This window comes from Leucobacter coleopterorum (genome assembly GCF_011382985.1).
Classification (GTDB): domain Bacteria; phylum Actinomycetota; class Actinomycetes; order Actinomycetales; family Microbacteriaceae; genus Leucobacter; species Leucobacter coleopterorum.
On record NZ_CP049933.1, the window covers coordinates 3,052,545 to 3,108,113 of the forward strand.

Sequence of the window (55,569 nt, forward strand, 5' to 3'; positions counted from 1 at the left end):
GGCCCTTCGCGAGCGCGAGACCGCACCGCGAGTGCGCCTGCCACTCGAAGACCTCGTGCTCGTGCGCGACTAATTCGATTCGATCGCGACGACTCAGGGGGCGGTGTCTACCGTAACAACCGTCTCCTGAGGGCCGTCGAGGCGCAGAGCCTTCACAAGCTCTGCCGCGTGCACGGTCGAAATAATCACGCGTGAGTAAAGCTCGAATTCGCCTATCCAGCCGCGATCCTCAGCCGCTTGTTCTTGCGACTCAAAGTCGAGCACAACCGCATCGCGGCCAGCACGCGCAAGCACAAAGTCTTTACCACCCAGGCTGCGCCAGGTGCCCAGAGCGAGTTTACCCGGCACGTGGGTGCCGGGAGAGCGCACACCTCGGATCCACACCCAGGGATCGTCAGTAATGATGGCAGAGGTAATAGCGTCCCGACTCAGCGTAATATCGCGGCGATGCATTGCAGCAACCTTTTCCGCGGGTGTAAGTCGGATAATGATCCGTTCACCATGAATCTCGACTCTGGCCATGGTCTAGTCCAGCATGTCGCTCTGGTCGATGACCGATTCGACGGTGTGAATGAGCGCCTGCGTGAGCGGCGAACCATTGTCATCGCGCAGCCCAACATCGGCCGCAGCGTTTCTCGCATTAGCTCCGACGCAGGCAACCAGCGTCGAGTCGGGCAGGTTTGAGAACTGCGACGCGACCTCTTCGGCAATCTTCGTCGAGGCCACCAGGATCGCGTTGATGCGTCCTGACTCAATGTCTTCGCGGATGTGCACCGAGGCGGGTACACCGACCGTGCGGAATGCAAGCACCTGGGTCACGTTGTGGCCGCGACCGATCAGTCCCTCCGTGAGCACGGGGACTGCGACGTCTGAGCGCAGCGTGAGCACTTTCAACACCTCGGGGGCGTCTATCTCGGTCCACTCTTCGAGCAGCGCGTGTGTGCTGTTCTCCTGGCTCGGGGTGCGAGTCACCGGGTAGCCGGCGTTACGGAAGGCAACCGCGGTCGCCTCACCCACGAGAGCAACCTGTGTTCGTTCATTGATCACAGCGTTGTGATGGGTAAGCACGTCGGCAACGGTTGAGCTTGTTGCCGTCATCCAGTCGAAGCGTCCTGCCTCAAGATTTTTGAGCGCCTCAACAAGTTTGTCTTCTTCACTCGTGTGAGCAAAGTCAACAAGGGGCGCGATCACAGTGTGCGCTCCCTGCTCGCGTAGAGCCTGTGCAACCAAGTCACCCCAGGTACCACCCCTGGGGATGAGCACGCGCAGGCCACTGAGCGGTTTCGACTCAGCCGACATATACCCCACTCACTCGACAACACAAAAGGCCAGCCCTCTCAACACTCACGTGTTGCACTGTCTGGCTCCTGACGGTAAACCCGGTTCCACTATTCTTACCCTGCTGGCCCCCGTACGCAAAACGAGAGGCCTGCAGCTTCAGAACGAAACCGAAATGTGATGTGCAAAACGGGACGTTGGACCGTTCCAGACAGATCAACGCAGTCGCTTCGCAGCGGCGGAAGCGATGCCCCAAACGATGGACCCAGCAACCGCAGCGGCACCCACAACTCCCAGGGCAAAGGCAACGGGGTTCTGACGCTTCTGCTCGGCGATCTTGTGCCGAGCATCGTCCACTGCGTTGTCAATGCGCTGCGCGTAGTTCAGGCGGTCCTTGAGCTGCGATAGCGTGCCATAGAGTTCCGCGCGCGCCTTGGCGGCATCCGCGATCCCCTGCTGCTTTTCGTTGGGGGTGCTCATCGCCAGTTCCCTTCTTCTCCGGCCTGCGGCATCTGAGTACCACTCGATCGTGGCGTCTCCGCGTTCACGCGGACCTCACTCATCGCAGCAATGTCTGCGCCGACGCGCTCAAGAGTTTCTTCGGGAACGGGGTTGCCACGCTTGATCAATTTGATTCCGGCGAAGATTGCGCCCGCTGCAAGCAGCAACAGAGCTGCCGCGACCACCAACGCAGCCAACCACCATGGCCAGACGAGCGCGAGCGCGGCGATTGCGGCAATGACGAGCGCCTCAAGCATGAAGAACACAAAGAAGAGCGCGATGAGGATCGCTCCCGCACCGATCCCCGCCTTTTTTGCCTTCGAAACGATCTCGCGCTTAGCGTTGTCGTACTCGATCTTCGCGAGGGTGACGATCTGCTGAGGCAACCGGGTGAGCAGTTCAAACGTACCCGCCTGATCCCGTTTTTTACTCATGAGACTTTACCCGATTCGTCGCTCTCGTCGGGCCCCTGACCCGCGAGTGTGACGCTTCCCGGTTCACTTTCTGACTTCTTCGCCTCTGGCGAGCGAGTAAAGGCCGTAAAGGCTTCTTTGCCTGCTCGCAGGACGGACTCCTTCAGATCGTCAGCACGACCCTGAGCCGCACCACGCACGACCTCAACACCGCGCTGCACGGGCTCGGTGTTCCACACCTTCTGGGCCCCGCTCTTAATCTGCTCGTAGCGTTCTCGACCAGCTCTCGTGCCAAGCACGTAGCCAACCGCCGCACCAAGCACGAATGCGATCTTGCCCTTCATCTTGCCTCCAGCCAATGGCGTTCTCTTGATCCTCGCTAAGCCTACTCCGCTCAGCCTCGCTTACATACCCCTAGAGTTATATAGCTCTCAGAATGGCGTAAATTGGCGGTCTTTACTCCGAGATGCCCGTCAATCTGCGTCGCAGCATGACCGCTGCTTGACGCGCATCGGCAACCGCGGCTGCGATCTCACCACCGTGAAGGCCTGCACCGACTGGAAGCAGAGAGAGATTACTCTCCCGTTGTTCGACCAGCCTTGCTGCTTTAGCATCTCGCGATGCAGTAGAGATGCTCGGTGCCACCCGATACTCCACTTCGTATTCGGAACTAGCCCGCAGCCCTAAACGTTCAAGTACCTGGCTCACGCAGACGGCTGCCTCGCCACGACCAGCGTAGCCATCCTGCACCTCCCCGGTACCTGGAACCCGTGGCCCGCTTAGCTGCGCAAACCACCGCGAATCTGAGCCATGTTCAATTCGCACCGACCAGGTGCCCTGCCCAGGAACCTCCACATTTTGCAGTGCGGGGTGCTCGGGGTCAGGCAACTTGGGATCCTCGATTTGAGCACGGGTCCAAATGCGCCCGGCCTCCGGAACAAGGGACTGGAATACTTCCTCAAAGAGACTCGGAAGAGGTGCCGCGGTATCCGCGATGACAGAGCGCACCGAGTGATCCTGACCTCCGAACTCGCTGACCACCCAGGCACCGTTCTCCGATTCGCCGGCCTGCACCGACTCAACCGGCAGCTCGGCAAACTCAACTCCAAATAGCTTGAGTCGTTCCACGAGTAAGGCCACCAGGTTTTTCCAGCCGCTAGCGGGCGCGACCCGAGTTTCACGTGCAACATACCGATCACTGTTGGCGAGCGCTGCCCCCGAGAGTGATCCCGCCGTCGTAAGCGCCTCGTTTAGCCCCGGTGCGGCCAGAGCTACATCGACCGAGTCGGGTGCCACTCCGTAGCGCTCGCGAACGAGGGGATTAACCAGGCGATCTTCAACCACGCGGCCCATCCTGTTGCGCACTAGCGCACCAAGCTCGTGCGTTTTACCGATCGTAAGAACGGGCTTCACCCGATCAAGCGTGGCGCGCGTGGCACCACGCCCACCGAGAATCTCCATCGCCTGCGCAGACATGGGGACCGCGGGAATTCCCCACACAGCTGGCGTTGGCTGGAGCGACCAACCGCCCTTTGCGTTTCGTAGCAGAAAGGGGCGCGGATCCTGCAGCACGGGCTCTGCTCCCTGGGCAGCAGCACCATGCTCGCCAATAGGCTGCGCGAGGTGAGTGAGAAACGCCGCGAGGAACCCCTCAGGATCAAGCTCGCCGCTGTGATCCAATTCATCAGTCAAGCTGAACCCGTCGAGCGCAACCCGAACATCCAGGCCGACCTCCGCCAACTCAAGTGCGGCGGCGAGCGCGGGAAGGGTAGTTCCGATGACGTACGCGTCAGTCATGAGTGGTTCCTACTGCCCGGTGAGGGGCTGAGCTGACTGCGGAGCAATCGGCACCCTAATGAGGTCGATGCGGCTGCGTCCATATCCACGTTTCTTGAAGGACCGCACAACCAGCCAAGTGAACAGCGAGAGACCGATTACCTCGCCGATTAGTGAGCCCGGGCCCCCAGCCGACTCGGTCTGGGCGGTCGAACCGCCGAGCCCGGTGCTCATCACCCCAAAAGCGAAGATGTTGTTGATGATGTGGATGGCGATCGCGGCCTCAAGCCCGCCGGTGCGCCAGGTTAGCCAAGCTGCGACGAGGCCCATGAGACCCACCGCCGCGAGTCCCCAGATGTCGTAGATATGGGCCAGCGCAAAGGCTAGGGACGGGAGCAAGATCGCAAACCAGGGGTTCTTCAGCCAAGCGCCGAGCACCTGCATGAAAAGCCCGCGGAACACAACCTCTTCAGCGGTCGCCTGGATCGGCACAAGGAGCAGCACAAACGCAAACGAGAGCAGCGCGGCGTTGGGGTCGAAGTCCTTCGGCACCGAGAGCATTGCGGATTGTGCGGGTTCTGCGAGGCTGAATAACACCTCAAACAGCACACCCGTCACGTTCATAACAACGACACCGAGCACCGCGAAACCGGTGAAGCGGCCCAGCATGCCCCAGCGAATGCGCGTCGCAACTGACCAGATCCTGCCCACCGGGCGCATGCCCATGATGAGCATCGCGAGAATGACAGACGGGATCATCAGCGCGATCGTCGCCAGGTTCATAAGCACGGCGAGTGGGTTCTGGGTATCTAGGGTCAACTGGTCGAGAAGCTGTTTACTTATCGCCCCGGGATCGCTGCCCGTGAACAGGTCCGGGTTTCCCGCGAACACAATGCCCATCCAGATCACGCTAATAATGACCGAGAACACAATGTAGATGGCCCCCGCAATGAGCACCATCAGCAGCGGCTTCCACCACTTGTAGCTCTGCGCACCCCTGAGTAGGCGGTGGTATTCGAGCGGCTCAGTCTCCACTGTCTGCGTTGGCTGGGGTTGGTTGGCCCAGGCCCAGGTGGGCGGCGGTTGCGGCGCGCTCGACTCGGGCTGTTCAGGAGTGCTACTCGTCACCTTTTGTTCCTTCCAAAAACTTCAGCCGGTACTGGCCGCTCAGCCGGTAAAACTTCGATCATTTTAACCGGCTGAGCGGCCAGTACCGGCTGGCATGCAAGGGGTTAGGATCCGCGCAGGCGCTCGGCGAGGTAGGCGTGCAACTCAGCGCGGGGCACACGCTCCTGCTGCATTGTGTCGCGCTCACGCACGGTTACCGCGTTGTCGTCGAGTGAATCGAAGTCAACGGTGACGCAGAACGGCGTACCGATCTCGTCTTGGCGACGGTAGCGGCGGCCGATGGCACCCGAGTCGTCGAAGTCGACGTTCCAATCGTCGCGCAGATCTTGTGCGATCTCGCGGGCCAGTGGCGACAATGCCTCATTACGCGACAGAGGCAGCACCGCAGCCTTGATCGGGGCGAGGCGTGCGTCGAGTGCGAGCAGCGTGCGCTTGTCGGTGCCGCCCTTGGCGTTCGGCACCTCTTCTTCGCGGTAGGCGTCAACGAGGAAGGCCATCAGGGAGCGGGTCAGGCCTGCGGCCGGCTCGATCACGTAGGGCGTGTAGCGCTCATTCTTTGTCTGGTCAAAGAAGCTCAGGTCTTTGCCCGACTTCTCCGAGTGTGTCGACAGGTCGAAGTTCGTGCGGTTTGCGATGCCCTCGAGCTCGCCCCACTCGCTACCGGTGAAGCCGAAGCGGTACTCGATGTCGGCGGTGCGCTTTGAGTAGTGCGACAGCTTTTCTTGGGGGTGCTCGTAGAAGCGCAGGTTCTCTGCGTCAATGCCGAGGTCTGTGTACCAGCGCATGCGCTCGGCCATCCAGTACTCTTGCCACTCCTCGTCCGTGCCGGGCTCGACGAAGAACTCCATCTCCATCTGCTCAAACTCCCGGGTGCGGAAGATAAAGTTGCCCGGCGTAATTTCGTTGCGGAAGCTCTTGCCGATCTGCCCGATCCCGAATGGAGGCTTCATGCGAGCCGCCTGCAGCACGTTCGCGAAGTTCACGAAGATGCCCTGCGCGGTTTCTGGGCGCAGGTAGTGCAGGCCCGCTTCGTCGTCGACCGGGCCGAGGAAGGTCTTGAGTAGTCCGGAGAACGCACGGGGCTCGGTCCACTGACCACGAGTGCCACAATTGGTGCAAACGATCTCGGCGAGGCCGCCCTCGGGAGCACGGCCCTTCTTCTCTTCGAAGGCCTCGATCAAGTGATCCTCGCGGTAGCGCTTGTGGCACTGCGTGCACTCGACCAGTGGATCACTGAAGACCTCGACGTGACCGGAGGCCTCCCACACTTGCTTCGGCAGGATGACGCTGGAGTCGATGCCCACAACGTCGTCGCGCTTCTGCACCATGGTCTTCCACCACTGGCGCTTGATGTTCTCTTTCAGCGCGGTGCCGAGGGGGCCGTAATCCCATGCGGATCGTGATCCGCCATAAATCTCACCCGCTTGAAACACGAAGCCGCGGTGGCGGGCGAGGGCGATGACTTTGTCGAGTCGGGATTGTTCAGCCATGTTTGCATTCACTCCAAGGTGCAAGCGGGGATCTTGGGCAGGTTCGGGATCGGTGCCTTTGGGCGCGATCCACAAGGCTCCAGTCTAGTGAGTGCGAACTGGGAGCAAAGGGATTCGGGTTATTCTCTATGGGAAGGTTCTCCCCCGCTCCTTCGTAGCTGCGTTCATTCGCACCAGCCGGAAGAGGTCCTCCCGTGCAGATTCACATCTCCCCTGATGCCGAGGCACTCGGCGACGCACTCGCCCAGCGAATCGTTGCGGCGGTGCAAGCAAACCCCACGGCGGTCATCGGACTCGCCACCGGTTCTTCGCCCGTTGCGGCCTACCGCGCCTGGGGCAGGATCGCCACCTCGCTTGGGCTGGATCAAAACAGGGTGCGGGGCTTTGCGCTCGACGAATATATCGGGCTGGAGGCAGGCCACCCCGAGAGCTACCACAGCGTGATTCAACGCGACGTCGTTGAGGTAGTTGGGCTCGATCCGCACCTGGTGCACGTGCCGAACGGAAACGGTGAGCCGGGAGAAGCGGAAGCCTACGACCGAGCCATCCGCGAGGCGGGCGGCATCGACGTGCAGATCCTCGGCATCGGTCGCAACGGCCACCTCGGGTTCAACGAGCCGGGCACCGCGTTCGACTCGCGCACCCACGTTGTTGACCTTACCGCCGAGACGATCGCAGACAATGCGCGGTTCTTTGCTTCTTCTGCCGAGGTGCCAACCACCGCGATCACCCAGGGCCTCGGCACGATTTTTGAGGCGCGCGAGCTCGTGGTGATCGCCACGGGATCGGCCAAGGCTGCGGCGGTTGCTGCGGCTCTTGAGGGGCCGTGCACCGAAGAATTGCCGGCCAGCCTGCTGCAGCGGCATCCGAATGTGCACTGGTTTATTGATGAGGATGCGGCGTCGCTGCTGAGCGGGAAGTACGCGGAAGCTGGGGCACTGGCCTACTGAGCTCATGAGTTTGAACGGTAGGCAAAAGCGCACGCCAAAAACCCCCGGCCAGATATGCAATCTGGCCGGGGTTTTGGCAGTTTGGGTTACACGGCGCTGTCGTCCTCGTAGGTAACGAGCGATGCAGTGCCGCGATCACCCACGTAGTCGGAGCCCACCGAGGTGAGGACCGACACAAGAGCCGCGAGACCCGCGACCGAGACGAGTTGCAGCCAGTCGACGCCGAGCAACCCGGCGGCCCCCGCAGTGAGAAGTGCCACCGCCGACTGGGCAAATGTTTTCACCGCGCGCTCGCCAGTTTCAAGCCAGAACTGTTTTGTGCGCATTGTCATCCTCCGTTAATCAGTCTTCCGACGAGAGTTGCACCACCGGCACCGATGACGCCGACGATGATTGGTGGAAGCCAGGTCAGGTGCGAGACCTGGTTGCTGGTGGCACTCTGCTGCGTTTCCATCGCTGTCATACGTGCGTCGAGCGAGCGGATGTCATCCGCATCACCCTCCTGCCTAATTGAGGCCCCTCTAGGTGGCGCAGCCTGTCCGAGTGGGAGTCAAGGCGCTCGTCTACTTTTGCGAGACGCTCAACGATCACCTCAAGCTTTGCGAGGCGCTCCTGCGTGTTTTGGCCCTGTTTCCAGAGGTCGCTCATGCCGATATTGCCCGGCGGCGCCTCCCTCATTTTGAGACTCGCTTGAATTTGGCCCACCCTCCCCCGTCTGTAATAAATGGGGTAACACCGAGTTGTTTCGCGAGAGCGTCTGCGGCTCGTTTTGTGGAGAGCTCGAGCTGGAACTTGGGGCCGAATATGAGCCACCGCCCCTGGTCATTGCCTGCCGCGTGCTCGTAATAGGCCATCAACATGCTGTGCTCCTTTCGTTGTGGTGTTTTAGGTGCGTCGTGTTTGGGTATCGGCTGAATCACTCTGACGCCGTTGATGTCTTCAGACCAGAAGCGATACACGCTCGCAAACGCGTTCTCGACGTCTGCGATGGTGCGGAACCACTCGCCCACCCCATAGCCGCTGCGGGGCGAGGAGAAAAACCCTCCGGTTTTGCCGAAGGCGGCGGGTTCCCAAAACACGACGTGCCCCCAGTCCTCGTACTTGAGCCGCCCATCCCGATAGTCGGTGTAAGTGCCCCAGTGCGACAGCCACACGACCGCGGGCGCATCACCTGGGAACGCGCGGTCGTGATGCTGGTAGCGCGTCGCGTTTGCGGCTGCCGTCGCGGAGTGCGGCCCGCCCGGGGCGCCCACTGATTTTTGTGCCATCGGGAGGCAGTTGCCCGCGTGCTCGTGGTGACCGTAGTTCGGGGTGATGAGGGTTTTGTAGGACAATTTCCCTCCTTAAATGCGAAAACCCCGCTGCGGGGCGGGGGTTTCTCCTGCAATTGCCAGCGACTCGATGGTTATGAAAGCATTGCGAATACTCCACTGGATCGTGCTGGAACAGGTTCGTGCGGTGAAACCCGGTGTAATTCTTTGGCGGAACTTGTGGTCGGTCGTCGCGGACGCTCCGAACTGGCGGCCCTTGTTCGCAACTAGAACCGCGCGGAATTCCTCATTGACAATCGATCTCGTTCGCTCCCGAATCTCTGGAGCGGCTAGATTACGCCATGCTCCACTGGAAATACCGTTGCATCAACCGCCTTTACATTACTGTCGACGCACCGAATTGTGACGGGACGACCCTCGCCGAGTGCCCCGACCCCAACACATCTGAAAAGTACGGCTACATTCTTGACCCAGGGATTCTTATGGTGGCCTCAAAGCCGCTTCCGCGGAGAGTAACCCTCAGAACGAGAGATGAAAATCATCGACCGATGATCCGAATGATTCAGGGATTTGGGAGATACGGCGGAGAAGACGCTGGAACACCTTCTCCGCCGTATCGACCTACTCGGGGTCCCGGTCCTGCTAGAATTAGACACAAGCGTCGATTCCGAAGTATGCACTGCAGTGCAACTCCTATATCTGCGAAAGTCCCAGAGCGAATCCGCCTAGTAGTGCCAAAACAGGAAAGATAGCAGCCCAAGGGTGGAACTCCCGAAATGCAATCATGCTACTCAAGGCACCAGACACGATGGCTACTAACCCAAACATGATAGCGATCACAAGGCCACCGACGGCCTCAGGCTGAGCATTTTCGGGTACCTCCACAACTTTGAGATTGAATCCATGCACAACAACATAATCACTCATTGAAATTGAAATGCAAGCAATGGTCATCGCGCAGAAAGCCAGAGCTGCCAGAAGTCCCGCCCCTATTCCCACCATCGCCTTCTTCATCGAAATGTCTCGTGCCATTTGCGAATCAGATAGAACAGCTGGGCCTTCTCGCGGCCGTAAATCATGGCGTCGTACGAGGGATCAGACATGTCCGCATTGTATGCCATGCACATGCGGGCAACCTCACTCGGGTTGAGACCCCTCAATTTGACTGGTGGTACTCCACAGTGATTCTCAGCGTTACACATCATGTAGAAAATGGCAGATTGAATCGCGAATTCCTCATCGGACCTTAGCCTTAACCACACCTCCCACATATCTCGCCAGTCATTTTCTCGGTATGGACCATCTGTGATGTATCCCTTTGCCTTTGCCCAATTCCTCGCTTCGATGCATGTTGCAGCAAACATCTGACATACACCTGTAGAAGAATCACTTCTTGTACCAGGTGCGGGCGTTTTTCCTTCAGAAAGTGCCGCGTAGTATTTCACCACTAAAGCATCGGCGAGGTCATCAAGAGGGTTGATTGCTAGAGACTCCCAAATAAGTGGAGTCAGGGCCATCGCCTTATAGATCCCGAGCTTTTTGGCCTGGGCAGTGATAAAGGGATCATGTTTGACGACCAGGTCTTTTACCAAGCCGCGGTTGCTATTCATAGCAATTGGCTCGACCGCCTGAGGATGATCCAGACACCAGTTAAACCAGGCGTTCTCGAAGTTGTCCAGTTGAGACGCAGGAATCACGGGGTCGTTTCCAACTCCGATTTCCGGAGCGAGATTCCCGAATCCAGTGTCACGCCCAGAAACGACATTTCGGTCGATTCGAATGAGACCCGCACCGCTGCCCACATCCAACTCGTGAATTTGATCAAATGCCCAGTTCGAAGGCAGCAAGTAGCCTTTATTCCCGCTGAATGCCTCCGACATGTCAGACACGAACGATGAGACCGCATACCCTGCATCTGCAACCCTCTGGCAAACAAGCCGGGGGCATAAATACCTACCCGATACCCAGACAATCCCCAATTACCTAAGTTCTCATGCAAGGCCTGGAAATAGGGAAGTATCTTCGGAACGATCTGCTCGTCAAGGACATCAAAATCAACGGCAAAGTAGATAATGGAATTTGCTGGGATTCGGTAGGCCCACGCCGCATTTGCCGCCTCCTCTGAGACTTCATAGCCACGACGATACGTGAAGTGTTCAGGGTCCGCCGGGCCTTTACCCCGAAGTGTGGACACGCTGATGCCGGGTTTTCCGGCAGAAAGCGAGACCATAGAACCATGCCCAAACAATTCTCCGAGGACTTCAAACGGCAAGCCGTTGACCTCTACGAAACCACCGAAGGAGCGACCCTCGACTCGATCGCGAGTGATCTCGGCATCGGCAAGTCAACACTGTCGCTGTGGCTGCAGAAGTACCGCACCACGCCGCCCCCAAACCGTGACAGCCGCGCTGCTACCGACTTAGTAGAGACGGGTGAGGTGGCTGCGCTCCTTGCCGAGAACCGCGCCCTGAAAAACGAGAAAGCCAAGCTTGAGACCGAGCGCGATATTCTCCGCCAGGCAGCCAAATATTTCGCGGGAGAGATGAACTGGTGAGCCGCTTCCAGTTCATTGACGACCACCGTGACACCATCCCGGTGAAGTGGCTATGCCGAGTCCTCGACGTTGCTCGCTCCTCGTATTATGCGTGGGTGGAAGCTGCCCCGAAACGGGCCGCCCGCACGCAAGCCGACGAAGCGCTTGCTGCGCGAGTGAGACGTGCGCAAGACCGTGAGGCTGGCGGGGATCCCGCCTACGGGGTACCCCGGGTGACCGCGGACTTAAACGACGGGGCACCCGAGAACGAACGGGTGAATCACAAGCGCGTCGCGCGAGTGATGCGCGAGCACGGGCTTTCAGGGATCAGGCTCTTGCGTCGGGTGAAGACCACGGTCCCTGACCCCAATGATCAGAAGGTCGCTGATCTGGTGCAGCGTGACTTCACCGCTGACACGCCAGGCACCCGCTATGTCGGCGATATCACGTACCTGCCCATCGTGGGTGGGAAGAACTGGTACCTCGCGACGGTGATCGATCTGTGTTCGAGAAAGCTGGCCGGGTGGGCGCTTGCCGACCACATGCGTACCGAACTCGTCAGTGATGCACTGACCGCAGCCAGAGCCGCGCGTGGCTCACTTGACGGAACCATTTTTCACTCAGATCACGGCAGCGTCTATACCTCGAAAGCGTACGCGCAGTTGTGTACAGAGCTGGGGGGTGACGCAGTCAATGGGGGCTGTCGGTTCCTCAGCGGATAACGCGCTCGCTGAGTCGTTCAACGCGGCGCTCAAGCGTGAAGTCCTGCACGGACGGGCAGCGTTTCGGGACGAGCATGAATGTCGCCGTGAGGTGTTCAGGTGGGTGAACCGGTACAACACGAAGCGCCGCCACTCCTACCTCGGGCAAGTCGCGCCTGACGCGTTTGAATCAGCTATGCTTGCTGCTGCAGCGTAGCCATAACCCCGTGTCCACTATCCGGGGTAAAGGTCCGCCCCACCTGTCTGAAAAATCGGCCACACGCGACCACCGTAAGTGTGAATCATCCCAAGTTCATCACGTTTGATGCATTTGTTGAGGTCGCCAATTCCCATCGTGTTGGTGAGATACCTACCAAAGTAGTTGTACCCCTGACCTTGCAACGTTGCTAGCCGCGAGACGGTGATTTCAGTGGATGCATCGGCAGCTGACGCCGGCCGGTTTGGATCTCCAGCGCTCACCAGCAAGGAAGCCCAAGTTGAAAAATCCACTCCCGTAGATTTGGGGAGAGCAATGAAATCTTGAAAGGCCTGCATCTGGGTCTGTGTAGCGGCGTCAAAGACACCGGTGAAGGGTGTTGCTGGGTAGCCATTAAAGCGCATAGCCGCCTGGAAAAGATGACACCAGTATGCCGAGGAATCACGGTGCCCGATCCCAAACAATCCATTTGCCCGAACAGCTGCCTGAGTTCCTGGCCCGAAATTTCCGTTAGCCCCCTGCACTCCTCCTTCGTACTGAATTGCGAACATCATTCGCTCTTGCACCTGTCGACCATAAAGGCCGTCCGTAGGACAAAGTTCATATAACGGACGATCAATATATCGACCATTTAGCGCCTGCTGCACTTCCCTAATCGCAGCAGAACCACTCGGGACCAGCCGCCATGCATCCATTGACAACAACCCTTTAAAGAGCTTTGGCGTCACAGTTGCCGGGCTCGCAGGAAGCCCTAGACTACTTCGCATAGATACAACCGCCGACTGCAATTGCGTACCAAAAACCCCATCGAGGACCCCGCCCCCACCGTCAAAGCCCTTACAGTAACTGCCACCCTGAAGGATCTTTACAATATTGACACCCGAAGCGCTGCCAATCCCGATGCTTCCCACCTTGTTCGTAAGCGTACTCATGGTGGTTGGACCAAAATTGGGAGATAGCGTGGTAATTCCAAGCTCAATTTGAAGTGCCCGCGTGAGCGCCTCCATCGTCGGCCAGCCTGTCACTCCAGTTGTTGGGGCGTATACCCACTGTGGGTGGTAGCCATACGTTTTGTTGAGCCAAATCTGCGTATTGAGAACCCATGGATCAGACACAGTTCCTCCTCCTGTTTTGAGTTGAACAAAGTTAGTCAGGTACGAATACTCGATGCCATTCCCGTCGGAACAAGTTCGCTCTGCGCATGCTGCAGCCACAGCCGCGAAAGCAGTGACGGCAGACGGCGTAAAGAAGACTAGAGAACTACCGCTCCGGGCCCTTAACTTTCACCCAGCAGAAACGACAATGCACCCCAGAAACGAAAAAAGCTCCTGATCTTCCGACCGGAGCTTTTCGAGGGAGTAAGCACACTTCTCCCTGACCACTTAGTAGCCTAGCACAGAAATTCGCCTCCCGCATCCCGTGCCGGTCCTGCGGCATCTTCAACACGAATACCGCAGTCAGCAAGCACGGCAATATCGACAGAAGCTTGCACCGAGAATCCGAGTTTCGCGATCTGATCCCAACCCACCCACAGGGCTTCGCACTCTTCAGCCCGGCACCCCGCGACAGGGGCACGACCCTCGGCGTACTCAATCACAACCGCGGCCCTTCGCTCACCGCCATCAAGCACCCATCGAACCCCGCACCTCGGGCAGGGAACCGTGAGCTCCATTTGCCGGGATCGGGCACCCTGTTCAGCCTCGATCCTCGCCACCCAGACCCCAATCTCCTCACACACACTCAGCCACTGCTCATCCGCCACTTCCCCGCGCGATCTCGCCTGACGAGCGACCGCCCACATCTCCACAACATCTCCCAACAGGGCATCTTTTCCACTCTGTTTCGAGAGAAACAGAGTCTCGCGAACGCGGCCGCACGCACGCCGAATACCATCTAGCAGGTGCAGGGCACCAAAGTTAATCGGGATCCCCGTGCCGTTCGATCCAGCGCCACCGCGCTTCACCACCTCCGTGATCGAGTTATCCAGCCACACCAGCAGGGGTGGCCACTCGACCGCCCCTGCCTCGGTCATTTCCGTGTGCGGCTGCGTGAGCCTCACCACTTCCCGTTCTGTTACCGCTACAGGAACCGTCATTACAGCCCCTCGCTCTCGCGCTCTGGCAAGTGCCCGCCGGGCCGCTCTGCCCCCAACGCCCCCTCCTGGCTCTGCGCAAGTCGGGGGCACTCCGGGTTCCCGGCGCGCAGAAACGGATTCATGCACTTTCCACAGCGATGTGGCCGTTCACCGCGCTCAACTTCCGCGAGCGACAACCCCTTGCGGCGAGGCATTCTCATCTCAACCACCTCGGCGTAGCGGTCCGTCTCTCCCACTGCGGTCACGCTCTCTTCGTTCATCAAGATGCTCTCTTGCAACCCCTTCTCCTTCACGCTCACACTCCACGTTCTACGTCAAGTAGAGTTGCACACTACTTGACACAATGCAAGCTAATTGTCACGAAGATGCTTATTTATGTCGCGTTAATTTAATCCGTGCGCGTTTCTTCTTGACGTGTTACAGTGAGCGAATGCCGAAAAAAGACGCCGCCCAGGTTCCGTTTGAGGAGCGCAAACACCTGGCTTCTCAGGTCAGACAGCTTCGCCAGGGTGCGGGCATGAAGCAGCAGGATCTCGCCGACCTCGTCGGGATCTCACGCCAGGCACTTTCAAACATCGAGCGCGGTGCGACACCACAGATTGAAAACCTGCGCAAGATCTACGAGGCCCTGGGCGCCGATCTGCACGCAAGCGAACACACCACCGACACTGACCTCTGGCTCGAAATCATCGGAGGGATGCTCGACACGCTTGATCAGCCCCGGCAGGGCAAAGCTGGGCAGGCTGCCGTGAACGCTATCGCGGCCGTCATCGCGGAGCCGCGTGTCGGTGGTCTCATCGAGAATGAAGACTCTCGCTTGAGAAGCGATTACGCGCTTGCCGCGCACGAAGAAATCGACGAAACGGGCGAGGACATTTACTAGACGAGAGGAGATGCTGCCGTGGAACTTCTATACGACTACGCCACGAGCATCGACGTGACGATCGAGTATGCCGACCTCAGTCACCTCCATCGTGTCGGTGATTACTGCCTGCAAACCCGCGCGGTGCGAATCCACGAAGGCATGCTCTATCGCAAAACCCGGTCAGTGCTCGCTCACGAGCTCGGGCACGCCACGAACAACGACGAACCCACGGTCTTCGAGCACATCAACCGACGCATGGAGCTTCGCGCTGACGAGTGGGCCGCCCACTTTCTCATCAATGAGGTGGCATACAGGGATGCCACCCTCAAGTTTGGGCTCCACACCCCCTCCATCGCGCAAGAACTCTGCGTACTCGAAAAACTAGTTGTCGCATACGAACGCACGCTCGAGCGTGTGGGCGACACAGTGTACGTAAACCCGCGCATGGGTGCCGGACAGTGGTCACAGCGCCTCGCGGCCAAATAGCAAAACCCCCGGCCAGATATTTAATCTGACCGGGGTTTCTCTCTGTGGCGGATGAGGGATTCGAACCCCCGTAGGCATTGCCAGCTGATTTACAGTCAGCCCCCTTTGGCCGCTCGGGTAATCCGCCAAAGGCCGCGCATAACGCAACCAGAGACCAACTTTACAGGCACACCCCGCCAGAACGGAAATCGCGTGCGCCAGAGACACGCCGCGTGGCAAAATCGAATGATGAACGCGCTCCCCGCCGAGATCACCATCCACCGCGCCGATAGCTTCGATGAGGTTCCACCGACAACCTTCTACAGGATTGCCAAACTGCGCCAAGAGGTGTTTGTTCTCGAGCAAGATTGTGTCTACCTCGACCTCGACGGGCGCGACCTCGAACAAGAAACCATCCAGGTGTGGGCAGAAACAACAGACGGCAGCATTGCCAGCTCCGTCAGAATTCTGAATGAAGACGCCCAAGAACCCGGTTTACGCAGCATCGGTCGAGTCGTCACCTCCCCCGCGCACAGGGGCCAGGGGATCGCGGCGGCCGTGCTCAACACGGCGATCGAGGTGTGCGGGGATCACCCGATCCAGATACACGCGCAGTCGTATCTGACGGAGTGGTACGCGCGGTTTGGGTTCACGACCAACGGCGAAGAGTTTCTTGAAGACGGAATTCCGCACACACCGATGCGGATCGGGTAGTCCCTAACCCTCCAACAATTGATCCAACCCGGGCACAGCAATAGCCAAGCCATGCCTGTGCGCCCGCGCAGAAACCGACTGCTCCCGCAGCAGGGTCAGCAGTTCTACCGGACCCGCCATCGTCACAGGCTCCGCCCAGAGCGCTGCGCGATCCAACCCGCCCATCCACTCGGCAACACGAACACGATCACCACCGATCAGCCGCACTCGCGACGCCACAACTCCGTCGGCCCAAGAGGCCCGACTACAGAAAGACGCTCAATCCAGTCATCGTCACGCTCCAGCGAGACCTCGATGCCCTGAGACGCCAAGAACGAAGAGATCGCAGACGGCAGCACCTCACCGGTCGACACAGCCACTGGAGCGCGCACAAGCAGCGCCGCAGCGATTACCCGAAGGAGCGAAGCAACTGACGCCCTCTCGGCGAGACGAATCTGCGTTGCAACAGGCCAGTACCTCAGTGTGTTGCGCTCAATCCCCAACCCGATTGCGTCATGGACCACCCCCAAAGAAGTACGCCACGCCAGCGCATCTGCGAGAGCCGCCCGCCGCAGCGCATCAAAATCTTCGTAGCTGAGTTCCTCTTGGGCAGCCTCGATGAGCAACTGAATTTCGGGATCAAGCCCACGCAAGTGCAGCGTGTCACTTCGGGTGCCCTCGCGGGGCTGCCACGACCCCAGTGCAAGCAGCCAGTTGGGTCCACCGGCCAGTGCAGGCAAACCCATGATTGCTTCGTTCCAGCCACCACCGGGCTGCCGCTCAATGCGTGCCACGGTGGTTGGTCGATTGACTGATAGAGAAGCTGCTTGCACCCCTTCAAGCCAGCCTAAAATCTCGTCACCGTCATTGGCCTGCAGACCAGCGACTGCGCCGCCTCCAACAAGGTTCTGCTTCGCGATTCCCTCAGAAATCGTGTGACTGTGTAATACGCCAAGAACTGGCACACCGACCGATTCGCTCCAAAACGTCGAAGACTCCGAAACGCCAAGGCGCACTCCGGGGCTCCACAGCAGGCCCGCGTCGTCCAGTTGCTTCGGCTGTACCAGCCACTCTTCACCGCGAGAAAGTTCCGTCAGTGCCCGCAGACCCGCAGGCGAAGGGGCAGTGGCCATTGGTCCCAGGTCGAAGCCGAGAGGATCGCGCCCTTCAGGATTCGAGGTATCTCCCACACGCATCGCCCGCACGGCATCGGCAAGTGCCTCGCGGAAACGCGATGAACGGGCGACACTGCCGACCAGAACCGCCGCTCCCACGGCGCGCGGATCCGATCCCGCCCGCGGAATGCCGAGTCAACTAGATCTGAAACCGCCTGACCGAGGTCAGCAGAAGGCGCGATGAGCATGGAACCACCCACGTGAAAGTGACCCTCAATGCGGAGATCGGGTCGACGCCGCACCAGTTCTCGAGCCTCGGCACGGTCACCAAAAACAACGGCCCGGTCGGTTCCCGGGTAGGCGGCGAGTGCGCCCAAAGTCCAGCCGGCATGCACCGATTCAAGACGCACAACACCTGGTGTAATGCCGCCAACTTCCCACTCTTCAACGAGCGCCGATGCGGATCGGAGCAGCCGAGACGGCACCGCCCACAGCACACCTGTTCCGGCAGCGAGGGTTGCGAGCACGGCCTCGGCCTGCGCAGAAAGCGGTGTGAGATCGTCTGCAGCAACCAGAGCCAAGCGGTCGGGCACGAAGGTCGCACCACGCACCGCTTCGAGGCCTTCTGCGAGTTGCCCGCAGTATCGGCCTGCGTCGACGATGCGATTGACCTCTGCATCAAGCTCAATGATTGGCGCACCCGTGTCGAGAACCAGCGTTTGAATCAGACGATCCCGAGCCGCCACAACCGCAAGCGCCCCGCGCCGCAGTCGAACTGCACGAATGCGATGCGGTTCCGTCGCCCAGCGCTCCCCCGCCTCGCGCACAACGTCAGCGACCGCGGTCGCGTCAACATCAACCGGCGAAAGAGAAACGGTGTCGTTTGCAGGGTCGACTCCGACGGCCTCGGCCTGCAAATGAGCGCGGGCCAGGCACTCGCGCGCCCAATCTCGATTCTCGACCACACTGGCGTCGGTGTCGGGTTCATTCGCGAAGCCCGAGTCAGATCTCGCTGGAATCTCACGCGTCGGCGCGAACTCACCGAGTTGCCACTCGCCTGTCTCGCCCCGCGTCAACCCCAGCACCGCCGCGGTCAGGCCGCCGGTCTCGAAGCGGGTCGGCTCGTCTGGGGCGCGGTAGAAGAGCGCGCTGTCACGCTCAGTCGGATCCCACTCGCGCGCGCGGCGCTGTGTGCGGTGCGAGGTAGGCGCGTCTTTGTCTGCGGCGAGCGCGGCCTCAACAAGCATCACGTGCTCTGTCGATTCAGGCTCATGGCCGCCGTCAACATCTTCCGAGTCCTCCGCAGCGGTAAGCAGACCCTCAAGCCGCGACACGACCGATTCGGGATCCGCCGCCTCCGCGGCAAGCCCAACAAGATGCTCGACGGCACCCACAAAGTCTTGCGGCGCAATAACGGGCAGCAACATCCTCACCTCGCCCACATCCGTGAAAAGCGTCTGCGCGAGTCCCGGCACAACTCCGCTCCGTAGCTGCACCGAAACTAGATCTTGCAATTCGCGCTTTTCTGCGAGTTCAACGACCGCCGCGAGCATCCACACGTCTTCCGAGGCGATGATCGGTCGCAGAACTGCGGCTCGGCCAGGATGCAGGGCGAGCTCGGCTAGCCGAAGCATCTGCGCGGTCAGGGCCACCCGATCTTCGATAACCGGCACGGCAAGTCCACTCTGAATCGATGAGATGCGCTCGGTTCCGGCGACACCCGCAACACCAAGAACGATCTCGCATGGGGCTCCACCCTCGGCGACTCTGCGCAGCGCCCAGCGGCTCACGCGGTCGTAGATCTCTCGTGACTCGGGTAGTTCGGCGAAAATACGGGTGCCGACGCGTGCCCGGTCAAGTTCAGGATCGGCGAGGGCCCGGGCCAGAACCTCCGGGATCAGGCGCAGCCAACGCACACTGGAAGGTTCGATGCTGACGACCGTGTCGTGTTCTGCGGCGGCCTCCAGAATGGGGCGCAGTGCAGCGACGGCAAGCGCTACGTCATCGGTCGCAGACCAGTCGGTGCCTCCGGGTGCAATTCGCGCCGGATCCACCACGAGATGTTTCACGGCGGGGTGCGCCGCGAGTGCCGCGAGTCTCGCAATCTCAGTTTCGGCTCCCGAGGGGCCGAACACACGGTCACCGAGCGGGTGCACGACCGGCACAAACCCTGCCTCTGAATAATGCCGCAGTGTTTCTGTGAGCCCGGGGAGTTTTCCTGGTGGGCTGCTCACCGGCAGCTTGGTGGCAAGCACGAGATGGGCGACCCGATCCCGCAGCCAACGCCGGGCGACAGGCATGACGGCCCAGGGCAGGCCCAGCGAGGCCACTCCACCGGCCTTCACCGCGAGACGATCCCGAACGGGCATGGAGTCGGGCATCTCTTGCGCGACCTCACGGAGTCCGAGTGCCGAGGTGAAAGCGTCCTCGGTACCCGCAACGAACTCGATCAGACGCCTGGTGAATTCAAAGCTCTCGGGATCCCTGCTCACCCCACCGAGCAGTTCAGGTGAGGTGGTGCCACTCGCCCGTACTGCCGCGATCCAGTTGTCTACCCGAGAAGCGCTCTTCTTGATGAGCGCACCCCAAACTGATTCTGGGGAGAACCGCTGGTCAACCATACGCCCACTGTAGAACCGCCGCGTGACTGAGGCGATGAGGCGCGCAGGGTTGAAGTGAGGTCATCCCCCCTACGCCGCGCCGCCAAACTCGGCGGTGGCAACGAGGATCGCGCGCGCCAGCACCGCATCGCGCATCATGAAGCCCATCACCGCGGGGGTCGCTTGCGGATCCACTTCAATACGCTCCACGTCGAGCGCGTGCACAACAAACCAGTAGTGGTGCACGCCGGTGCCCTCGGGCGGTGCCGCCCCCGTGAACCACGGCTCGCGCTTTTCGTTGGGCAGCGTAATGGCACCTATCGGCAGGCCCCCGCCCGCTTCAGATCCCGCGCCCGCTGGCAGCTCGGTGACCTCAAGCGGGATATTCGCCACCGCCCAGTGCCAAAAACCGGATCCTGTCGGCGCATCGGGGTCAAAGCAGGTGACCGCGAAACTGCGGGTCTCCTTCGGAAAACCCGACCAGCTCAGCTGTGGCGACCGGTTTTGCCCACCCGCGTACTCCGCGTAGAGCTCGGCCGGAAGCGGCTCACCTTCTTGAATGTCGGTGCTGGTCAGCGTAAAACTAGGCACCTGTCGCATCCCCGCGTACGGGTTGATGTCGCCTTGGCTCGTGTGATGCTGGGTCATGTCACTCCCTCATTCTCGGCACGACCCTTGGTTTTGGGCGAGCACTCTGCTCCTTCAGCTTAGGGCGGCAGCGGCGGGTAATCTACGAGATTTTGCAGAGCGGCTACAGATATACTGAAGGCTTACGAACGGCGTGCGCAGAGGGCGCTCAATCGGAGGAACCATGGCATCGACGACAGGCTCTGATCGAGCCCGAGCGACCCTCGCCTTCCTGCGGCGAAAGATCACAACGGGCGAATGGCCTGTCGGCAGCAGGATCCCGATCGAGCCCGAGCTCGCCGAACAGACTGGCGTTGGTCGTTCCACCGTGCGTGAGGCTGTTCGCTCACTCGCGAGCATCGGCATGCTCGAAACCCTGCCCGGTCGCGGTACCTTCGTGCGTTCGTCGGCGCCAACGAGCACCCTTCTCAACGAGTTTCTCTCCGACTTCACGCTCGAGGAGATCCTGAGCTATCGCCGCGCCCTCGAAATCGAGGCGGCGCAGCAGGCCGCCATCCACCGCACCGAAGAAGACCTCACTGCACTCGAGCAGGCCGCGATTGACGAGGTCGGCTGCACACGCTGCCCCGTTCTCGGCTTCGCAAACGACGACGACACATCGGCGTTCGACAGCAAGTTTCATCGCCTCGTCTTCGACGCGGCCAAAAACCGCCTGCTTGCATCGCTCTACGCAGGAATCAACGATCGACTGCGCACCCCCGAGCACCGCGGCAAGCTCGCCATGGTCGCAACAGGCGCTGAGATGGAACGAGATCACGCCCGGGTGCTCGACGCGATCCGTCGCCAAGATTTCATCGACGCTGTGCACGCGATGGTCAACCACGTCGACAACGATGTAGTGATCGTCAATGAACAGCACGAGGTGGTGCCCCCACTGACACGCACTCCCGAGCAACAGCAGCGCATCGACCTCGCGGTCGAGGCAGACAACCAGAGGATCGCGGCGGGTTAGTTTCCTAGCGATTCTTAGTGGCAGTACGCAGGCAAAACCTCTATAGATCACTCCAAAACCATGGCTCCGGCTGTGGATATCCACTTTGATCTATGCCAAACTCATACGAGAAGCGAGCACTCGCCCAGCGCGGGGCAGCTGAAGAAAGGTTGGCATGTCGAATTCCCGGCTCATTGTCACTGGCATTTTTTTAGTGGCGATCGGGTGGTTGTACTTCTCACCACCCAGCTTTAACGTAACGAACGGCCCGCTGACGGTGACCTGCCGCCCACTGGGATTGGGGTTCATCGATGAAGTGAGCGTACTCTCAACCCACAATTACGGGGCAGACCGCTCGGAGGTTTCGCACTACGCAGATGAGCAGGAAAAGTCATCTGGTTTTAAAGGCCTTGCCGCAGAAGTGCGGGTTTCGGTCGCGGCCTCCTGCAACGAGGCACGCATGAATCGACAAACTGACCTGTTTCTTGTTGTTGCTGCGGGGATGGTTGTCCTCTACCTCAAAAGAACCAGGCACGCAGAGGTCAAATCAGCTCAGCAAAGCACACCAACGGAGGGCGAGGAAAGCATATGAGCAACCAAGAACTCACGGCAGCGTTGGGGCCCCTCAAACGAGCGGCGGTCGACGCCTACATGAAGAGCCAGCCCGGTGATTGGAACATCGTGGGCGACAAGTACGAAAACAGGTCGAGAAACACACTGACAACTGTCTCTGCGCCGGATGCAACTACCGGTGCCGGTGGAGGCGATTGGCGCTCCGACGTGCTTTTTGCAACGTGGATGGACCAGGGCAAAGATGCTGACTACGAGGCCGCCTTCGACGGGGTTCGGAGCACCATAGATTCGCTCTTCAATCCCTGGCTCAGCATTCCCGACCCTGAAAACTTGCGAGTGAACCTCGAGAGCTGCCGTGATGTCACGCAGGCACTTTCGGGGGAACAGTGGAAGGACGGTGAGACGACCCGACCGGCAGGAGGTGAATTACACGAGCCGCTCAGGTCGATTGAACGCAACATCGCTCAGGTTCAGGGCCGTACATGGGATGCGTTTCGCATAAACTTCCTCGGCCAGCTCACTTTCACGGTCGGCGGGCTCCTGACGATCTCGGTGCTGAGAGGTGGGGTCGTTACCTCCCAACGTGAGATTTGGAACGCGGCGCGGGCGGATGTGCTTGAAGTTGTGAAGAAAGGTCTCAATGGTTTCAACAAAGTCTCAACCGGGTCAGGATTCGAATTTCAACAGGTATTTGAGGTTGTTGACTGGGCGGTGGAGGGGGTCAAGCAGTTCGCCCCCGGTCTGGTAGACGGACTCATCGACGGCATCGAGTATATTTCGAACGGAAAAGACTTCCTTTTCCCCGACAAAGTTGATGAACCAGGTTCCACTTATGACGGTGTCCTTAAGGCAATACGTAAGGCACTGAAAGCACTGTCTGAGAGTATCGAAAACGAGGAGATGAAACTCATCTCGCTGATGGAGTACGAGACCGAGTACTACTACAACAAAAAGTATCGGGGAAACTACGACCCCCATTCCGATGACCAGAAGGGTGGCACCGAAACGTTCAGCATGAACGAGTCGGTGCGGCAAATCGCAGAGCGCTCATTGCCCGCGGTAGCAGTCGAGTTGAACCGAGTCGCCGACCTCAACGCAGCGTGTGGCAGCGAGACGATGGTTCAGAGAGATTCAAGCATCGGACGCGGCCCGAACGGTCCGGCAAGCCACTTGGTCAACCTGAATGAACTGCTCCACAAACTACTCGAGGATTTGGCTGGAGACGCGGTCGACGGCGCAAAGAGCCTCACACTTGCGTTAAACGACTTCCAAATGAATGAAGAAAACATCATTCAACACCTCAACACGGTTGCAGCTGACATCATTGCGGGCGGTCGGAACTATGACGGCGAGAACCTTGGTGGCGATCTTTCAAATGTCACCAGGGACCGGGAAAGGGATCCTTTGTATCCGAAAATTGGCAAGTCAGGTAAACCCGGGTTCGGCCCCAACGGATCGCTGACACTCGAAGAGGTCATGTCAGGTAAGTAACCACCCCAAAAGCTCATAACCCTGCCCGAGGCGGCGCAGCAGGCCGCCATCCACCGCACCGAAGAAGACCTCACTGCACTCGAGCAGGCCGCGATTGACGAGGTCGGCTGCACACGCTGCCCCGTTCTCGGCTTCGCAAACGACGACGACACGTCGGCGTTCGACAGCAAGTTTCATCGCCTCGTCTTCGACGCGGCCAAAAACCGCCTGCTTGCATCGCTCTACGCAGGAATCAACGATCGACTGCGCACCCCCGAGCACCGCGGCAAGCTCGCCATGGTCGCAACAGGCGCCGAGATGGAACGAGATCACGCCCGGGTGCTCGACGCGATCCGTCGCCAAGATTTCATCGACGCTGTGCACGCGATGGTCAACCACGTCGACAACGATGTAGTGATCGTCAATGAAGGATCGCGGCGCGGATCCACCACGATCGCTTCACCCTTCGCCTGACTGCCAATGAAATAACTGGCCTGCGCGAGATCCTCGTCGTAGATGCGTTCCAGCAGCATGTTGAGTTCTCTAAGCAGTGACCGAAAAGGACGAAGCCAACCCGCCCCCGTCGCTTTACCGCGGGTAGTGCAAGTTACCAGCTCGACACGCAGTTTCCCACTTAGTGCAATTGTTGGTCGGGGCTTCTCGCAGCTGCAAAATACCCCCGGGCATGACTTGCACATTATCAATTATACCCTTGGGGGTATTCTGTGTATCAAACCGGAACAGACATTCGCAGAAAGCAACCAGCACATGACCTCAACAACGGCACCAGACACCAAACAACCCGCGCACGACGAAGCAGCAAAACGCAAAGTGCTCAATCGCCTGCGTCGCGCGCACGGCCAACTTGCCGCCGTTATTGGCTCGGTAGAGCGAGACGACCACTGCCGCGACGTCGTGCAGCAACTTGCCGCGGTATCAAAAGCGCTGGATCGCGCAGGCTTCCTTGTCATTTCGAGCGCGCTCCAGGAATGCCTCAACAACCCTGACGATGAGAGCACGACCGGCCAGGAGGAACTCGAGAAGCTCTTTCTTTCACTGGCTTAGTGAGGGTCAATAGCAGGTGCTCGACTCGCGATGAGGCGTGTCTCCGAGATAAGAGGTGCGCAGATCCCCTAGCTGAGTTCGCGCTCCACATAGACCGCAAGCGCATCTCGCACGAATGCCGCACCCTCGACACCACCGTAGTTCGCGGCGAAACGCTGGTCGGCCACGTACATCTCGCCCAGGCCGAGCAGGTACCCGGCAAGGTCGCCTCCGGGCACGCTCGCTGGAGTGCCCGGTGTCGCCGTGAGCCACTCGACGTGACGCTTCGCGAGCCTTTGCGCCGTTGCCGATTCGGGATCATCGCCGCGCGCGGCAGCCGCGATCCAGTCAGCGTTCAGAGCGGCGAGCTTCTCCCGCCACTCATCTTGCCCCTCGGCACCCAGGGAGCGCCACCACTGGTCACCCTTCGCGTACGCATCAGCGCCCCAGCGCTCCTCGACCTCTTCACGGCACTGCGTGTGATCGAATCCTTCAAACATGTCTTGCGCCATGAGATCTTCCTTTTCTGTATTACTTTGGGAGTGCTGTGCGGAGTTGCGTTGCAGCGCAGCGATGGTGCGCTCCACGGCACCAATTTGTGTGTCGATGCGCTCTCGTTCCTGCCGCAGCAGTTCGAGGTGGTCGGCCAGAATCCTGGCCTCCGCCTGCTCGGGCGCACCGCCTGCGGAGTCGGCGCGATCCTGAACCGCCGCGCGATCCTGCGCCACCAGCACCTGCCCAATCGCTTCGAGCCCCAGCCCGAGGTTGCGCAGCAGCAATACCCGCTGTAGCCGCACGAGCGCACGATCGTCGTAGTAGCGGTACCCGTTGCTGCCGATGCGACTTGGAGTGACCAAACCAATACGGTCGTAGTGCCGCAGGGTGCGCGATGTGGTTCCAGCGGCCTGTGCGACCTCCTGAATCGAGCGTTCCACGCGGAGCCTCCCATTCACCGGCCGGGTCTTTCCCGGCGCATGATTAACGGTAAACCTTGACGCAACGTCAATGTCAAGCGGCATCAGATTTGAAGCGTACGATTGAAGGGTGTCTGAGCCAAAGATCCTGCTGTACTACGCATTTGCGCCGATCGCCGATCCTGAGTCGGTGCGACTCTGGCAAAAAGAACTGTGCGAGTCGCTCGGCTTGCGCGGGCGCATCATCATATCGAAGCACGGGATCAACGGCACCGTCGGCGGCGAGCTCGACGCGTGCAAGTCGTATGTACGACGCACTCGCGCTTACGAGCCATTCGCTGGCATCAGCATGAAGTGGAGCGACGGCACCGGCTTCGAACCTGAAGAGCCCGAGATGCTGCACGGCACGGATCGACGCGCGCCCTGGCGGCGCATTAGCGATTTTCCGAAGCTCAGCGTAAAGACGCGCGACGAGCTCGTGGCGTTTGGCATTCCCGATGAAACCATCGTCGACGCCACCGGTGTGGTTGGCGGCGGCGAGCACCTGTCACCCCAGGCAGTAAATGACCTGGTCGCCGAGCGCGGTGACGAGGTGGTGTTTTTCGACGGTCGCAACGCCTGGGAGGCCGAGATCGGCCGCTTCAAGGGAGCCGTCGTGCCCGACGTGACCACCACACACGACTTCATCGCACAGATCGAAAGTGGCGCCTACGACGACCTCAAAGACCGTCCGGTCATCAGCTACTGCACTGGCGGGATCCGATGCGAGATCCTCTCTGTCGCCATGAAAAACCGGGGCTTCAACGAGGTGTACCAGATCGACGGTGGCATCGTGCGCTACGGAGAGGCATTCGGCAACGACGGCCTGTGGGAGGGTTCGCTCGCGGTGTTCGACGGCCGCGAGACGATGGACTTCGCTCCCGGTGCAGCGGTTCTCGGATCCTGCGCGACCTGCGGTGCGGCTTCAAGCCAACTAACCGATTGTGTAGAGGCTTCGTGCCGCGCTCGCTTTGTGGCGTGCTCCGAACACCAGAGTGTTCCCTGCGCCGAGCATTTGGTGACGGCTTAGGCCGTTTGGCCGGAAGTTACCTCACGGCAGAGGCGAGGCCCCCTAGCCCTCCCCGGGCAGCGCTCTCTCGAGCATGGCGTCGGCAGCCGTGAGCGCGTCATTCAGTGAAAAATGTCCCGCTGCGCTGAGCGTGCCGAGGCCGTGCACGAGCCCCCACAGCGCCTGCACATCGGTGGGTGAGTCGAAGCCCGCCTGCAGCGCGATCGAGGCGAGGATGTGCTCGAGCTCCTGAATGAGCGGTGCCATCTGCTCGCTGGGTGCCCCCGGAATGCACACGGTCGGATCGTAGATGACCTGAAAGGCATAGGGACGGTTGACGGCGAAGCTGATGTAGGCGCTGGATCCGGCACGCATGGCATCGCGGATGGATCCCGCCGTCGCCACCCCTTCCCTCACCTGAGCAACAAGATCAGCCATGCTGCGTTCGGCGAGCACCTTGAGTAGTCCGCGGCGATCCGAAAAGTGGTGGTAGGGCGCATTGTGGCTGACGTTTGCCGCGCGCGCCACCTCGCGCAGGCTGATCTCTGACGCGGGCATGCGCTCGAGCAGTTGCATCGCGGCGTCTTCGAGAGCAGCGGCAAGACTGCCGTGGTGATACGCATCCGTTGAACTTGACACAAGCAACATTCTCCCTTATCTTGACGCTGTCTAGTTATGTTGCCACTGTCAAGATGGGGATTGAATGTCTAGTGTGCTCGTGATCGATGGTCACCCCAATCCCGGCTCGCTCACGGCCGCCATGGCTCTGAGCTATGTTGCGGGCAGCGGATCCGGCGAAGGTTCTACCCGCCTGCTCGCGCTGCGCGATCTCGACTTCGACATCCACATGCGGTTTGGGTACCGCTCGCGCATGCCCATTGAGCCCGATCTGGCGGACGCCCGGCAGGCTCTGCACGATGCGCGGCACATCGTTATCGCGGCGCCGATGTGGTGGGGATCGGTGCCAGCACTACTTAAGGGTTTCTTCGACCGGGCACTGCTGCCTCACCAGGAGTACGAAATGACCCCTCTAGGGTTGCCGCGCGGTCTGCTTCGTGGGCGCAGCGGCAGGCTCCTGCTACTGAGCGACACTCCGGCCATCGCACTGGCATTTTCGGGCACGCCCGCCGCCTCGCAGGTGGCCCGGCGCACGATGCGGTTCTGCGGGGTGCGGCCATTTCGGGTGCACCGCTTCATGGGTGTTGGCAAGGCGAGCGAGGCGAGGATCGCGGGATGGCTCTCGACGGCGTCGCGACTTGGTGCCGCTGACGCGCGCCGGATCCCGGTCCCCCTGCTGAATAGCTTGGATCTTTCCCGCGTCTAAGCTGACGCGCTGCTCGGGATCAAGCCGCTACGGAGCTAGTGCACCAAACCCCACAACATTGACCCCATCAGGGCGGCAATAGGAAGGCCCCGATGAGGTTATGACCGTGAGCGAAGTTGGTGGATTCGTTACCTGAGACGCAAAGCGCAGCAGGCTTGCCGCAGCAGACTCAACGATTTCTTGGGTCGCGCCGAGCTTCACTTCGAATGCCGCCCACCCACCGTCCGGCAACTGCACAATCGCGTCAATTTCTCGACCTGCGGAGTCTCGTGCGTGCATCACGACACCCCTCATCTCCTGGGAAAACTCGCAAGTGCTGCACAACAAGCGACTCAAAAAGTAAACCGGTGAACACCGGGTTTCGCTGCAGAGCCGTGGGTCCGACGTTGAGCGCAGCTGCAGCCAACGATGGGTCAACGAAGTGTCGTTTGGACTCTTTTCGCAGCGTTGCCAAAGATCACAGATGTGTCGACCAGGCGGGTTGGTCTTCGGTCACAAAAATTCTCTCAAGCGCTGAGAGGTAACTTCGGACTGTCTCCACGGCGGTCGACGCCTCATCTTTCGCAAGGGTTGCGAGCGAAACTTCGCTCGCGGTGGATCGCGCGAGTGCCGAGATAAGCCGGCTGACTCGCAGCGGATCTCGCTTAACCTCGTCTGCTGCTTGAAGATCTGCCGTTGCGACTGTGTCGAGGTAGTCTGCCAGGTTTGCACTTACCGCTTCAAAGGGAAGGCCTGCAAAGCCCGGCCATCCACCCAGCACAATTCGCTCTGTAAGTGTGGCGAAACTCACTTCTGCGTCAGCGGCGCGTGGCGCCTGCCCTTCGATGAGAGAAGCAAATGACACTTCTCCACGCACCGCATTCCACACCTCGGGCACCAACTGCCACTCGTCAAGAAATCGCGGAGCCTCACCGTCGAGCAGAAGGCCGGGGTCAATGGTAGCTAGTTGTCGGCTTGCAGAGTCGCGATCGAGGCGGACATTGCTCGCCGCGCACTGGAGTGCCGTCTCAGTCTTGCCGCAGGCCCGAGGACCCTGAACCAAAAGGGCTCCCGATCTCTGCAATGCCTGACGCATCTCAGCATCGACGACCCTCGGTTGATAGCCGCCCACAACGACCCCTTCCTATCGCACTTTATGAGCACCAACACTGCACTACGCGACACTCAATCGTTTGAATAGTCGTTTTAGAGAGCTTCAACTAGTTGATTTAGAAGGTTTTGGGCCGTCGATTTGTGACCAAAAGGAGATGGCCACCCCGGAGCGTCCTGCCCGGGGGTGGCCGTCACCGTTCTGCTACCAAATACTGACGCGCTGTTCGGGATCAAGCCAGAGCTTGTCACCGGGTTTCGTGTTGTAGGCCTCGTGGAACGCGTCGAGGTTCGCCACAATCTGGTTGCAGCGGAACTCGTTAGGTGAGTGCGGGTCAATGGTGAGCAGGCGCACCGTTTCCTCGGGCCGCGACTTCTGCTGCCAGGCTTGTGACCACGACAGGAAAAAGCGCTCGGCGCCAGTGAGCCCGTCGATGACGGGAGACTCCGCCCCGGCGAGTGAGCGCAGGTAGGCCTTCCACGCGATTGCGAGGCCACCCAGGTCGCCGATGTTCTCGCCGATGGTGAGTTCTCCGTTGACGGTCTGGCCGTCGGCGCCCTCCGGTGACAGCTCGTTGTACTGGCCGATGAGTGCGCCGGTGCGCTGCTCGAAGGCGGCGCGGTCTTCTTCGGTCCACCAGTCGGTGAGTTTGCCGTCACCGTCGTAGCGGGATCCCTGGTCGTCGAAACCGTGACCAATTTCGTGGCCAATGACCGCACCGATCGCACCGAAGTTTGCTGCAGCATCGGTGTTCTTATCGAAGAACGGTGGCTGCAGGATCGCCGCCGGGAAGACGATCTCGTTGAACCCCGGGTTGTAGTACGCATTGACCGTTTGTGGCGTCATGAACCACTCGTCGCGGTCGATCGGCTTGCCCAGCTTGCCGAGCTCGCGGTTGAACTCGTACTCGGCGACCTGGCGGGAGTTGCCGAGCAGATCACCGGAGTCGACCGTGATGGCCGAGTAGTCTCGCCACTTCACGGGGTAGCCGATCTTGGGGGTGAAGCGGTCGAGTTTTTCGAGCGCGCGCACCTTCGTCTCGGCACCCATCCAGTCGAGCTGCTGGATTGAATCGCGGTACGCCTCGATGAGGTGTTCAACGAGACCGTCCATCGCGGCCTTTGCGTCTTCGTCGAAGTGGCGCTCAACGTAGATGCGCCCAACGGCCTCACCCATTGCCCCCTCTACGAAGGAGACTCCCCGCCGCCAACGCTCGCGCTGCTCGGTGGCCCCAGTGAGCGCGGTACCGTAGAACTCGAAGTTAGCGCGAGAGATCTCCTGCGAAAGAAGTGCAGCTGATCCTCGTACGATCGCCCAGGCCAACCAGGCTTGCCACGCTTCGAGCTCTTCTTCAACCAGCAGACCCGCGAGGCCAGCGAGGGCCTCTGGTTGCCCAACGACGACCTCGGCGAAGGCGGCCTCGGGCGCACCCATCGCCGCAAGATAAGCGCGCCAGTCGAGTTGCGGCATGATCTCTTGCAGTCCCTCGAACGTGCGCAGGTTGTAGAGCTTCTGAATGTCGCGGCTCGCCACCTTGTCCCAGTGCGAAGCCGCGATCCTGCGCTCAAGCTCATACGCGAGCTCGGCGAGACGAGGGGCGTCAGCGATACCCGCCAACTCAAACATGCGAGCAATGTGAGCCCGGTATTGATCCCGCACCTCAGCGAACTGTTCTTCACGGTAGTAGGACTCGTCGGGCAGCCCGATGCCACCCTGCATAACAAAAACGATGTAACGATCGGGGTCACCCGGATCGTTGTCGATGAACATGCCGGCGAAGCCACCAAGACCCTGTCGCTCGAGTTCACCCACTAACTCGATGAGTTGGGCAATGGAGCCGACCCCGAACGCACGCTTCAGGTCGGCCGCAATGGGCGTCGCACCCAACGCATCAACGCGCTCGGTGTCCATGAAGCTCGCGTACAAGGCCGCGACTTTGTCGGCCTCGGACGCGCCTTCGGCGAGCGCACCGGCAGCCGGAGCCGCGGTGCCGGTAATGATGTCACGCACCGCCTCTTCAGCGTTCTCGGCGAGCACCGCGAATGAGCCGTAGCGCGCCTTGTCTGCGGGGATCTCGGTGCGAGCGATCCATTTACCATTGACGTGCCGGAACAGGTCATCTTGTGGCCGGATGGAGGGGTCGAGCTCTGCAAGGTCGATGCCGGAGGAGAGCACTTCGTTGATTGCTTCGGTCATGCGACAACCTTATCTATAGGGTCTGACATTGGTGGGTGCGATTTGCTGACCTTCGAGATTTACGTCCGGCTGCGTCAGCAACAGCGCGAGCCCGGATCTCGGTCTTGCTCCGAGTAGCGTTCACGCCAGAAATCGCGCTCACTGAGAACGGACTCCCCGGGTGGGTGCGGGCGCGGTGCGCACAGTATGCCCCGTAGGCACCCTCACCCGTCAGCAGGTGCAGCAGCGCGACGGAACGCTGCAGCGCTCGCTTCACTGACCTCAAGAGCGGACGCTGATCCCGGCCTCCAACATGCTGCTGACCATCGGCATGCATTTCCGTGGCCACCTAGTGCCTCGCGGCATCACTACGCAACGATTCGGGCAGCGCATCCCACTCCGCCTGAATCTTACGCTCGGTCGGCGTCGCGATAAAGCCCGCGGCCCCGAAGATGCGCGAAGGCACAACCGGATCCTCGGTATCGACCACTTTGCCAAGCCTGTAGGAACGAATAACAGCAACCACCGCGGTGATAATCACAATGATCGCGAGCGTCACAAACAGGATCGACAGCACACCCTGCACGAGCGTGTTGCGCACAATGGCCTCCATTGCGGCCGGTTCGCCGAGCGACGTGTCCCCTGCGGCGAGCGCATCACGGTATTTGAAGTGGTTCGCGAAGTACCCGACCTGCGGCACCGGCGAGAAGATTTTGTAGAACGAGCCGGTAATCGTCACGACCGCAACAAACGCGAGGGGAGCCGCGACGATCCAGAGATACTTGAAGTTTTGTTTTGCAGCGACGATCGCCATGACCACCGCCAAAGCGATCGCAGCGAGCAACTGGTTCGCGATCCCGAACAGCGGGAATAGCGTGTTGATGCCGCCGAGAGGATCGGTCACACCCATCAACAGGATCGCGCCCCAGGCCGCCACCATGATTGCGGTGGAGATCCACACTCCGAGACGCCAAGAGTTGTCGCGGAACTTCGGGATGAAGTTGCCGAACGCGTCTTGCAGCATGAACCTCGCCACGCGGGTGCCTGCGTCAACCGCGGTCAAGATAAACAGCGCCTCGAACATGATGGCGAAGTGGTACCAGAAGCCCATCATGGCGGTGCCGCCGAAGAGATCTTTCAAAATGTTTGCGAGGCCCATGGCCAGTGTCGGAGCCCCACCAGTGCGAGACACGATCGATTCTTCGCCGACAGATTGCGCGGCTGAAGTGAGCATCTCGGGGGTGACATCAACGCCCGTGAGCCCGAGCCCCATCACCCAGTCGACCGCCCCCTGCACGGTTCCGCCGGTTGCCGCAGCCGACGAGTTCATTGCGAAATAGATGCCCTGGTCGAGCGTCACGGCCGCCACAAGTGCCATGAGCGCAACGAATGATTCCATCAACATGCCGCCGAACCCGATGAAGCGCGTCTGTCGCTCCTTCTGCACCATCTTGGGAGTGGTGCCCGAGGCGATCAGCGCGTGAAAACCAGACAGGGCACCGCACGCGATCGTCACAAACAAGAACGGGAAGATATTGCCCGCCACGACGGGGTTGACCTCGGTCGAGGCGAACTGGCTCACCGCGGGGGCCTGAACGATCGGGTTGACGATGAGCACGGCCGCGGCGAGCAACACGATCACGCCGATCTTCATAAATGTCGAGAGGTAGTCGCGGGGTGCGAGCAGCAGCCACACCGGCAGCACCGCTGCAACGAAGCCGTAAATCGCAATGAACCACGCGAGGGCCACCTTGTCGAGCGTGAACAGTGCCACGCCCCAGTCGGTGCCACCGACCCAACCACCCGCGATAATTGCGGCCATCAGCAGCACGAAACCGATGATCGAGATCTCGGTGATGCGTCCTGGGCGAATCCAGCGCAGGTACACACCCATAAACAGCGCGATCGGGATCGTCATGCCAACCGAGAACACACCCCACGGGCTCTCTGCCAGTGCGTTCACCACCACAAGCGACAGGATCGCAACGATAATCACCATAATGACGAGCGTCGCGATAATTGCGGCGGTGCCGCCAATGCGGCCCAGCTGATCCCGCGCCATCTGCCCAATGGATCGACCGCCGCGACGAGTGGAGAAGAACATGACCAGGTAATCTTGCACGGCTCCCGCGAAGATCACGCCGGCGATGATCCAGATGGTGCCCGGCAAGAAACCCCACTGCGCAGCAAGCACCGGACCAACGAGCGGACCGGCACCAGCGATCGCGGCGAAGTGGTGACCAAAGAGCACGTTGCGGTGCGTCGCCACATAGTCTTTGCCGTTTGCCTTGTACTCGGCTGGTGTCGCCCGGTTGTCATCGGGCTTCGCGATCCTTTTCTCGATGAAGCGCGAGTAGAACCGGTACGCGATCAGGTAACTCGCGACGCCAGCGAATACAAACCAAATCGCATTGACGGTCTCACCCCGCACGACGGCGAGCATCGTCCAGCCGAGCGCCCCAAGAAGGCCGATGCCGATCCACATCGCAATTTTGAGGCCGCGATTGCGACCGCTGTCTGTTGCGATCTGCGCCTCCGTGAGCGCCGCTGGGGGCAGCTCCTGCACAATCTCTTGAGCCATACTCGTTCAATCTCCTTTGAAGGCAGCTGGAATTCGCTCCTGCGCGCTGTGCACCGGGGGTACAGATGCAGAGCCGCAATCGATCTCTAGCTTAACTGAGGCTCAGAACTTGCTGGGCAGATACGCGCTCATCGATCGACACGAACCTCGGGATCCCCTGCACCATCAATCTTGATCGTTTCGATGGGTTGAGTCGTCGCGTCAACATACCAATCAGTGAGCGCGGGATCAGCGCTGTCGAACCCCGCCCCAGCGCCTTCATCGGCTGGTACCGGACTGGTGCCAAACACAAAGTCATCACCGTGTTTATCGATACCGCGCCGCACTCCCTGAGCGATCGCCTTGCGCGCATACCTTCCGCGAATAATGAACGGATCGGTGCGCAGGTCTTTTGCCCACGAGTACATAATTCCAAGCACAATAAACGCGAACGGGAGTGCAGACACCACCATCAACGACTGCAAGCCCGACAGCGCTTCTCGCCCACCCGCGAGCAGCAGCGCAATCGCAATAAGACCGAGTAGCAAACCCCACATGATCGTGACCCATTTTGCGGGCTCGGGGCGTCCACCCTGCGACATCGAGGCCATCACGATGGACGCCGAATCCGCCGCGGTCACAAAAAAGAGCACAACCGCGACCATTGCGATAATCGACGTCACCAGGCCCAGAGGCAGGCGCTGCATCAGTTGGAACAGCACCTCTTCACTCGTGCCACCGCTCTGCAAATTTTCGCCCTGCTGCGCCATCCAAATGGACGTGCCCCCGAACACCACAAACCAGGCGATCACAATTGCCGAGGGCACGAGCATCACCACGGTTACAAATTCACGCAGTGTGCGCCCGCGCGAGATCTTCGCGATAAACATGCCAACGAACGGAGTCCACGACACCCACCACGCCCAGTAGTAAGTAGTCCACGACCCCAGAAACTCGACCGCCTCTGGCCCATCGTTCGGGCTGAGCGTCAGCATGTCACCCAGCAAATTGAGATACTCGATGATCGAGGCTGGCAACAGATTCAAGATAAACATGGTTGGGCCAGCAACCAGCACAAAAACTGCGAGCAACCCGGTCAAGATCATGTTCGTGTTTGAGAGCAATCGAATGCCCCGCTTGACTCCCGAAACCGCGGAGGCGATAAAGAGCGAGGTGAGGATCGCGATCGCGCCCACCAAAAACATATTGCCGAGTTCGCCGATGCCCGACACAAACATGAAGCCGCTCTGGATCTGCAGAGCCCCGATCCCGAGCGACACCGCGGTGCCAAACAGCGTCACAACGATGGCGAAAAAATCAATCACGCGCCCCAACACGCGGTGCGTTGCACCGGGGAAGACGGGTTCGAAGAGCGCCGAGATGAGCGGGGCTCGGCCCCTGCGATAGGCGTTGTAGGCAATCGAGCCACCAACGAGGGCGTAAAACGCCCACGCAATTGGCCCCCAGTGCAGAATGGTCTGCGCCATCGAGGGCAGGATCGCAGCAGAGGTGCCACCCTCAACGCTCTGGTGAGGAGCCGGGTCGTTGAAGTAGGTGAGGGGTTCAAGCGGTCCGTAAAAGAGCAGACCGATCCCGAGCCCCGCCGCGAACAGCATGGAGATCCATGAAGCGGTCGAAAACTCCGGCTCTTCGTCGTCGGCTCCGAGGCGAATGCCTCCGGTACGGCCAAATCCGACAACCAGCATGTAAATTGCGATGCCTGCCGCGAGTGCCCCGAACAGCCACCCAAAGTGTGTCGTCACCCAGGTGAGAGACGCCGAGCCGACCTCGGCAAGATTTGCGGGTGCCACAAAGGCCCACACCACAACCGCAACAGTTGCGGCAACCGCACCCAGCATCACGGCTTTGTTGGTGGGAAAGGTAGTGCCGGTCTGCTCAACGCCGATGCCCGGAATGAGTCCGGGGTGCGGGGTGACAGGCACCGCCTTAGCCCGCTTGATGACTCGCCGCAGTCGGCCTGCATTGGGTGGCAGGTGTGGGTGCGGCGGTTTCAAATGGTCGGGGTCGGAGTCAGCGGATCTCTCGTAGGGCATAGGGCTTTCCTGTTCATGTGTGCCGAAGCGGGCACACTGTCGGGCGGAAAAACCCTACTCATGGTACAGACCTCCCGAACAAAAACTGCTGGGACCGGGTCATTTCAAGGTCTTCGCAACAGGCGGCCTTGCCCAGTGAATGCCACCGAAAGCGCAGTTTTGCATGATCTTCCCGAGTAATTTCATGCAAAATTGAGCTCTCGCGAGCCTCTCTGTGCCGTGCAATGATTGTGCAACAAGCTCTGTTGTGTTCGTTAAGCGCCCCAGAACTGCGAAGGCGATCGCGAGGGTCCAGCACCAATTCCAAGATCTAGAACCTGGCGGGCTGCGCAGGGCAGGGCCTAAGGCCGCACCAGCACCTTAACTGCCCGGCGCTCGTCCATCGCCGCGTACGCCTCGGCGACCTCGGTCAGTGGCACCTCCAGGTCGAACACTCGACCCGGATCGATCGCGCCACTCCACACGTCGGCGAGCAGATCCTCAACGTAGTTGCGCACCGGCGCAACCCCACCGTTCACACCAACATTGGCCGCAAAGAGTGCGCGAACGGGCAACTGAGGCCCCCGTTGGGCACACCGACGTAGCCGACCATGCCACCGGGGCGAGCTGAGCGGATCGCCTGATCCATCGACTCCTCTGTTCCGACAGCCTCAAGCACGCAGTCCGCGCCGATGCCGTCGAGCAGCTCCTTCACCGCGGCAACACCCTCGTCGCCGCGCTCAGCAACAATGTCGGTCGCCCCGAACTCGCGAGCGAGCGCCTGCCGCGATTCGTGGCGAGACATTGCGATGATCCTCGCTGCCCCCAACCGCTTCGCCGCCAGCACGGCGCACAGACCAACGGCGCCGTCACCCACCACCACAACCGTGCTGCCCGGCTTCACCCCGGCGGACACCGCGGCGTGGTGCCCGGTTCCCATCACGTCTGAGAGGGCAAGCAGGCTCGGGATCTGCTCCGCGCTCGGCGCAGACGGCGTCTTGACGAGCGAACCATCTGCATGGGGCACGTACACCTTTTCGGCCTGGGCGCCATCCCACCAGCCGCCGTTCAGGCAGGAGGTGCTGACGCCGTTGAGGCAGTTCACGCAGCTCATGTCGCAGTCGTAGAAGGGCGCAATGACGAAGTCGCCGACCGCGACCTTCTGCACCTCGCTGCCTACCGACTCGACAATCCCTACAAATTCGTGGCCAATCTTGCGGGGCTCCTCGGTGGGTGTGATACCGCGGTAGGGCCAGAGGTCGGACCCGCAGACACAAGCTGCCACCACGCGCACGACCGCGTCAATCCCCGTCTGCTGCGCCGGATCGGCGACCTCTTCAACACGAATGTCGCCCGGGCCGTAAATTTTTGTTGCACGCATGGGTGGAACGTTACACCCTCAGCATGTCGCACGGGTGACGCTACGGTAGAACCGTGCCTGCCCACCCCGACTTCAGCAAACCCGCACGGCGCACCATCGACCGCAGCATCGCTCATCTCGCGGTTCCAGCACTCGGCGCGCTCATCGCGGAGCCGCTCTTCCTCGTTGTCGATTCCGCACTCGTCGGGCACCTCGGCGCAAGCCCACTCGCGGGCCTCGCGGTCGCCGCCGCGATCCTGCAGACCGCCGTCGGACTCATGGTCTTTCTGGCGTACTCAACAACCCCGCTCGTCGCGCGACGTCGTGGTGCCGGAGATCTGCGCGGGGCGATGCAAGCCGGTATTGACGGGCTGTGGCTGGCACTCGGGATCGGTGCAATCGTCGCCGCCGCGCTTTACGTTGCCAGCGGCCCCCTGGTCGCGGCCTTCAACACCAGCCCCGAAACCGCGGATCAGGCGCTCACCTACCTCACCATTTCTTGTCTCGGCATTCCCGCCATGCTGCTCGTGTTTGCAGCGAGCGGGCTGCTCCGCGGGCTGCAAGACACCCGCACTCCACTCGCGGTCGCTACCATCGGCTTCGCCATCAACGCGCTGCTCAACTGGTGGTTCATTTACGGCCTCGGGTTCGGGATCGCCGGCAGTGCCTGGGGAACCGTGTTGGCGCAGTGGGGCATGGTGGCCGTCTACCTCGTTGTGATTACGCGTAAAGTACGTGATGTCGGCGCAAGCCTGCTCCCAAAACGAGACGGTCTCGGGCACGCCGGGCGCAGCGGCGGCTGGCTATTTGTGCGCACAGTTGGCCTGCGTGTTGCGTTTCTCGCTACCGTGTTTGCCGCGACTAGCCACGGCACGGCCGCCACCGCGGGTTACCAAGTGGTGTTCACCGTGTTCTCAACCGCCGCGTTTGCGCTCGACGCGCTCGCCATCGCGGCACAGGCCATGATCGGTGACGCCCTCGGATCCCGCGACCCTGACCGGGCCAGGCTTGTCGTACGGCGCACAGTCTTCTGGGGTGTGACTTCGGGAGCCACGGTTGGACTGATCCTTGCCGTCGCAAGCCCGGTCATCGGCCGTATATTTACGAGCGATCCAGCAGTGCTCGCGATCCTGCCACCCGCTTTACTCGTGCTCGGGATCTCGCTGCCCCTCGGCGGCCTTGTGTTTGTGCTCGACGGAGTGCTCATGGGTGCCGGTGATGCACGCTATCTCGCTTGGACGAGCCTGGTGAACCTTGTGGTCTACTTGCCCGTGCTGTGGCTGGTCACGCGACTCGTGCCCACGGGAACACCCGCACTGGTGGCGCTGACCGCGAGCTTTACGGTTGTATTTATGCTCGCGCGCGCGGTGACGCTCGGGCTCAGGGCGCGGCAGTTTGGGCGAGCGCCCGAGGCGTTCGAGTGATCCGTGATCAATCGTCGCGGCAGACCGTCCCCTTCGCGGGGAGATCACCCGAGACGAGGTAGCGCGTTACCGCGTCGTCGACGCAGGTCGAACGGCCCGAGTACGACGCAGCGTGCCCCTGCCCGTCGAGCGTCAGCAGCCGCGCACCAAGCTCGTCAGCCAGCACCTTCGCGTACTGGAACGGTGTTGCGTGGTCACCCGTGATGCCGATAACTAGGATCGGATCCGCCCCTTTTGCACTAAACCGATCGGTAATATCCAGCCCGCTCTCGGGCAGGGTGTAACACGAGAGATCAACAAACGGCGCGAGGGTTTCGTCGTTGATCTCGGGGCCGCCCAGCAGCTTCGGCATACCAACTTTGTCGATGTGCTTGAGCAGACCAGGCACATCAGGCTCAATCGGGAAGGAGTGGCAGGTCACAATGTTCATCGCGAGATCTACTCCGGAGCCGTCATCAGCAAACCCCTCGCCGATCGTGTCGATCGCCTTCTGATTGCCAAACAGTGCGAGCGCAATGGTGTCGAGAGTCCGTCCACGTTCAAAGTGGCTCTCGTAGAGAGCATTGGTTAGGTAGCTCTGCAGCAGTTGTCCGTTGATCTCGGTTCCATCACTCGCGACAAGCGGTTTAGCGTCGAGCTCGTTCAGCACACGAATGAGCGATTCTTCGTCCGTGAACGGACAGACCGAAACCTCACCCTTGTACTCCGTGCGGCAAGCCGTTGCGAGCGCTACAGTTGCCTTCGAAATAGCGACCTGCTGATCGAAATTGTGGATCAGGCTTGCCCACTGCGCGTCTTCGGCGCTATCAAGCACCATGCGCCCGGCGCGCTCGGGGAAGAGGGTCGTGTAGGTCGCTCCAAGCATCGTGCCGTACGAGTAGCCAATATAGTTGAGCACACTGTCACCGCTGAGGTGCCGCAACAACTCCATGTCGCGCGCCACCTGTGAGGTGCCCATCGTGTGGGTTAACGGGTTTTTTGCGATGCACTCGCCCAACTGCACCGCGGGAATCTCGGATCCGGCTCCATCGCAGTCGATCGGGGTGCTGCGGCCGATCCCTCGCGGATCAAAACCGAGCAGATCATAGTCTGCAACCACGTCTTCAAACCCCGGCGACACAGCCATGCCCAGCATGAAGCCGACGCCGGTTGCGCCCGGCCCACCAGGGTTGCCGAGCAACGTGCCCCTCGGGTTCTTTCCGGTAGAGGGGATATGCACCACCGAAAGGTCAACGGTCTCTTTTATCGTGGGATCTTCCCAATCGAAAGGAACCTTCACAAATGCGCAGGTGATCCCGCTCACATCAATGCCTGCCTCGTCGAGCGCCTCAGCAGTGCCGTCGTCGAGACCGTCACCTTCATCGCAGGTGGTCCACTTAATGGTCTGCTTGTAGAGCGCAGCGAAGTCATGCGCCTGCTGCTCGCTCCCACTTTTGCTTGGTTGAGCACCGACCGCCCCGCAACCGGTCAGCAACAACGCCAGTGCCACCACGGGCGCAAGCAGTGAAGCAGCGCTGACAGAGCGCTGAGCCGCGTAAGATCGTTGTTTTGGGGCCATGATGCAATGCTAAAGGTGGCCACCGACAAAGGCGATTCTCTTGGCTATTTCATCCACCCGAGTCCGTTGATACGCTTGCTGAACCAGCCGACCGAAAGAGCCCCGTGACACAATCTCCCGCCGCTGCCCCACGCGACGTTGTGCGCTGGGTGCGCGCGATCCTCGTGGTCTTTGGGTTGCTCGGAATCGGCTTTGGCAGTTGGCTGAGTCGCTTGCCCTCGGTGCGGGATCACCTCGGTGCGAGCACCCTCGAAATGAGCATCTTCGGGCTGGTGCTCGCCCTCGGTTCACTGAGCGGACTCATCTTCTCGGGGCGCACCGTGTCGCGTTTTGGTCCGCGGCGGGCGCTGGCACTCTGCGTTATTGTGCAGGGCCTGGCGCTGCCCTCCGCCGGCGTGCTGTTCTGGATCGGCGCCATCATTCCCGCCGTGATCTGTCTGGCGCTGTACGGGTTCTCGTTCAGCACCGCCGACGTCGCCATGAACGTGAGCGCGGCCGAAGCCGAGCGCGCAATCCGCAAGCCGCAAATGTCTCTGTTTCACGCGGCCTACAGCCTCGGAAGCGTAACCGCTATGGGCCTGGGGGCGCTCGCCGAGGCCGCAAAGATCCCAGTCCCATTCCACCTGATCATCATCTTTGTGGTCATCGTGACGGGAGTTCTGCTTGCGCTGCGTTTTGTGCCGCGAGTCTCTCAGCTCGGGCTGGCAGAGGATCACGCGCAGGATCCGCACGCGAGTGTTCACACCGGACCAATTCCGGTGATCCAAACCGCACCGTCCGTCCCCCAAAACTACAGCCCGTGGCGCGACCCGCGGATTCTGATCATTGGGCTCATTGCGATGAGCATCAGCCTGGCCGAGGGCACGGCGAGCGACTGGTTGCCGATTGCGCTCGCAGATGGGCGCGGCTTCTCGAACGAGAGTGCCGCGCTCACACTTGGCGTGTTCTTCGTTTCAATGACGGGTGCCCGCATCGCTGGTTCGTGGTTGCTGACTCGCTTCGGTCGAGTCACGATCTTGCGGGGTGGGGCTGTGCTCACCATGCTCGGGATCGGCATGACCATTCTTATTCCTGCGGGCTGGGTGGCCGTTGTGGCTGCGGTGCTGTGGGGTGTCGGCTGCGCGTTCGGATTCCCGATCGGTGTGTCTGCCGCGGCCGACCGCCCCGCGACCGCCATCCGTGACGTTGCCGCGGTTTCGGCGATCGCCTACACCGCGTACCTGCTGGGCCCGATGATGATCGGCTTCCTGGGCGAACACTTCGGACTGCTGAATGCGTTCTCGGCACTCATCGTATTCTCGGTGGTTGTGGTGGTCTTCGCGGGATGGGCGCGCGAGCCCGGGCGCGGTGGGCGCGGGCTGGCCCGCCGATCCCGCGAACCGAGTAAACTACGACGGTGCGTATCGTTGTGGCCGAGTGTTCTGTTGACTACGCGGGGCGACTCTCCGCACACCTCCCCCGCGCCAAGCGCGTACTCATGCTGAAGAACGACGGCAGCATCCTGGTGCACTCCGACGGCGGCTCGTACAAGCCCCTGAACTGGATGAGTCCTCCCTGTTCACTTGCAACGCTTGAGCTCGACGAGGAGCAGACCGCCGCAGGTATCGTCGAGGCGTGGCAGGTGACCCACAAAAAAACCGCCGACAAACTTGTGGTCTCGTTGTTCGAAGTGTTCCACGACAGCTCGCACGATCTGGGGGTCGACCCTGGCCTGATCAAGGACGGCGTCGAGGCCCACCTGCAGGAGTTGCTCGCCGAGCAGATCGAGCGGGTCGGCGACGGCCACACCCTTGTGCGTCGCGAGTACATGACCGCGATCGGCCCGGTCGACATCCTCGCGCGCGACGCTGAGGGATCGTCCGTTGCCATCGAGATCAAGCGCCGCGGCGGCATCGACGGTGTCGAGCAGCTGACCCGCTATCTCGAACTCATGAACCGCGACCCAAAGCTCGCCCCTGTGCAGGGAGTGTTCGCAGCACAAGAAATCAAGCCCCAGGCGCGCACCCTTGCAGAGGATCGCGGGATCCGCTGCTTGATTCTCGACTACGACGAGATGCGCGGCATGGAAGATAAGAACACGCTGTTCTAGCTCGGTCCTAAAGTTTCTGGCAACCTGGCCGAGAGCTCACTTTTACATGTTTTTCCATTCAGAAAACATGTAAAAGTGAGCTCTGAGGCTTTTTTCTGGCAACCAACTCAGGCATCTCCAGGAATGCACACGCCGAGCGATCCCGTCCAGACGTTGTTGCCAATTGCCCCTGATCCACAGCTACGCTCTAGGCATGGGTATCAAGCGTCCTCAGCGTCTAGTTTTGGTGTCTTTCGTAGTCACAATGCTTTCCCTCGTGGGATGCGCCTCCGGGGACTCGGCGGAGAAGAAGCCAACCACGACCGGCCACGCAACCACCTCTCCGACCCCAACCAAAACCAAGGCGCCAACGCCGTCACCACAACCCTCACCAGTGACCAAACCCATCACGTTTCCCGCCTGCGAAGAGCTGGTTACGCAAGAAGAAATCACGGCTCACGTGGGAGACGGCTTTATTTTCATCCCGGGCCAGAGTTCCGAGGACGGACTTCTTCAGAGCGCACTGGGCCCCTCCGCCAAGGCCGCGCTTGACCAAGCGGTTCAGTCCTCGTACTGTATTTGGGCCATTCCTCAGTCCGATGGATCCACGGTGCTCCTGAGCGCCGAGTTGCCCGACAAAGCACGAGATACTTTCTTGGCTGAGCTACGCGCCTCTGACTTCACCGAAACCGAAATCAACGGCTCACCTACGTTCGTTTGGGAGACGGACCAGCACTACGGCCCACGGTTCGTTTGGTATGGATTCAGTGGGAACATCCTTGTGACTTCACTGGCACTGAGCCCCAACGGCGAAATAGGCAAGATTGCCCTGGCGCGAATCAAGGAAGCAAACCCTTCCACATAACTTGCGTCGCAAAGAACTCACCCCTATGCGAGCCGCCAAGAGAGTGTCACAATTACCCCATGTCTACCAACAGCGTCGAAGCACCAGACATCAAGCCCGGTGAGAAGATCAAGGGTCCAGCGTCGTACTTTCCGAGCATCACGGAGAAGTATGGTGAGCCGATTCAGCACTGGCTCAATATCGCGGCTGACGAGATCGTTAAGGGCAAGCGACACTCTGAGGTAGTAGCCATGCTTAAGGAAGACCACGGCATGGGCCACGGTCACGCGAACGCGATAGTTGGGTACGTCAGGGCGAAGCTCGAGGCCTAAGCGCTCCCCCGCGCAACCGCCTCAAGCGTCTCAAGCAAAATGCGCGCCGAGCGATCCCACGAGAACATCTTGCTGTGCTCGGTGCCACGCGCGATCACCTCGGCGAGCACCGCGGGATCGCCCAGCTCCCGCACCTTGAGCGCAAAGTCACCGGGGTTAGTGGTCTCGAAGTACAGCGCACCGCCCGCGGCCACCTCGTGAAAGATCGGCAGGTCACTCGCAACAACCGGAACCCCCTGCGTAAGCGCCTCGGCGAGCGGCAGGCCATAGCCCTCGTCTTTGCTCGCGGTGACCAGCACGGCGTTGTCGCGCAGCAACCGCTCGTACTCCTCGTCGGTCACACCCTCGTGGAACACCACCCGCGCGTCAAGGGGAACAAGCGCAGCAAGTTCGGCACGCCTGGCAGGACTGATGCGACTCAGCAGGTGCAGCGTGTGGTCTGGCAAAAACGCCATACCGCGAATGAGTGTCTCGACGTTCTTATAGGGCATAAACGAGCCCATATAGATGAGGTTCGTGGGCCCCGAAGCCGCAACGGATGCACCACTTTTCTGATTCTCAACCAGCTTCGGCGCGTTCGGAATCACCACGATCGGCCGCTTCGTCAGCCGCACCCGCTCAAACTCGCGCTTGCTCGTTTCGCTCACGGTCGCAACGACGTCGGCAGCGTTCAGCGTGAGGCGCTGCGGCCAGTAACTGAGGTGAAAGAGGCGCCAGCCCAGCCTGATTGGCCAGGCCAGGTCGCGCGGTGGGGTGCGGTGCCGGTAGTAGATGGTGTCGTGCAGGGTGAGGATCAGCCCAAAGCGTCGACCAGCTGCACCCATTGTCTGCATGGGTGAGAACACGGCGTCGGGCTTGTAGCGGTTCAGCACCCGCGCGGTCCAGGGCTCCTTCGCCGAGGTGGGCGCGTGGATCTTCAGGCAGTCAGCACCCTCGGGAAGGGACTCGCGCTGCCGCTCGTCGTGGATCAGAAAGGTGACCGGCGTGAGCTGTGAAAGCGCGGCAGCGAGTTCCGCTGAGTAGCGACTGATGCCGTCGTGAAAGTCGACTCGTATGTAGCGCGCATCAAACAAAACCTTCACGGTGTTTAAGCCTACGGCCTGCCCCTGACAGAGGCGACCACTGAAGGCCACACACAGCTACTTTCGCTAGGCCAAGTCCTTTACACTTATCTACATGAGCGAAGACCTCCGCGATATTGCACGCAAAAGACTCAAGGCGAAGCGAGATTTCTGGGGCCTGGTGTCCACGTTTGTGGTCATCACGATCGTTCTCAATGTCATTTGGTTTCTGAGCGGATACCGCGACTACTACTGGCCAGCTTGGCCGATGCTCGGTTTTACGATCGCCACGTTCTTCAACGGCATCAACGCTTTTGGCCCGGGCAGCAGGCCCATCACCGATGAAGCGATCGATCGCGAGATTCGCAAGCTGAACGGCGAGAAGTAGCCCCGAAAAGGGCTACGCAGCCTTCGTTAGGCGATCGCGCAGGGCAGCTTGATCAACGGGAAGCGCTGCGAGAAGCGCTGCGGTCGAGTTCGCTGGCCGCGGGATCTGCGGCGCGCACCTCCTCCACATCAAGTTCGGTCACAGTGTCAGTTTGAACTAACAGTCTCGATGCCCGCAAGAATGAGGTCGACTCCCCGCGCAAACGATTCATCAAGATCATGTAGCTCGGGATCAGCCAGTTCCCCCGGCGAGAGCAGCGCCCCCAACTCGGCAGCCTGCCGGTGCATCTGCGTCGACTGCGCCTGCCCGAAGGTGTAGAGCAGCAGGGTGCGCGCACCGTCTTCACCAACGAGCTCAGCGAGCCGCTCTTCAATAACCGATGCTCCCAGCCGGAAGGCGGCGGCCGTCGCCACCACATCGGCACCGTCTCGCACCGCCAGCATGGCGTCACGCAGGGCTCGGCAAGTCGCCCTCGCGCCCTGAATAGGAGTCGCCCCCGCATCCGCCGTCGCCACGTCAATGCTGGCAACAATCTCATCGGCCATGAGTGCGAGCAAAGTTTGCTTGTTCGGCACGTGATGGTAGAGCGCACTCGGCTGCACATCGAGCTCAGCGGCAACACGGCGCATCGAGCAGTTTTCGAGCCCCTGCTCATTGAGCACTCGCAGCGCGGCGGCTACGACATCGGCTCGGTTGTTGCGCATCACCCCAGCTTAGCGCTAACCTGAACACCGTTCACCAGAACACCGTTCAGGTTCGAGCGCAATCCGTCCACGACCCAGGAGACACCTTGTCAATCTCCGAGATCACCACCGCTCCTCAACGTCGCAGCACCGCGACGGACATCGCACTCATCGCTACCTTCACCGCCCTCATTGCGGTCTGCGCACTTCTCCCCGCATTCCCCGTAGGACCTGTGCCAATTACGCTTCAAACTTTTGCGGTGAGCCTCAGCGGTGCCGTTCTGGGAGCAAAACGCGGCTTTCTTGCCGCACTGCTCTACTTGGTACTCGGCGCGGCGGGTCTCCCCATTTTCTCGGGCGGCAGCGCCGGTCTCGCACCCTTCGCGGGTCCCACTGTTGGTTATCTGATCGCCTTCCCGTTTGCCGCTGGGCTCGCGGGGTTTCTCGTCGAACGACTTCCCCGCCGCCGCATCGCAACGAGCATCCCCCTCATTTTTCTCGCGGTGATCTGCGCGAACGCGGTCTTCATTCACACCCTCGGGCCGCTCGGCCTTGCGTGGAGAGCCGATATGACTATCGGTGCCGCATTCGCATTCGACCTCACCTTCTGGCCCGGAGACATTATCAAGACGCTGCTCGTTGCGTTCGTCGCGACCGCCGTGCACCGAGCGTTCCCCGCACTACTGCCGCCCCGTCAGCAGACTCACACTGAGCTAAACTCACCTCGTGATTGAACTGCAAGAGGCCACAGTCGCCGTCCCGTCCGCGGACGGCGACGTCACGATCCTGCACCCCACCAGCCTCTCGCTCACCGAACAGCGCATCTCAATCATCGGTGGCAACGGCTCCGGCAAATCAACGCTAGCCCGCCTGCTCAATGGACTCATTGAACCAAGTAAGGGCAGCGTGACGGTTCGGGCAGACAGGAGCGACGCGGATCAGCAGCCCCTCGACACCCGACGCGACGGCGCCGCGGTGCGCCGCAAGGTGGGGTTCGTCTTCACCGACCCCTCAGCCCAGCTCATCATGCCAACGGTTATTGAAGATGTCTCGCTGTCACTTCGCCGACAGTACCGTGACAAACACGAGCGTCATGCAGCGGCCCTGACGGCGCTCGAACGGTTTGGACTGCACCACCTCGCTAACAACAGTGTGCACAGCCTTTCCGGGGGCCAAAAGCAGATGCTCGCAATCACCTCGGTGCTCGCGACGGACCCCGCGATCCTCGTCGCCGACGAACCCACCACCCTGCTTGACCTGCGCAACTCGCGCCTGGTTGGAGACCTGTTGATGTCGCTCCCCAGCAGGTGTGTCTGGTCACCCACGACCTCGATCTCGCTGCACTGGCTGATCGCACGCTGGTGGTCGATGGGGGTCGTGTTGTGTTTGACGGCGCTCCGGGCGAGGCCATCGCGCACTATCGGGCACTGGCATGAGAAACGCCAACCCACTCGGCAGTTATTTGCCGGGATCCGGCCCGCTGCACCGCTTACGGCCGGGTGCCAAGCTGCTCGGTCTTTTTGTCTTCGCAATTGTGGTGGTGTGGGTGCCGGGTGCACTCAGTGCGGCAGTGGCACTCGGCATCGCTGCTCTGCTCGCGGTTCTCGCCGGGCTCAGGGGCCGTGATTTCTGGCGAGTTGCGCGCAGGTTTCTACTCATTGCCGTGCCCCTGTTTGCGTTCACCATGATCAGCGATGTACTGTCGCTCACCCGGGCAGCGGCGGGATCGAGTCCGCCCCGATTGATGCGTGGTTTCAGGGGGCAGCTCGAGGCTTCGCGGTGGTGGGAGATCTCTTTGCGCTGATTCTGGCGGCGAGTGCAGTCACCGCTAGCACGGCCCTCGAAGACATGCTCGACACGATCACCTGGCTGCTCCGCCGGCTACGCGGGGTGGGCATTCCCACCGAGCAGGTGAGCCTGGCATTTTCGCTCACCATCACCGCGATCCCAAACATTCTAGGTATCGCGCGCGAGAGCCACGACGCCGCCAAAGCCCGCGGGCTTGAGCGCAGCTCACGGGCGCTCGTGGTGCCGCTGGTCATTCGCACCGTGGCACACGCGCAGCTCACCGGCGAGGCACTCGCCGCTCGGGGCCTCGGTGAAGACGAAGGCCAGTCATCGTAGGCTAGACACATGGCTCGAGCGCAGATTCCCGACGGTGTGCACGCTGACTACGCAAACGAGGAGGTTCAAGAGACGCTGCGAACACTGCAGCAAACGCCCGACTACGATCATCTCGCCGCGTTTCTCACGTCGCTGCGCGAGGGGTACCTCGTGATCGATGTCACGGGCACCTCGACCAAACGAGGCCCGCGCGTGCGCACCATCCGCTCAACCAAGGGTCAGCTGGTGCTGCCCTTGTTCACCTCAATGGCCGAGTTGCGCGCCGCGATTCCGGCGAAGGATCAGGAGCACCTCAAGGGTGCGGTGATGGTGGCGCGGGAGGCGTTGGCGCTGATCAGCTCTGACCGCTTTGTCGCTGCGGAGATCGATAAGGCCTCGGCGTCGCTCGTGATCCTGCGCAAGTACATCTCACTCGCGGCTGGTGACGATCCAATTACCCCTGAGACGCTGGAGCAGATGCGGTAGAAACCCCAACCTACGCGAAAGGGCCCCGCGCCGAGAAACAACGTTCTCGGCGCGGGCCCTCGTGCTTCACCAAATGTTACGCCAGAGACTTCATGCTGAACGCACGCACCACCTGCACGACGCCAAGCACGACCATGGAGATGCCGAGCAGGATCCACAGGGTGATGGCGCCCATGAGCGGCGAGAGCATGAGCACCAGGCCAGCGATGACGCTGATGATGCCGTAAATAACCGTCCACACCTTGTTGTTGCTCTGGCTGACAGTCGTAAAGGCCATAATGCCCTCAAACAGCCACAGCACACCGATGATCACCGTCAAGAAGACCGTGAGCACCGCCGCGGTTGCGCCCAGGTTCACCATCATGATGACGCCACCAACGATGTAGAGCAGGCCGAGCAAGATGTGACCGGTGCGGGCCCACCCGCCAAGAGTCCGGCTAAAGATCGCAGAACCGATGTAGACCACACCCATGACCAGCGCGTAGGCGGCAATGATCGCGGCCACAATCTGCAGGACGACCGCACCCGACTTCACGGGGAAAAACAGAACGAGCAGACCAAGCACAACGGCGATGAGGCCACCAACCCCAAACGCGATGCGCATTCCGTCGCTTGCCCGGCTCATAACATTGGCTTCTTGAGTGCTCATAATTGGCTCTCCTTCGTGAGTGTGCGTTGTGCCGTGCCTCCCCGACACGACCGCTTACCCTCATAATGGTGCATTTAGCGCGCGAGCGCCATCACCTTTTAGGACCAATTACTTTTGACAGTGCACGCCTCACGCTATCGGGCAAACATTACAGCGTGATTGTTCCCCGTTTTTCACCCTTTGTGCTTCGCAATACAAAGTCGTAGTCGCCAGAAACTCGGGTCACGATCATCCAGCCAGTCGAGACACGCTGTTCGCCGCGCGGTTCATCTCCCACGCGGTTGTAGGTGAACCAGCACTTGCCGGAGTGCACGGCCGCATCAACAATGAGGGTTCCGTTGTCGATCGTCATGTTGAGTTCACAATCACCGTCGTCGGTGCGCACGGTTTGTGTTGTTATTTTGCCCTGTGTCTCCGGCTGCACAACGGTTGATCCGTCCGCCATCTGGCCCGTCTGTGAAACGCTGGAGGCGTACACCAGCCCGGCACCAACCAAGCTCGCGACGAGAAGGGCCCCGATCGTGATCGTTCCAGCGGATCCTAACGTCTGAAAAACCCCGCCGACAGATGCAATCTTTCCAGTTGAAGCGAGAGTCTTGAGCACGGTGGACGAGCGGGCTGCTGTCTCGCCAGCAGTTGTGGTCGCTGCTTTCGTAGCAGACGATTCGGTCAGGGCGCTCGCTTTGCTACTCCCGCCACCAAGCGCGAGCGTTGATCCTGCGACAAGACCACCCACGATGAGCCCGACCCCAAGCGCTTCAGGGCTCACTCGACGAGACTGATGCTTAATCTCGGCCAGTGTCGCCTGGCACTCGGCGCAGGCCAGCAGGTGCATTTCAAGTCCACTACCCGGCACCGGTTTTCCCCGGAAGTAGCTAGGGCGGCCAGATCATTCGAGAACTCGCGGCACCTCGTGCTGCTTCGGCTGAGCGCGATCTGTTTCAGATACTCATCACGCAGCCCATTTTTGGCCCGATAGAGCATCTTATGCAGCGCCGGCGCTTCGGTGTCGAGCATGGTCGCAATCTGCGCCGGTTTGAGGTTTTCTACGTAACGTAGGGTGACAATATCGCGCCATTTTTTCGGGAGTGATCGAAGCGCCGGTTGCAGCAGACTCTCTTCAATGTGCGATACGTCGTCGTCGACGGCCAGCTGCCGCGCGCCCTCTTCCGTGGCTTCATCGAGGGTTGGGCCAATCTCACGGTCACGAAAATACTTGGCGCTTTCGCGCACGACGGCGCTGCGAAGATAACCATAGAAGTTTGAGGTCGGTCCGCTTCCGCGTCGAATAATTTCGAGCACGTTAAGGAAGGCCTCGCCAACGCAGTCTTCGGCGATTTCTTTCGAGGGCAGCTTGGTTGCGACGCCATGTAACAGCTTGAGATAGTACCTGCGGTATAGTTCCGCTGCCGCCGTTTCGTCACCGTTACGGTAGGCATCCGTCAGCTCGGTGTCGCCTCGGCCATCTCTCTCGACCATCCAGTCTTCAGCCATAAGAGCCTTCCCCCCGGAACTCTTCTTGCAATCCTTCAAATCTATCGCCGATTACGGCGTGCGCACACGGCTGTTGGGTGGACCCCACACGGAGCCCACCCAACAATCCTTACCGCTAGCGGTAGCGCTAGCCAGCGATGGTAAGGATGTACCTCACGGTCTCCTGCTTGCCATCCTGAGCGGTGAGTGTCACGTCAAAACTCAGTTGCTCTGCTCCAGACTTCGGGATCTTCACCTGAAGCTCATTGTTGCTCTTCAAAGTTACGGTCCCTTCCTTTGGCTGAGTAAAGCTCGAATCACTCAGAGCCTGCGGGTTCTGCAAGGTGGTGTCACCGAGAGGGGCCAGGCTCAGGGTGTACCCGCGCCGCGTGTCCACCTTCACCGTCTGTACGACCGGCTCTGCAACACTCGTGGTACCGGTCACTACGGCCGAACCGCCTCCCGAGCTTGGGGTGCGTTGAGTCCGTTCTGGAAGCGGTAAATGAACGCCGCCATCGCCTCACGCGACAGCGAATCCTTCGGCCAGTACTCCCTACCAGCAGACGTCTTATTACCCGTCGACAGCTTGGCATCCCACATCCACGACACCTCACGATAGAACTTATCGCCAGACTTCATGTCAGCAAACGGAGAAACCTTCGGAGCCTTATAGGCGGCAACCTTCTTATCAGTTGTGCCCTGCAGGCGGAAGATAAACGCGGCCATGGCTTCACGGGACAGCGAGTCCTTTGGCTTGTAGACCGGCTTCGCGCCAGGCTGTTTCCAACCAGTGGAGAGCTTCGCCTCATGCATCCACGCAATCTCGCGGTAGAAGGGGTCGCCGGGCTTCACATCTGCGAAGGGCGATACCTTGGGTGCAACGTATTTCTTCGGAGCTTCCATGCGGTAGATAAACGCCGCCATCGCCTCACGCGAAAGGCTGTTCTTCGGCTTGTACAGGGGTTTTCCTGCTGGCTGACGCCAACCGGTCGAGTACCCCATGCAGTGCATCCAGTCGATCTCTTTATAGAATTTCTGGGTCAGTGGTGCGTCTGCGAACACAGGCACCTTACGCGGCGTCGCGCACGGAACAGGCGGAATGACATTTTCAGTCACCTGAATGGTCAGCGCCTGGGTTGCGTCGGGGTTGATCCCGTTCGACACCTTTACGGTCACCTTGTAGTTACCCTTGACCGTCGGCGTACCCGCAAACAAGCCGCTCGCGTTCATCGTGACGCCCTTGGGAAGAGTACCCGTGACTGTGAACGTCGAGGGAGCAGGATCTCCGGTCGCCGTGACCTGGTGACTCAGCTTCTTACCGACATCAACCTTGACAGTGTCGCTCGAGGTAACCTTCGGAGCCGTGCCCGCCTCAGGGGTCACCGGATCAGAGGTGACTGTAGCCGCTTTGTAGTTCGGCGCTGCGCCAGTCAGCTGAACGGTGATCGCCTTACCAGCGTCGGCTGCAACAGGCTTGTAGGTTTTCGCAGTCGCACCGTCGATTGCCACACCATCGCGCAGCCACTGGTAAGAGAACTGCACAGCCGGGTTCCAATCACCCGCAGCGGCAGAAGGCTCAGCAGTCAGCGTGCCAGTGACGATCGCACGACCAGACACGGCAACGGAGCCAGTGAGCTGTGCGATCTCGATGGCGGTTGGGGTTGCGCGAGGAGTGACATCGCCAGTACCAACAAACTTGCCCATAACGAACACGGAACCGGACTCCGTGATCATTGAGGTCGTGGAGCCGCCTGCGGCCACGCTGACCACTCGATCACCAGAGATAAGGCTGGGAACAGCGGGGACCCGGAAAGGTGTGAACTGCTTCGCAGTGACGGTCTGGCCGTTGCCTAGTTTCCCATTGCTCTGCGATCCCCAGGTGTATACAACGCCGCTCTCGCTCAAAGCGACCACATGGTACTGGCCCATTTCAACCTGCGTGATACGGTCTCCCGCGGGTAGTTCTGGGAATGAAGTTACCTCCACTGGAACAGCGCTGACGCTATCGCTAGAACCAATACCGAGTTCACCGTTAACGTTGCTGCCCCAGGTAAATACTCGGCCAGAAGCTGTAAGCGCGACGTAAGCCGCAGAGTGTGCAGCTACCTGCACAACGGGGTCATCTGCGGGCAGACCAACCGGTGAGACCGGTGCCACAATCGCGTTGGCTGTGCTGCCGGTACCAAGTTGGCTGTATCCACCGTGACCCCACAGGTAAATCTTGCCGAGACTCGTCAAAACAGCCGTGTTCACAAACGAGGCTTCAACGTGCACGATCTTCTCGCCCGCAGCAAGCGGAACGAACGAAGTCACATTGACAGGTGCAGTCTGAGCCGTCGTGTTTCCAGTGCCCAGCACGCCGTTTCCTCCAGCGCCCCAGGTGTAAAGCTGACCGCTCTCGCTGAGCGCCGCCGAGTGCACATTGCCTGACGACAACTGCACGATTTTGTCGCCTACGGGAAGTCCAGGAAAAGAGGTGACCTCGGTGGGCACGGACTTTGCACCGTCTGGATAGGCACGTCCCCAGGCAAACACTCGGCCCGCCTCGGTTACCGCAAGGCTCGACATAGTGCCGTTTGTGGCACCCACTACTTTGTCTCCAGCAGCAAGCGCCGGCATCGTCTGCAACAGAGTCGGGGTGAAAAGAGCATTCACATCGCCAGCACCGCTGGCACCCGTTCCCAGCCCACCATCGTCGTTGTAACCCCAGAGATAGATGTTTCCGGTGTCGTCAAGAATAGAGATCTGCTCGTTCGAGTTGCCCTGTGCGACAAAGCGGGGGCTCGCAAACGTTCCGACGTCTGCCTGAGCCGGGAGGGTCGTCGCAGTGACGGCAGCACCTGCAAGAACGGCAGTCGCAACGAATGCGGCAGAAGCACGTTGAAATGCTGAAAGAAATTGATTTCTGGAGCGCGGTCGAACGGAAAGGCGTTGGCCGTGTTTCAAAGTGAAGCGGTTCCTTCTGTTGGTTTTTGGTAATGAAAGATCAGACAAAGTGACCTCCATCTCTATGAGTGTGAGTTGTGAACTGTGGGATTTCCCCCGAGAACCTCGGGAAAGTGCTGGGTGCGGCGCTCAGTAAGGGGATCTCACTGCGACGGGGTTACTCGTTCACGCAGAGCTGAGCGCCGCACTCATAGAGATACGGTTCGAGGCGGAATCTCTCTCGCGGGAGGAAAGTTTCTATTTCAGAGGGCTCTCAACGCACAAAAAGCGCCCACCCACACCAGTCCAGGTGTGAGTGGGCGCTAGCGCTTGCCGCGGTCTCGCTACGACCAGACGCGCTCCATGCGCGCCCGACGCTCAGCACGAGCTGCAAGCGCTTCGCCCATGGTCACGGGCACAAAGCGCACCTTCGTGCCCGGGGCCATGCGCGCGAAGAGATCCATGTCGGCGCTGATCACCGTTGCGGCTTGGGCGTAGCCGCCACCGGACACCGCGTCGCAGTGCAGCACGATGGGTTGTGTGCCGCCAGGAATCTGGATCGAGCCGACGGGGTACCCAGCATCAGTGATGTTCGAGGGATCCTGACCCGCGCCGAACGGCTGCTCCTCTTCTATCCATGGCGCACCGGGGCCATCGAAACGCAGACCCATACGGTCAGCAACGGGAGTGAGCGTCCAGTCAGCCTCAGTCAGATTGCGCAGCCCCTCATCGCTGAGCTTGTGGTCGTAGAGGCCAACCATAATGCGGACAGCAACCTCGCGGTCGTAGCTGGGCAGCAGATCCTCTGGGATCGCCTCAAGAACGGGCAGCGCCTTGGCGGGTGGACGCCCCACCGGCAGCACATCACCAACCTGCAATGCACGCCCCTCAAACCCGCCCATCTTGCCAATGGGGTAAGTTGAGCGGGATCCGAGAACCTCTGGCACGTCGATACCACCGGCGACGGCGACGAAAAACTTGGTGCCACCCTTGATCACACCGAACGACAGCTCATCGCCAGCGGCGAGCGCGATCCTCGCGTTCTGTGCCACGGGCTCATCGTTGACGAGCACGTCGACCGGGGCACCGGTCACCGCGATGACCACGGGAGCGCTGACCCTCAGCTTCGGGCCGAGGTAGGTACACTCAAGCACAGCCTCGGCAGTAGTGTTGCCGACGAGTCGGTTGCCGAGCGCGGCGGCGTACTGGTCCATCGCGCCGCCCTGCGGAATACCGAAGCGGTAGTAGCCGAAGCGCCCGCGATCCTGCACTGTTGTAGCGAGGCCAGGGGAAAGAATCTCAAGCGACATCTAGAGCCTCCAAGAGTGAGTGGTTGTAGGCATCGGGATCGGCGAGCGCGGCGGCGAGGCTGAAACGCACGGGTGCCTGCTTGTAGCGGTAGGTGCCGGCTTCAACCTCGGCCTGGATGGCTCGGTACTCGGCCTCGTCGACCGGACGGTACTTCACAATGTCTCCGGTGCGGAACAGCACCATAAAGTCGGCGAAGTCGGCCAGTTTCTGTTCGGGATCGAAGATGGGCGCGGGGGCGATCCCGAGCATCTGATAGCCACCCGCACCGCGAACCGAGTAGTGTGCGGTGAAGCAGCCGCCGATTCCGACGGTCAGGGGCGGAGTGTCGGTGCGAGGGCTGAGGTACTTCGGCACCTCCAGCTGCCGCTCACGCGGGGTGAGCTGGAACAGGAATGGCAGACCCGCGACAAAGCCGACCATCGAGACGAGCCAGGGGGTCTCGTGGTGGCGGCGAATGAATTCCTCGGCGTTGGCGAGCCCGTTCACTTCGGCACTATAGTCGAGGTCGGTGCCCTCGGGGCGCTGATGGTAGCCCTCGCGGAAGCGCTGCTCGGTCTCGCTCGTGAAGGGATCGTCGTACCAGACCGGCACCTCGATAATGCGGGTCTCGAGTTCCTGCACCGCGGCTTTTTTCACCTCAGCCTCAAGTTCGCGCAGCGTTGACTCAAGCGCGCCGTGGTTCAGCACGTCAGGATCAAAGCGCACCAGCAGCGAAGCGTTGGCTGGGCAGATGTCGACGACACCTTCGAGTACCCGATCTTCAAGCCCCGCAGCCATCGCGTTCGCCACAAAGTTCGCCTCGAGCGACATGTCGGGTGCGATCTCGACGAGCAGAAACTCGTCACCACCCCAGCTGTATCTTGCGTGTTCTGAGAGAGTCATACGAGTGCTCCAAACAGTCCGGGGACGGTCTCAAGGTAGGTCGTGTGGTGCTTCGCCGCGGCGAAGTCTTCGAGTGCGATGAGGCGGCGCATGAGCGGCACCGTGGTCTTGATTCCCTCGA

60 protein-coding genes, 1 tRNA gene and 5 pseudogenes (2 of these 66 running past the window's edge) are annotated in these 55,569 nt (G+C 60.6%); 23 read left to right on the forward strand and 43 right to left on the reverse strand.

Annotated features, from left to right (window positions below; genetic code table 11):
* A protein-coding gene (locus G7066_RS14350; protein ID WP_166331699.1) for a nitroreductase family protein crosses the window boundary here: on the forward strand, positions 1-73 show its end. Its footprint begins 503 nt before the window's first position; the window shows 73 of its 576 coding nt (coding positions 504-576); its start codon lies beyond the left edge, outside the window; the stop codon is at positions 71-73.
* 20 nt (positions 74-93) lie between these two features.
* Here G7066_RS14350 and G7066_RS14355 read toward each other — a convergent pair whose 3' ends face one another.
* From G7066_RS14355 to G7066_RS14390, 8 genes are all read right to left on the reverse strand, one after another.
* Positions 94-522 (reverse strand): hypothetical protein, encoded by a 429-nt coding sequence (locus G7066_RS14355; RefSeq protein WP_166331700.1) that lies wholly within the window; start codon positions 520-522, stop codon positions 94-96.
* Positions 523-525: 3 nt separating this feature from the next.
* Entirely contained in the window at positions 526-1,299 is a 774-nt protein-coding gene (locus G7066_RS14360) for a uroporphyrinogen-III synthase (protein ID WP_166331701.1), read from the reverse strand.
* 195 nt (positions 1,300-1,494) lie between these two features.
* Positions 1,495-1,758, reverse strand: a complete 264-nt coding sequence (locus G7066_RS14365) for a DUF3618 domain-containing protein (RefSeq protein ID WP_166331702.1) — start codon at positions 1,756-1,758, stop codon at positions 1,495-1,497.
* The gene (locus tag G7066_RS14370) at positions 1,755-2,213 is read right to left on the reverse strand and encodes a phage holin family protein (RefSeq protein ID WP_166331703.1); all 459 of its coding nucleotides are present in this window, start codon (positions 2,211-2,213) and stop codon (positions 1,755-1,757) included. Before G7066_RS14370 ends, G7066_RS14365 begins: the two co-directional genes overlap by 4 nt.
* Positions 2,210-2,536: a YtxH domain-containing protein gene (locus G7066_RS16625; RefSeq protein WP_244303055.1), complete on the reverse strand. Its 327-nt coding sequence runs from the start codon at positions 2,534-2,536 to the stop codon at positions 2,210-2,212. The genes G7066_RS14370 and G7066_RS16625 overlap by 4 nt, the downstream gene beginning before the upstream one ends.
* Positions 2,537-2,648: 112 nt before the next feature.
* Complete coding sequence (locus tag G7066_RS14380; RefSeq protein WP_166331704.1) at positions 2,649-3,989, reverse strand: hypothetical protein; 1,341 nt, start codon at positions 3,987-3,989, stop codon at positions 2,649-2,651.
* 9 nt (positions 3,990-3,998) lie between these two features.
* A complete protein-coding gene (locus G7066_RS14385; protein WP_244303057.1) occupies positions 3,999-5,096 on the reverse strand; it encodes a CPBP family intramembrane glutamic endopeptidase in 1,098 nt (365 codons plus the stop codon).
* A 104-nt stretch (positions 5,097-5,200) separates the two neighbouring features.
* The gene (locus tag G7066_RS14390; RefSeq protein ID WP_166331705.1) at positions 5,201-6,586 is read right to left on the reverse strand and encodes a glycine--tRNA ligase; all 1,386 of its coding nucleotides are present in this window, start codon (positions 6,584-6,586) and stop codon (positions 5,201-5,203) included.
* Positions 6,587-6,780: 194 nt separating this feature from the next.
* Between G7066_RS14390 and G7066_RS14395 the strand changes: the two genes are divergently transcribed.
* On the forward strand, positions 6,781-7,536 hold the full coding sequence (locus tag G7066_RS14395; protein WP_166331706.1) for a glucosamine-6-phosphate deaminase: 756 nt from the start codon (positions 6,781-6,783) through the stop codon (positions 7,534-7,536).
* Positions 7,537-7,622: 86 nt separating this feature from the next.
* On the opposite strand, the gene G7066_RS14400 is transcribed toward G7066_RS14395, so the two are convergent.
* The 7 genes and pseudogenes from G7066_RS14400 to G7066_RS18050 form a co-directional block, all read right to left on the reverse strand.
* A complete protein-coding gene (locus tag G7066_RS14400) occupies positions 7,623-7,862 on the reverse strand; it encodes a holin (protein WP_166331707.1) in 240 nt (79 codons plus the stop codon).
* 2 nt (positions 7,863-7,864) lie between these two features.
* Positions 7,865-7,999, reverse strand: coding sequence for a hypothetical protein (locus G7066_RS17140; RefSeq protein ID WP_280116179.1), 135 nt, complete (start codon positions 7,997-7,999; stop codon positions 7,865-7,867).
* Positions 7,996-8,214: a hypothetical protein gene (locus tag G7066_RS14405; RefSeq protein WP_166331708.1), complete on the reverse strand. Its 219-nt coding sequence runs from the start codon at positions 8,212-8,214 to the stop codon at positions 7,996-7,998. The genes G7066_RS17140 and G7066_RS14405 overlap by 4 nt, the downstream gene beginning before the upstream one ends.
* Positions 8,211-8,870, reverse strand: coding sequence for a hypothetical protein (locus G7066_RS14410; RefSeq protein WP_166331709.1), 660 nt, complete (start codon positions 8,868-8,870; stop codon positions 8,211-8,213). Before G7066_RS14410 ends, G7066_RS14405 begins: the two co-directional genes overlap by 4 nt.
* Before the next feature lie 630 nt (positions 8,871-9,500).
* Positions 9,501-9,839 carry a hypothetical protein gene (locus G7066_RS14415; RefSeq protein WP_166331710.1) on the reverse strand — a complete coding sequence of 113 codons (339 nt, stop codon included), beginning with the start codon at positions 9,837-9,839 and terminating at the stop codon, positions 9,501-9,503.
* On the reverse strand, positions 9,818-10,696 hold the full coding sequence (locus tag G7066_RS14420; protein ID WP_244303059.1) for a glycoside hydrolase family 25 domain-containing protein: 879 nt from the start codon (positions 10,694-10,696) through the stop codon (positions 9,818-9,820). Before G7066_RS14420 ends, G7066_RS14415 begins: the two co-directional genes overlap by 22 nt.
* 56 nt (positions 10,697-10,752) lie before the next feature.
* Positions 10,753-11,037 (reverse strand): annotated as a pseudogene (locus tag G7066_RS18050) (glycoside hydrolase domain-containing protein); the annotation flags it as partial.
* A gap of 6 nt (positions 11,038-11,043) precedes the next feature.
* On the opposite strand from G7066_RS18050, the pseudogene G7066_RS14430 reads away from it, so the two are divergent.
* A pseudogene (locus G7066_RS14430) lies at positions 11,044-12,258 on the forward strand (IS3 family transposase).
* Positions 12,259-12,275: 17 nt separating this feature from the next.
* Here G7066_RS14430 and G7066_RS14435 read toward each other — a convergent pair.
* The 3 genes from G7066_RS14435 to G7066_RS14445 all read right to left on the reverse strand — a co-directional run bounded on the left by G7066_RS14435 (position 12,276) and on the right by G7066_RS14445 (position 14,652).
* The gene (locus tag G7066_RS14435) at positions 12,276-13,373 is read right to left on the reverse strand and encodes a hypothetical protein (protein WP_166331713.1); all 1,098 of its coding nucleotides are present in this window, start codon (positions 13,371-13,373) and stop codon (positions 12,276-12,278) included.
* 275 nt (positions 13,374-13,648) lie between these two features.
* Positions 13,649-14,353 (reverse strand): hypothetical protein, encoded by a 705-nt coding sequence (locus G7066_RS14440; RefSeq protein ID WP_166331714.1) that lies wholly within the window; start codon positions 14,351-14,353, stop codon positions 13,649-13,651.
* On the reverse strand, positions 14,353-14,652 hold the full coding sequence (locus tag G7066_RS14445) for a hypothetical protein (protein WP_166331715.1): 300 nt from the start codon (positions 14,650-14,652) through the stop codon (positions 14,353-14,355). The genes G7066_RS14440 and G7066_RS14445 overlap by 1 nt, the downstream gene beginning before the upstream one ends.
* 131 nt (positions 14,653-14,783) lie before the next feature.
* Here G7066_RS14445 and G7066_RS14450 point away from each other — a divergent pair, with 131 nt between their 5' ends.
* The gene (locus G7066_RS14450) at positions 14,784-15,236 is read left to right on the forward strand and encodes a helix-turn-helix transcriptional regulator (RefSeq protein WP_166331716.1); all 453 of its coding nucleotides are present in this window, start codon (positions 14,784-14,786) and stop codon (positions 15,234-15,236) included.
* A gap of 18 nt (positions 15,237-15,254) precedes the next feature.
* Positions 15,255-15,704, forward strand: coding sequence for an ImmA/IrrE family metallo-endopeptidase (locus G7066_RS14455; protein WP_166331717.1), 450 nt, complete (start codon positions 15,255-15,257; stop codon positions 15,702-15,704).
* Positions 15,705-15,749: 45 nt separating this feature from the next.
* On the opposite strand, the gene G7066_RS14460 is transcribed toward G7066_RS14455, so the two are convergent.
* Positions 15,750-15,831, reverse strand: a tRNA-Tyr gene (locus G7066_RS14460).
* Positions 15,832-15,929: 98 nt separating this feature from the next.
* On the opposite strand from G7066_RS14460, the gene G7066_RS14465 reads away from it, so the two are divergent.
* Positions 15,930-16,397 carry a GNAT family N-acetyltransferase gene (locus tag G7066_RS14465; protein WP_205881464.1) on the forward strand — a complete coding sequence of 156 codons (468 nt, stop codon included), beginning with the start codon at positions 15,930-15,932 and terminating at the stop codon, positions 16,395-16,397.
* A 3-nt stretch (positions 16,398-16,400) separates the two neighbouring features.
* Here the strand turns inward: G7066_RS14465 and G7066_RS14470 are convergent, their stop codons facing one another.
* The 4 genes from G7066_RS14470 to G7066_RS14485 all read right to left on the reverse strand — a co-directional run bounded on the left by G7066_RS14470 (position 16,401) and on the right by G7066_RS14485 (position 20,739).
* Complete coding sequence (locus G7066_RS14470; RefSeq protein ID WP_166331719.1) at positions 16,401-16,616, reverse strand: hypothetical protein; 216 nt, start codon at positions 16,614-16,616, stop codon at positions 16,401-16,403.
* Positions 16,595-17,572: an aldehyde dehydrogenase family protein gene (locus tag G7066_RS17145; RefSeq protein ID WP_280116180.1), complete on the reverse strand. Its 978-nt coding sequence runs from the start codon at positions 17,570-17,572 to the stop codon at positions 16,595-16,597. The genes G7066_RS14470 and G7066_RS17145 overlap by 22 nt, the downstream gene beginning before the upstream one ends.
* Positions 17,470-20,112: a proline dehydrogenase family protein gene (locus G7066_RS17150; RefSeq protein WP_166331721.1), complete on the reverse strand. Its 2,643-nt coding sequence runs from the start codon at positions 20,110-20,112 to the stop codon at positions 17,470-17,472. The genes G7066_RS17145 and G7066_RS17150 overlap by 103 nt, the downstream gene beginning before the upstream one ends.
* Positions 20,113-20,181: 69 nt before the next feature.
* Positions 20,182-20,739: a YbhB/YbcL family Raf kinase inhibitor-like protein gene (locus tag G7066_RS14485; RefSeq protein ID WP_166331722.1), complete on the reverse strand. Its 558-nt coding sequence runs from the start codon at positions 20,737-20,739 to the stop codon at positions 20,182-20,184.
* 163 nt (positions 20,740-20,902) lie between these two features.
* Between G7066_RS14485 and G7066_RS14490 the strand changes: the two genes are divergently transcribed.
* From G7066_RS14490 to G7066_RS14505, 5 genes are all read left to right on the forward strand, one after another.
* Positions 20,903-21,691 (forward strand): FadR/GntR family transcriptional regulator, encoded by a 789-nt coding sequence (locus G7066_RS14490; RefSeq protein WP_166331723.1) that lies wholly within the window; start codon positions 20,903-20,905, stop codon positions 21,689-21,691.
* A gap of 154 nt (positions 21,692-21,845) precedes the next feature.
* The gene (locus G7066_RS14495; RefSeq protein WP_166331724.1) at positions 21,846-22,262 is read left to right on the forward strand and encodes a hypothetical protein; all 417 of its coding nucleotides are present in this window, start codon (positions 21,846-21,848) and stop codon (positions 22,260-22,262) included.
* Complete coding sequence (locus tag G7066_RS16635; protein ID WP_244303061.1) at positions 22,259-23,734, forward strand: hypothetical protein; 1,476 nt, start codon at positions 22,259-22,261, stop codon at positions 23,732-23,734. The genes G7066_RS14495 and G7066_RS16635 overlap by 4 nt, the downstream gene beginning before the upstream one ends.
* A 48-nt stretch (positions 23,735-23,782) precedes the next feature.
* The gene (locus tag G7066_RS14500) at positions 23,783-24,187 is read left to right on the forward strand and encodes a FadR/GntR family transcriptional regulator (protein ID WP_244303417.1); all 405 of its coding nucleotides are present in this window, start codon (positions 23,783-23,785) and stop codon (positions 24,185-24,187) included.
* A 294-nt stretch (positions 24,188-24,481) separates the two neighbouring features.
* Positions 24,482-24,778 carry a metal-sensitive transcriptional regulator gene (locus G7066_RS14505; RefSeq protein WP_166331725.1) on the forward strand — a complete coding sequence of 99 codons (297 nt, stop codon included), beginning with the start codon at positions 24,482-24,484 and terminating at the stop codon, positions 24,776-24,778.
* A gap of 68 nt (positions 24,779-24,846) precedes the next feature.
* Here the strand turns inward: G7066_RS14505 and G7066_RS14510 are convergent, their stop codons facing one another.
* Positions 24,847-25,692, reverse strand: coding sequence for a MerR family transcriptional regulator (locus tag G7066_RS14510; RefSeq protein WP_166331726.1), 846 nt, complete (start codon positions 25,690-25,692; stop codon positions 24,847-24,849).
* A 109-nt stretch (positions 25,693-25,801) separates the two neighbouring features.
* Between G7066_RS14510 and G7066_RS14515 the strand changes: the two genes are divergently transcribed.
* The gene (locus tag G7066_RS14515) at positions 25,802-26,740 is read left to right on the forward strand and encodes a tRNA uridine(34) hydroxylase (RefSeq protein ID WP_166331727.1); all 939 of its coding nucleotides are present in this window, start codon (positions 25,802-25,804) and stop codon (positions 26,738-26,740) included.
* A 42-nt stretch (positions 26,741-26,782) separates the two neighbouring features.
* Here G7066_RS14515 and G7066_RS14520 read toward each other — a convergent pair whose 3' ends face one another.
* A complete protein-coding gene (locus G7066_RS14520; protein WP_166331728.1) occupies positions 26,783-27,358 on the reverse strand; it encodes a TetR/AcrR family transcriptional regulator in 576 nt (191 codons plus the stop codon).
* A 64-nt stretch (positions 27,359-27,422) separates the two neighbouring features.
* On the opposite strand from G7066_RS14520, the gene G7066_RS14525 reads away from it, so the two are divergent.
* Positions 27,423-28,043: an NAD(P)H-dependent oxidoreductase gene (locus tag G7066_RS14525; RefSeq protein WP_166331729.1), complete on the forward strand. Its 621-nt coding sequence runs from the start codon at positions 27,423-27,425 to the stop codon at positions 28,041-28,043.
* A 27-nt stretch (positions 28,044-28,070) separates the two neighbouring features.
* On the opposite strand, the gene G7066_RS14530 is transcribed toward G7066_RS14525, so the two are convergent.
* The 7 genes and pseudogenes from G7066_RS14530 to G7066_RS14565 form a co-directional block, all read right to left on the reverse strand.
* The gene (locus G7066_RS14530; protein ID WP_166331730.1) at positions 28,071-28,325 is read right to left on the reverse strand and encodes a hypothetical protein; all 255 of its coding nucleotides are present in this window, start codon (positions 28,323-28,325) and stop codon (positions 28,071-28,073) included.
* Positions 28,288-29,118: pseudogene (locus G7066_RS14540) on the reverse strand (ATP-binding protein). The gene G7066_RS14530 and the pseudogene G7066_RS14540 overlap by 38 nt, the downstream one beginning before the upstream one ends.
* Positions 29,119-29,337: 219 nt before the next feature.
* Positions 29,338-31,329, reverse strand: coding sequence for a M13 family metallopeptidase (locus G7066_RS14545; RefSeq protein ID WP_166331733.1), 1,992 nt, complete (start codon positions 31,327-31,329; stop codon positions 29,338-29,340).
* Between the two features lie 13 nt (positions 31,330-31,342).
* On the reverse strand, positions 31,343-31,645 hold the full coding sequence (locus G7066_RS14550) for a CstA-like transporter-associated (seleno)protein (protein WP_205881465.1): 303 nt from the start codon (positions 31,643-31,645) through the stop codon (positions 31,343-31,345).
* 12 nt (positions 31,646-31,657) lie between these two features.
* Positions 31,658-33,889 (reverse strand): carbon starvation CstA family protein, encoded by a 2,232-nt coding sequence (locus G7066_RS14555; RefSeq protein WP_166331734.1) that lies wholly within the window; start codon positions 33,887-33,889, stop codon positions 31,658-31,660.
* A gap of 128 nt (positions 33,890-34,017) precedes the next feature.
* A complete protein-coding gene (locus G7066_RS14560) occupies positions 34,018-35,922 on the reverse strand; it encodes a BCCT family transporter (RefSeq protein ID WP_166331735.1) in 1,905 nt (634 codons plus the stop codon).
* A 341-nt stretch (positions 35,923-36,263) separates the two neighbouring features.
* Positions 36,264-37,282 (reverse strand): annotated as a pseudogene (locus G7066_RS14565) (zinc-dependent alcohol dehydrogenase family protein).
* A 53-nt stretch (positions 37,283-37,335) separates the two neighbouring features.
* Here G7066_RS14565 and G7066_RS14570 point away from each other — a divergent pair.
* Complete coding sequence (locus tag G7066_RS14570; protein WP_166331736.1) at positions 37,336-38,685, forward strand: MATE family efflux transporter; 1,350 nt, start codon at positions 37,336-37,338, stop codon at positions 38,683-38,685.
* Between the two features lie 7 nt (positions 38,686-38,692).
* On the opposite strand, the gene G7066_RS14575 is transcribed toward G7066_RS14570, so the two are convergent.
* On the reverse strand, positions 38,693-40,243 hold the full coding sequence (locus G7066_RS14575; RefSeq protein ID WP_166331737.1) for an alpha/beta hydrolase: 1,551 nt from the start codon (positions 40,241-40,243) through the stop codon (positions 38,693-38,695).
* Positions 40,244-40,299: 56 nt separating this feature from the next.
* Here G7066_RS14575 and G7066_RS14580 point away from each other — a divergent pair.
* The 4 genes and pseudogenes from G7066_RS14580 to G7066_RS14595 all read left to right on the forward strand — a co-directional run.
* A pseudogene (locus G7066_RS14580) lies at positions 40,300-41,727 on the forward strand (MFS transporter); the annotation flags it as partial.
* Positions 41,640-42,332: an endonuclease NucS gene (gene nucS, locus G7066_RS14585; RefSeq protein WP_166331738.1), complete on the forward strand. Its 693-nt coding sequence runs from the start codon at positions 41,640-41,642 to the stop codon at positions 42,330-42,332. The pseudogene G7066_RS14580 and the gene nucS, both read left to right, overlap by 88 nt.
* A gap of 373 nt (positions 42,333-42,705) precedes the next feature.
* Positions 42,706-43,176, forward strand: coding sequence for a hypothetical protein (locus tag G7066_RS14590; RefSeq protein ID WP_166331739.1), 471 nt, complete (start codon positions 42,706-42,708; stop codon positions 43,174-43,176).
* Between the two features lie 59 nt (positions 43,177-43,235).
* Positions 43,236-43,487, forward strand: coding sequence for a DUF4287 domain-containing protein (locus tag G7066_RS14595; RefSeq protein ID WP_166331740.1), 252 nt, complete (start codon positions 43,236-43,238; stop codon positions 43,485-43,487).
* On the opposite strand, the gene G7066_RS14600 is transcribed toward G7066_RS14595, so the two are convergent.
* Positions 43,484-44,569 (reverse strand): glycosyltransferase family 4 protein, encoded by a 1,086-nt coding sequence (locus tag G7066_RS14600; protein ID WP_166331741.1) that lies wholly within the window; start codon positions 44,567-44,569, stop codon positions 43,484-43,486. The genes G7066_RS14595 and G7066_RS14600 overlap by 4 nt on opposite strands.
* A gap of 94 nt (positions 44,570-44,663) precedes the next feature.
* Here G7066_RS14600 and G7066_RS14605 point away from each other — a divergent pair, with 94 nt between their 5' ends.
* Positions 44,664-44,936 carry a 2TM domain-containing protein gene (locus G7066_RS14605; RefSeq protein WP_166331742.1) on the forward strand — a complete coding sequence of 91 codons (273 nt, stop codon included), beginning with the start codon at positions 44,664-44,666 and terminating at the stop codon, positions 44,934-44,936.
* Between the two features lie 146 nt (positions 44,937-45,082).
* Here G7066_RS14605 and G7066_RS14610 read toward each other — a convergent pair whose 3' ends face one another.
* Positions 45,083-45,640: a TetR family transcriptional regulator gene (locus tag G7066_RS14610; RefSeq protein ID WP_166331743.1), complete on the reverse strand. Its 558-nt coding sequence runs from the start codon at positions 45,638-45,640 to the stop codon at positions 45,083-45,085.
* Between the two features lie 86 nt (positions 45,641-45,726).
* Here G7066_RS14610 and G7066_RS14615 point away from each other — a divergent pair, with 86 nt between their 5' ends.
* The 4 genes from G7066_RS14615 (at position 45,727) to G7066_RS14630 (ending at position 48,208) form a co-directional block, all read left to right on the forward strand.
* Complete coding sequence (locus tag G7066_RS14615) at positions 45,727-46,353, forward strand: biotin transporter BioY (RefSeq protein ID WP_244303063.1); 627 nt, start codon at positions 45,727-45,729, stop codon at positions 46,351-46,353.
* Positions 46,346-47,245, forward strand: a complete 900-nt coding sequence (locus tag G7066_RS14620; protein ID WP_425280738.1) for an energy-coupling factor ABC transporter ATP-binding protein — start codon at positions 46,346-46,348, stop codon at positions 47,243-47,245. The genes G7066_RS14615 and G7066_RS14620 overlap by 8 nt, the downstream gene beginning before the upstream one ends.
* A gap of 153 nt (positions 47,246-47,398) precedes the next feature.
* Positions 47,399-47,743, forward strand: a complete 345-nt coding sequence (locus G7066_RS16645; RefSeq protein ID WP_244303067.1) for an energy-coupling factor transporter transmembrane component T family protein — start codon at positions 47,399-47,401, stop codon at positions 47,741-47,743.
* 9 nt (positions 47,744-47,752) lie between these two features.
* On the forward strand, positions 47,753-48,208 hold the full coding sequence (locus G7066_RS14630; protein ID WP_166331744.1) for an SseB family protein: 456 nt from the start codon (positions 47,753-47,755) through the stop codon (positions 48,206-48,208).
* Positions 48,209-48,284: 76 nt separating this feature from the next.
* On the opposite strand, the gene G7066_RS14635 is transcribed toward G7066_RS14630, so the two are convergent.
* The 8 genes from G7066_RS14635 to G7066_RS14670 all read right to left on the reverse strand — a co-directional run.
* Positions 48,285-48,857, reverse strand: coding sequence for an HdeD family acid-resistance protein (locus G7066_RS14635; RefSeq protein ID WP_166331745.1), 573 nt, complete (start codon positions 48,855-48,857; stop codon positions 48,285-48,287).
* A gap of 148 nt (positions 48,858-49,005) precedes the next feature.
* Positions 49,006-49,626 (reverse strand): hypothetical protein, encoded by a 621-nt coding sequence (locus G7066_RS14640; RefSeq protein ID WP_166331746.1) that lies wholly within the window; start codon positions 49,624-49,626, stop codon positions 49,006-49,008.
* Positions 49,623-50,351, reverse strand: coding sequence for an RNA polymerase sigma factor (locus G7066_RS14645; RefSeq protein ID WP_166331747.1), 729 nt, complete (start codon positions 50,349-50,351; stop codon positions 49,623-49,625). The genes G7066_RS14640 and G7066_RS14645 overlap by 4 nt, the downstream gene beginning before the upstream one ends.
* A gap of 127 nt (positions 50,352-50,478) precedes the next feature.
* Complete coding sequence (locus G7066_RS14650; protein ID WP_166331748.1) at positions 50,479-50,775, reverse strand: Ig-like domain-containing protein; 297 nt, start codon at positions 50,773-50,775, stop codon at positions 50,479-50,481.
* The gene (locus G7066_RS14655; RefSeq protein WP_166331749.1) at positions 50,775-53,276 is read right to left on the reverse strand and encodes an RCC1 domain-containing protein; all 2,502 of its coding nucleotides are present in this window, start codon (positions 53,274-53,276) and stop codon (positions 50,775-50,777) included. Before G7066_RS14655 ends, G7066_RS14650 begins: the two co-directional genes overlap by 1 nt.
* Before the next feature lie 323 nt (positions 53,277-53,599).
* Positions 53,600-54,565, reverse strand: a complete 966-nt coding sequence (locus tag G7066_RS14660; protein WP_166331750.1) for a 5-oxoprolinase subunit C family protein — start codon at positions 54,563-54,565, stop codon at positions 53,600-53,602.
* Positions 54,555-55,448: a 5-oxoprolinase subunit B family protein gene (locus G7066_RS14665; RefSeq protein ID WP_166331751.1), complete on the reverse strand. Its 894-nt coding sequence runs from the start codon at positions 55,446-55,448 to the stop codon at positions 54,555-54,557. The genes G7066_RS14660 and G7066_RS14665 overlap by 11 nt, the downstream gene beginning before the upstream one ends.
* Positions 55,445-55,569: the end of an ATP-binding protein gene (locus tag G7066_RS14670; protein ID WP_280116181.1), read on the reverse strand. The gene runs 928 nt beyond the window's last position; only the last 125 of its 1,053 coding nucleotides appear in the window; the start codon falls outside the window, past its right edge — the gene reads right to left on this strand; the stop codon is at positions 55,445-55,447. Before G7066_RS14670 ends, G7066_RS14665 begins: the two co-directional genes overlap by 4 nt.

Excerpts from the sequence above, each read along its gene's own strand:
- G7066_RS14525 (WP_166331729.1), top strand. The coding sequence starts at position 27,423 with ATGTCTAGTGTGCTCGTGATCGATGGTCACCCCAATCCCGGCTCGCTC.
- G7066_RS14645 (WP_166331747.1), bottom strand. The coding sequence starts at position 50,351 with ATGGCTGAAGACTGGATGGTCGAGAGAGATGGCCGAGGCGACACCGAG.
- G7066_RS14595 (WP_166331740.1), top strand. The coding sequence starts at position 43,236 with ATGTCTACCAACAGCGTCGAAGCACCAGACATCAAGCCCGGTGAGAAG.
- G7066_RS14545 (WP_166331733.1), bottom strand. The coding sequence starts at position 31,329 with ATGACCGAAGCAATCAACGAAGTGCTCTCCTCCGGCATCGACCTTGCA.
- G7066_RS14390 (WP_166331705.1), bottom strand. The coding sequence starts at position 6,586 with ATGGCTGAACAATCCCGACTCGACAAAGTCATCGCCCTCGCCCGCCAC.
- G7066_RS14610 (WP_166331743.1), bottom strand. The coding sequence starts at position 45,640 with ATGCGCAACAACCGAGCCGATGTCGTAGCCGCCGCGCTGCGAGTGCTC.
- G7066_RS14490 (WP_166331723.1), top strand. The coding sequence starts at position 20,903 with ATGGCATCGACGACAGGCTCTGATCGAGCCCGAGCGACCCTCGCCTTC.
- G7066_RS14605 (WP_166331742.1), top strand. The coding sequence starts at position 44,664 with ATGAGCGAAGACCTCCGCGATATTGCACGCAAAAGACTCAAGGCGAAG.
- G7066_RS16635 (WP_244303061.1), top strand. The coding sequence starts at position 22,259 with ATGAGCAACCAAGAACTCACGGCAGCGTTGGGGCCCCTCAAACGAGCG.
- G7066_RS14365 (WP_166331702.1), bottom strand. The coding sequence starts at position 1,758 with ATGAGCACCCCCAACGAAAAGCAGCAGGGGATCGCGGATGCCGCCAAG.
- G7066_RS14415 (WP_166331710.1), bottom strand. The coding sequence starts at position 9,839 with ATGGCACGAGACATTTCGATGAAGAAGGCGATGGTGGGAATAGGGGCG.
- G7066_RS14370 (WP_166331703.1), bottom strand. The coding sequence starts at position 2,213 with ATGAGTAAAAAACGGGATCAGGCGGGTACGTTTGAACTGCTCACCCGG.
- G7066_RS17150 (WP_166331721.1), bottom strand. The coding sequence starts at position 20,112 with ATGGTTGACCAGCGGTTCTCCCCAGAATCAGTTTGGGGTGCGCTCATC.
- G7066_RS14440 (WP_166331714.1), bottom strand. The coding sequence starts at position 14,353 with ATGACGGTTCCTGTAGCGGTAACAGAACGGGAAGTGGTGAGGCTCACG.
- G7066_RS14560 (WP_166331735.1), bottom strand. The coding sequence starts at position 35,922 with ATGCCCTACGAGAGATCCGCTGACTCCGACCCCGACCATTTGAAACCG.
- G7066_RS14555 (WP_166331734.1), bottom strand. The coding sequence starts at position 33,889 with ATGGCTCAAGAGATTGTGCAGGAGCTGCCCCCAGCGGCGCTCACGGAG.
- G7066_RS17145 (WP_280116180.1), bottom strand. The coding sequence starts at position 17,572 with ATGCGTGTGGGAGATACCTCGAATCCTGAAGGGCGCGATCCTCTCGGC.
- G7066_RS14405 (WP_166331708.1), bottom strand. The coding sequence starts at position 8,214 with ATGAGGGAGGCGCCGCCGGGCAATATCGGCATGAGCGACCTCTGGAAA.
- G7066_RS14450 (WP_166331716.1), top strand. The coding sequence starts at position 14,784 with ATGCCGAAAAAAGACGCCGCCCAGGTTCCGTTTGAGGAGCGCAAACAC.
- G7066_RS14495 (WP_166331724.1), top strand. The coding sequence starts at position 21,846 with ATGTCGAATTCCCGGCTCATTGTCACTGGCATTTTTTTAGTGGCGATC.
- G7066_RS14380 (WP_166331704.1), bottom strand. The coding sequence starts at position 3,989 with ATGACTGACGCGTACGTCATCGGAACTACCCTTCCCGCGCTCGCCGCC.
- G7066_RS14635 (WP_166331745.1), bottom strand. The coding sequence starts at position 48,857 with ATGAGCACTCAAGAAGCCAATGTTATGAGCCGGGCAAGCGACGGAATG.
- G7066_RS14575 (WP_166331737.1), bottom strand. The coding sequence starts at position 40,243 with ATGGCCCCAAAACAACGATCTTACGCGGCTCAGCGCTCTGTCAGCGCT.
- G7066_RS14630 (WP_166331744.1), top strand. The coding sequence starts at position 47,753 with ATGGCTCGAGCGCAGATTCCCGACGGTGTGCACGCTGACTACGCAAAC.
- G7066_RS14505 (WP_166331725.1), top strand. The coding sequence starts at position 24,482 with ATGACCTCAACAACGGCACCAGACACCAAACAACCCGCGCACGACGAA.
- G7066_RS14400 (WP_166331707.1), bottom strand. The coding sequence starts at position 7,862 with ATGCGCACAAAACAGTTCTGGCTTGAAACTGGCGAGCGCGCGGTGAAA.
- G7066_RS14465 (WP_205881464.1), top strand. The coding sequence starts at position 15,930 with ATGATGAACGCGCTCCCCGCCGAGATCACCATCCACCGCGCCGATAGC.
- G7066_RS17140 (WP_280116179.1), bottom strand. The coding sequence starts at position 7,999 with ATGACAGCGATGGAAACGCAGCAGAGTGCCACCAGCAACCAGGTCTCG.
- G7066_RS14665 (WP_166331751.1), bottom strand. The coding sequence starts at position 55,448 with ATGACTCTCTCAGAACACGCAAGATACAGCTGGGGTGGTGACGAGTTT.
- G7066_RS16625 (WP_244303055.1), bottom strand. The coding sequence starts at position 2,536 with ATGAAGGGCAAGATCGCATTCGTGCTTGGTGCGGCGGTTGGCTACGTG.
- G7066_RS14485 (WP_166331722.1), bottom strand. The coding sequence starts at position 20,739 with ATGACCCAGCATCACACGAGCCAAGGCGACATCAACCCGTACGCGGGG.
- G7066_RS14550 (WP_205881465.1), bottom strand. The coding sequence starts at position 31,645 with ATGCATGCCGATGGTCAGCAGCATGTTGGAGGCCGGGATCAGCGTCCG.
- G7066_RS14355 (WP_166331700.1), bottom strand. The coding sequence starts at position 522 with ATGGCCAGAGTCGAGATTCATGGTGAACGGATCATTATCCGACTTACA.
- G7066_RS14660 (WP_166331750.1), bottom strand. The coding sequence starts at position 54,565 with ATGTCGCTTGAGATTCTTTCCCCTGGCCTCGCTACAACAGTGCAGGAT.
- G7066_RS14360 (WP_166331701.1), bottom strand. The coding sequence starts at position 1,299 with ATGTCGGCTGAGTCGAAACCGCTCAGTGGCCTGCGCGTGCTCATCCCC.